Here is a 56,893-nt window from a genome sequence, read left to right as displayed (position 1 = left end):
TGCTCGACTGGGATCCGAACGCCCAGCCCAGCCACGAGATCCAGTTCACCCCCTCGCGAGTCGTCATGCAGGACTTCACCGGCGTGCCGTGCATCGTCGACCTCGCCACCATGCGCGACGCGGTCAAGGACCTCGGCGGCGACCCCGAGGTCATCAACCCGCAGGTCCAGTCCGACATGGTCATCGACCACTCCGTGCAGATCGACAAGTACGCGCTCGCCGACGCCGTCGAGCAGAACATGGACATCGAATACCAGCGCAACGGCGAACGCTACCAGTTCCTGCGCTGGGGTCAGCAGGCGTTCCGCAACTTCCGCGTCGTGCCGCCGGGAACCGGCATCATCCACCAGGTCAACATCGAATACCTTGCCAAGGTCATCATGACCAAGTCGGCCGAGGCCTCCGGACTGGGCGACGGCCGCGAGCTTGCCTACCTCGACTCCTGCGTCGGCACCGACTCGCACACCACCACCGAAAACGGCCTCGGCGTGCTCGGCTGGGGCGTCGGCGGCATCGAGGCCGAGGCCGCCATGCTCGGCCAGCCGATCTCCATGCTCGTGCCGCGCGTCGTCGGCTTCAAGCTCACCGGATCCATCCCCGAGGGCGTCACCGCCACCGACGTGGTCCTGACCATCACCGACATGCTGCGCCAGCACGGCGTGGTCGGCAAGTTCGTCGAGTTCTACGGCGAGGGCATCGCCTCCGTGCCGCTCGCCAACCGCGCCACCATCGGCAACATGAGCCCCGAGTTCGGCTCCACCTGCGGCATCTTCCCGATCGACGACGTGACCCTCGACTACCTGCGCCTGACCGGCCGCTCCGAGAGCCAGGTCGCGCTCGTCGAGGCCTACGCCAAGGCCAACAAGCTGTGGGGCGACGCCAAGGACCCGAACTACGTCGAACCCGAATACTCCGAATACATGGAGCTCGACCTGGGCGACGTCGTGCCGTCCATCGCCGGCCCGAAGCGCCCGCAGGACCGCATCAAGCTGTCCGAATCGAAGCAGGTGTTCGAGGACACGCTGCCCGCGTACGAGACCGACAGGACCGTCAAGGAGTCCGTGCCCGTCTCCACGTCCTTCCGCGGCGACTTCGACCTCGACAACGGTGACGTGGCCATCGCCTCCATCACCTCGTGCACCAACACGTCCAACCCGTCCGTGATGATCGCCGCCGGCCTCATCGCCCGCAACGCGCACGCCAAGGGCCTCGCCCCGAAGCCCTGGGTCAAGACCTCGCTCGCCCCGGGATCCCAGGTCGTCGCCGACTACCTCAAGGCCGCCGGCCTGCAGGACGACCTCGACGCGCTCGGCTACCAGCTCGTCGGCTTCGGCTGCGCCACCTGCATCGGCAACTCCGGCCCGCTGCTGCCCGAGATCTCCCAGGCCATCAACGCCAACGATCTGACCGTCACCGCCGTGCTGAGCGGCAACCGCAACTTCGAGGGCCGCATCAGCCCGGACGTCAAGATGAACTACCTCGCCTCGCCGCCGCTCGTCATCGCGTACGCGCTCGCCGGCACGATGGACTTCGACTTCGAGTCCCAGCCGCTCGGCCAGGACAAGGACGGCAACGACGTGTACCTCAAGGACATCTGGCCGACCAACGAGGAGGTCGCCGCCGTGGTCAACGGCACCGTCAGCCGCGAGATGTTCCTCAAGGACTACGCCTCCGTGTTCGAGGGCGACCGCCGCTGGAAGGGCCTCGACGTGCCCGAGGGCGAACTGTTCGCGTGGGATCCGAAGTCCACGTACGTGCGCCGTCAGACGTTCTTCGACGGCATGAAGTCCACGCCGGATCCGGTCCAGAACATCCACGGCGCCCGCGTGCTCGCCCTGCTCGGCGACTCCGTGACCACCGATCACATCTCTCCGGCCGGCGCGTTCAAGGCGTCCAGCCCGGCGGGCAAGTACCTGACCGAGCGCGGCGTCGAACCGCGCAACTTCAACTCCTACGGCTCGCGTCGAGGCAACCACGAGATCATGGTGCGCGGCACGTTCGGCAACATCCGCCTGCGCAACCAGCTGCTCGCCTCCGTGGGCGAGGAGGTCACGCCCGGCGGCTTCACCTACGACTTCACCACCGGCAAGCCGTCGACGATCTTCGACGCCTCCCTGAACTACAAGGCCGCGGGCACGCCGCTCGTGGTCCTCGCCGGCAAGGAGTACGGCACCGGCTCCTCGCGCGACTGGGCCGCCAAGGGCACGCTGATGCTCGGCGTGAAGGCCGTCATCACCGAAAGCTTCGAGCGCATCCACCGCTCCAACCTGATCGGCATGGGCGTGCTCCCGCTGCAGTTCCCCGAAGGCGAGTCGTACACGTCGCTCGGCCTTGACGGCACCGAGACCTACGACATCGCCGGCATCGACGAGCTCAACACGGGCGTCACCCCGAAGACGGTGCACGTCACCTCCACGCACAAGGACGGTTCGACCACCGAGTTCGACGCGGTCGTGCGCATCGACACCCCCGGTGAGGCCGACTACTACCGCAACGGCGGCATCCTGCAGTACGTGCTGAGGAACCTCATGCGCAAGTGATTGCCGCATTCGCCGCGCAAGTCATGACGGGCCGTGGCCGATCGGAGCATTCCGCTGCGATCGGCCATGGCCCGTCCCGTCTTTCCGCGCCCGTTGTCCAACGGGTGTGGGGTGATGGAGATCATGGCAACAAAGGCAGGAGACGCGCTCGTGCGCGTGGTGTTCGGCGGAGACGCCTACCTCAACGCGCGTACCGCACGCGAACTATGCGATGAGGCGCTCAAGACCCGACCGGATGCGGACCTCATCGAGATCGACGCGGCGTCGGCCGACCGGTACGCCTTCGACGAGGCGGTGAGCCCCTCGCTCCTGGCCGAAACCGCGGTCGTGCGGGTGGACAATCTGCAATCCGCCGACGAGAAGCTCGGCGAGGCGATCCTCGCCTATCTCAGGGAGTCGGCGGACGATCCGAACGCGAGCCGCGTCATCTGCCGCCACGAGGGAGGACAGAAGGGCAGGCGTCTGGTCGACCAGCTGGTGCGTGCCGGAGCGGCGAAGGACGAGGTGCCCGACCTGAAGAAGCCGGAGGCGAAGCTCAACTTCGTCCTGTCCCGCTTCGAACGGCTTGGCCGACGCGTCGAACCGCTCGCCGCCCAGCAGCTCGTCGACGTGCTCGGCGATCGCACCGGGGAACTCGATGCGATGTGCGGACAGCTGTGTTTCGACTTCGACGACGATCCGATCGGATTGGACCGCGTCAACCAGTATCTGACCGACAATCCGCAGGTCACCGGATTCGCCGTCGCCGACGCGGCGCTGGCCGGCCGCACCGCCGACGCGATCGTCATGATGCGTTCGGCCGTCGAACAGGGCACGGCTCCGATCGCGCTGATCGGCGCGCTTGCGGCGAAGCTGCGCACCGTGGCCAAGGCGTCGGCCGTCAAGACCGGTGCGATCTCCGCGGCCGAGGCCGGCATGCCAAGCTGGATGCTGCAGAAGGTCCGTCTGGGCGGATGGACGTCGCAGGGACTGGCCGCCTGCATACGGATGCTCGCATGGGCCGACGAGCAGAGCAAGACCAGCGGCGGCGATCCGATGTACGCGCTCGAGCGCAGCATCGAGACGATCGCGACGAAGGGACGATAGAACGACCGATGGGACGGCCGATAGAACGATGAAGGAGGACGAAATGACCAACGGGAACGGAACCATCCGCATCGAAGTGCCCACCGGCGAGGACATGCACGCATTGGGCCGCCGCATCGCGGGGAAGGTCCGCGGCGGCGACGTGCTGCTCCTGTCCGGACCGCTGGGCGCCGGCAAGACGACGTTCGCACAGGGATTCGGCGAGGGTCTCGGCATCGGCGAGCCGATCGTCTCGCCCACGTTCACCATCGCCCGCGAACTCGACGGACGATTCGCCGACGGCGGCCCCGCCCATCTGGTGCACGTCGACGCCTACCGTCTCGGCGGCGCCGACTACGCGCCCGGCCAGGCGGCCGTCGATCGGCTCCTCGACGAGCTCGAATCGCTGGGACTCGACGAGGAGCTGGAGGACACCGACGACGACACCGTCATCCTCATGGAATGGGGCGAGCAGATGGTCGCGGCGCTCGCCCCCGAACGTCTGGAGATCCACATCGCCCGCCCGCTGGACGATACCGACGACGGGACGGCCGCCTACGGGCCGGACGGCGAACTCACCGGCGACGGCACGCGTATCGTCACGCTCGTGCCCGTCGGCCCCCGCTGGGCCGACTTCACGCTGTGACGTACGCGCCGCGGCCGGGTGTACACTCGCTAGAGGCTTTTTCCGATCATAGGGAGGTTTCATGGGCTGCACACTGGTGATCGACACGTCATACGGTTCGACCGTGGGCGTCGTGGGGCATGAGCCGATCATCGAAACCGATTCGCGCACCCATGTCGAACGGCTCCAGCCCAACATCGCCCGTGCGGTCGGCGAGGCGGGACTGAACCCCGCCGACATCGACACCGTCATCGTGGGTACCGGTCCCGCACCGTTCACCGGCCTGCGCGCCGGCATCGTCGCCGCCAAGGCCATCGCATTCGCCACCGGCGCCACGCTCATCGGGCAGAACATCCTCGACGTGCAGGGCGAGATGATGGCGGCCGAATCCGCGCAATCCTCGCAATCCGCACAGGAGCTGGATCGTCACGTCACCCTATGCGTCAACGACGCGCGACGCAAGCAGCTGTACTTCTGCCTCAACCACGGATCCATCAGCCTGCCCGACTTCCAGGCGGCGGACAGGCGCTGGATCGCCATGGACATCGACTACCCCGAACGCATCGTCGAACGCGTCAACGCGGCCGTGACCGAGCATGCCGAACGCGACGGCGTCGACTACATCGTCGACGTGGCCGGACACGGCGCCGCCAAATACGCCGCCGCATGGCAGGGGATCGAGCGTCTCGGCGACGTGACCGACCGGTCCGTGCTGGACCTCGGCGCCAGAGGACTCGACATATTCGCCGCGACCGCAACGGGCCGCACCGCGCGCGGCGACGCGCAGCCGCCCGTCGAACCGCTCTATCTGCGCCGACCCGACGCCGAGATCCCCGCGCCGTTGAAGCACGTGCTCGGCCACGAGAGTGCCACGCGCGCGGATGGGGTCAAGACCGGAATCGGGGCCGAAACGGCAGGTCCGCAAGCATGACGCAGCCGACGCAATCGATACAGCCGACGCAGGCCGGACTGTCCGGCCTGCGCATCACGCCCATCGACGAACTCGACCGTGACGTCGTCGTCGGTGCCGTCGCGCGACTCGAACGCGAACTGTTCGGCCGCGGCGCATGGAGCGAGAACATGGTGCGCGAGGAGCTGGACGCCCCCGCCCGCACCTACTACGTCTGCGTGGACGACACCTCCGCCATCGTCGGATACGCGGGCTTCTGGTACGACGGCGACGACGCGGAGCTCATGACCATCGGCGTCTCGGGCGCATACCAGCGTCGAGGCATCGCCGCGAAGCTGCTGGCCACGCTCATCGACGAGGCGCGCGGCCAGGGCGCCGCACGCATGCTGCTCGAAGTGCGCGTCGACAACGACCCCGCACTCGCGCTCTACGAACGATTCGGCTTCACGCGCATGGGACTGCGCAAACGCTACTACCAGCCCGGCAACATCGACGCGTACACCATGGCTCTGGACCTCGCCCCACGAGTGATCGGATTCGCGGACTCCGGGACGGGCAGCGGCAGGCAACAGGGCAAGGAACACAAGGAACGGGAGGAAGACAAACGATGAGCGAACCCATCGTGCTCGGCATCGAATCGACCTGCGACGAAACGGCGGCCGCCATCGTCCAAGGACGCACGCTGCTGTCCAACGTGGTCGCCTCCTCGATGGAGGAACACGCGCGATACGGCGGCGTCATCCCCGAAATCGCCTCGCGCGCGCACGCCGAGGCGTTCGTGCCATGCGTATCCAAGGCGCTCGCCGACGCCGGTCTGGAACTGTCCGATGTGGATGCGATCGCCGTATCCGCCGGCCCCGGTCTCGCCGGATGCCTCGCCGTGGGCGTCTCCGGCGCGAAGGCCCTCGCATGGTCCGCGAACAAGCCGATCTACGGCATCAACCACGTGATCGGACACATCGCGGTCACGCAGCTGCAGTTCGGCCCGTTCCCCGACGACACGCTCGCCCTGATCGTCTCCGGCGGGCACACGTCGCTGCTCCACGTCGAGGACGTGGCGCGCCGCATCGACGTGGTCGGCACGACGCTCGACGACGCGGCGGGGGAGTGCTTCGACAAGGTCGCCCGCCTGCTGGGCTTCCCCTACCCGGGAGGCCCGCATATCGACCGTCACGCCCAGCAGGGCGACCCGCACGCCATCAAGGTGCCGCAGGGCCTGACCCAAGGGCAGGCCGGCGCAAGGCACCCCTACGACTTCAGCTTCTCCGGCGTCAAGACCGCCGTGGCCCGCTGGGTGGAAGGGGAGCAGGCCGCAGGCCGCGAGATCCCCGTCGACGACGTGTGCGCCTCGCTCGCCGATTCGGTGGCCACGGTTCTGGCGAGAAAGGCGATGCGCGGCTGCCGCCAGTACGATTCGAAGACGCTGATCGTCGGCGGCGGATTCTCCGCGAACTCGCAGCTGCGCGCGAAGCTGCTGGAATTCGGACGCAGCAACGGCATCGAGGTGCGCATCCCCGAACTGAAGCTGTGCACCGACAACGGTGCGATGGTCGCCATGCTCGGCGTGAACCTCGTCGAGGCGGGCGTCAGGCCCAGCGCCCCCGATTTCCCCATCGACTCCGCAATGCCCCTGACCAGGGTCTCGATGTAGATGTGTTCGATGTAGACACGCCGAATTTGACGTTTCCACTGGCCTCACGGTAAAGTACACGTCTTGTGCGAACGGGAGAGATCCTGTGAGCAAGCCATTCCTGCGTAGCTCAGTTGGCAGAGCATCCGACTGTTAATCGGACGGTCGCTGGTTCAAGCCCAGCCGCAGGAGCCATACTTCGGTCGAGCCGAGAGGCTCGGGTGGAGAAAACTGAATATTCCTGCGTAGCTCAGTTGGCAGAGCATCCGACTGTTAATCGGACGGTCGCTGGTTCAAGCCCAGCCGCAGGAGCCCAACAAGCCGTCGGCGCATCGCCGGCGGCTTTTCTGTGTGTTCGGATGCATCGGAGCCTTCGCCGCAACCTCTCCGCGTGTTCCGGACGGCGCGTCGCGCGTGTCGACGTTAGCATCGCAGATAACGAACAAGAGATTACGGCAAGGAGGCCGGGATCATGGACGTCAGGATCATGAGGATAGAGCGTGGCGTGTTCGCCGTGCTCCACGACGGAGCGGGAGCGGGCACGGTGCGCAAGCAGCGTTTCGGACTGAAGCGCATGTGGCTGGCCGACGGGGCCAACGGCGCGCAGGGCGTGTTCCCCTCGAAGAAGGTCGCAGCGCAATGGCTGGTGCAGCGCGCCTGAGCCGGCGATGAATCGACGATGAACCGATGATGAACCGGCCTCGAATGGGCCGTGAACCGTGTATGGCCGGTTTCATCAATCCGTTCGATACTCGAACGCGGCTTGCGCATGTCGCCGATCGTGCCTATCGTGTCCACTGTTGATCACACAGTCCAGGCCTGCCCATTAGTAACGCGGGCCCCGATAGCAAAGGACACATCATGGCGCAAAGCTCCATCTCCATCACAGTCAACGGCGAGGCGAAGGAGGTGGAAGCTACCACCACCGGCGTCGAGCTCTTCGCGGACGACAAGGACATCATCGCGGTGCGCCTGAACGGCGAACTGCGCGACCTGTACACCCCGCTCGCTGACGGCGACACGGTCGAATCCGTCACGCTCGACTCCGAGGACGGCCTCGGCATCATGCGTCACTCCGCGACGCACGTCATGGCCCAGGCCGTGCAGGAACTGTTCCCGAACGCCAAGCTCGGCGTCGGTCCGATCATCAAGGACGGCTTCTACTACGACTTCCAGGTCGACCAGCCCTTCACGCCGGACGATCTGAAGAACATCGAGAAGCACATGCAGCGCATCATCAAGTCCTCCCAGTCGTTCCGCCGCCGCGTGACGACCGAGGAGGAGGCGCTCGCGGAGGAGGCCGATCAGCCGTTCAAGATCGAGCTCATCAAGGACAAGGAGGCGCATCTCGACCCCTCCACGGCCACCGAGATCTCCGGCAAGGAGCTGAGCTTCTACGACAACGTCGACCGCGACGGCAACGTCGTGTGGAAGGACCTGTGCCGCGGACCGCACCTGCCGAACACCCGCTTCATCAAGGCGTTCAAGATCGAGCGCTCCGCCGCCGCCTACTGGCGTGGCAACGAGAAGAACCCGACCATGCAGCGCATCTACGGCACCGCATGGGCCACCAAGGAGGATCTCAAGGCCTACCAGACGCGTCTTGAGGAGGCCGCCAAGCGCGACCACCGCAAGATCGGCGCCGAGATGGACCTGTTCTCCTTCCCGGAGGAGATCGGACCGGGCCTGGCCGTCTTCCACCCGAAGGGCGCGGCCGTCATCAACGCGATGGAGGACTACTCCCGCGAGATGCACCGCAAGTACCACTACAGCTTCGTGCAGACCCCGCACATCACCAAGGGCGGCCTGTACGAGACCTCCGGCCACCTGCACTGGTACAAGGACTCCATGTATCCGGCGATGCGCCTTGACGAGGAGCGCGACGCCGACGGCAACATCACCAAGCAGGGCTTCGACTACTACCTCAAGCCGATGAACTGCCCGATGCACAACCTCATCTTCAAGTCCCGCCAGCGCTCCTACAAGGAGCTGCCGCTGCGCCTGTTCGAGTTCGGCACCGTGTACCGCTACGAGAAGTCCGGCGAGGTCCATGGTCTGACCCGCGTGCGCGGCCTTACCCAGGACGACTCCCACATCTACTGCACCCGCGAGCAGATGAAGGGCGAGCTGACCAACCTGCTGACCTTCGTCCTGAAGGTCCTCAAGGACTTCGGCCTCAACGACTTCTACCTCGAGCTGTCCACCAAGGACGAGCACAAGTACGTCGGCAGCGACGAGATCTGGGAGGAGGCGACCAACACGCTCGCCGAGGTCGCCAAGGACTCCGGCCTGACCCTCGTGGCCGATCCGGGCGGCGCCGCGTTCTACGGCCCGAAGATCTCCGTGCAGGCCCGCGACGCGATCGGCCGCACCTGGCAGGTGTCGACCATCCAGCTCGACTTCAACCTGCCCGAGCGCTTCCAGCTCGAGTACATCGCGGCCGACGGCACCCACCAGCGTCCGGTGATGATCCACCGTGCGCTGTTCGGCTCCATCGAGCGCTTCTTCGCCGTGCTGCTTGAGCACTACGCCGGCGCGTTCCCGGCGTGGCTGGCCCCGGTGCAGGTGCTCGGCGTGCCGGTCGCGGACGAGTTCGCCCCGCACCTCGCCGGCTTCGTCAAGAGCCTCGAGGACGAGATGGTCCGCTGCGAGATCGACTACTCCGACGACCGCTTCGGCAAGAAGATCCGCAACGCCTCCAAGTCCAAGGCACCGTTCATCCTCATCGTCGGCGAGGAGGACATGAACAACAACGCGGTGAGCTTCCGCTTCCGCGACGGCAGCCAGCTCAACGGCGTGCCGGTCGACGAGGCGCGCGCGAAGATCCTCGAGGTCATCAAGAAGCGCGTCCAGGTCAACTCGGCCGACGACTTCAAGGCCGCGACCGAGGACACCGAGGAGTGAGACACTCCGAGCGGTTCTGATACGAGCCGCGGGGCGGTTCCCCGACCGGCTTCGTCCGATCGACGACATTGATCGGACGAAGCCGATTGTCGGCTAACCGCCCTACAATCGTTTCGTTTGTCCATTATCCGTCAACCTGCTAGGAGCATTATGTCAGGTCATTCCAAGTGGGCGACCACCAAGCACAAGAAGGCCGCCATCGACGCCAAGCGCGGCAAGCTCTTCGCCAAGCTCATCAAGAACATCGAGATCGCGGCCCGTATGGGCGGTGGCGATCCGGACGGCAACCCGTCCCTCTACGACGCCGTCTACAAGGCCAAGAAGGCCTCCATGCCGGCCGACAACATCAAGCGCGCCATCAAGCGTGGCTCCGGTGAGGAAGCCGGCGGCGCCAACTACGAGGACATCGTCTACGAGGGCTACGCCCCCGCCGGCGTCGGCCTCATCATCGAGTGCCTGACCGACAACCGCAACCGCGCGGCCGCCGAGGTCCGTTCCACCCTGACCAAGGGCAACGGCTCTCTGGCCACCTCCGGCTCCGTGTCCTTCAACTTCGAGCGCAAGGGCCAGATCGAGGTTCCGTCCGAGGGTGTCGACTTCGACGACCTGTTCGAGAAGGCCGGCGACGCCGGTGCCGAGGACGTCGTCGACGATGGCGACGTGTTCACCGTCGTGACCGACCCGTCCGACCTGCACACCGTCCGCAAGGCCCTGCAGGACGCCGGTTTCGACTACGATTCCGCTGATATCGTCATGCGCCCGAAGAACGAGGTCGAACTGACCCTCGACGATGCGCGCAAGGTCTCCAAGCTCATCGACAACCTCGATGATCTGGACGATGTGCAGAACATCTACTCCAACTGGACCGCCTCCGACGAGGTCATGGAACAGCTTGACGAGGAGTAATCCGAGGTGATCATCCTTGGCGTCGATCCCGGGCTCACACGCTGCGGGGTCGGCGTGATCGAAGCCGGCGCACACCGCCGGCTTTCGTTTATTCACGTCGACGTCGTGCGTTCGTCGCCCGATGTGTCGCAGGATCTGCGTCTGCTCTCCATCTACAACGGGCTGGTCGACAAGATCGAGACCTACGCTCCGGATGCCGTGTCGATCGAGCGCGTGTTCGCCCAGTCGAACCGCAACACCGTGCTCGGCACCGCGCAAGCCGCGGGACTGGCCATGCTCGCCGCAGCGCAGCGCAACATCCCGGTGGCGCTGCACACGCCGACCGAGGCGAAGCTCGCGATCACCGGCAACGGCCAGGCGCAGAAGATACAGGTCGAGCGCATGGTCACGCGCATCCTCAACCTCAACAGGATGCCCACGCCCGCCGACGCGGCCGATGCGCTCGCGCTGGCGATCTGCCACGCCCTGCGTCCCGCGGGCGCGCTGCAGGGCGGGGAGCGCGAGGAGCATCTGACGCCCGCGCAGCGGCAGTGGGCCGATGCCGCCAAGAAGGCGACGAAGCGCCATATCAACGCCGACCGCGGCATGTGATGTCTGTGCGATACCTGCATGTGATGCCCGCGTGCGATACCGTGTGATACACTGTCGAACAGTTGTTCGATAGGAGGTGTCGTGATCGGTTCGTTACGCGGCATGGTCGATGCGGTGGATGCCTCGGCCATGCTCATCGAGGTCGGGGGAGTCGGCTACGAGGTGCGCATGCCCTCGGCCGACCTCTCCCGCGTCCATGGCGGCATGGAGGCGAGGGTCTACACCTATCTCAACGTCTCGCAGGATGCGATCACGCTGTACGGGTTCCTCGAGCCCGCGGCGAAGCGCACGTTCCTGCAGCTGATCAAGGTTAACGGCATCGGACCGAAGGTGGCGCTGTCGCTGCTCTCGACGCTCAACCCCACCCAGCTCGCCCGCGCGATCGCCGACAACGACGCCGCAGCCCTGGCCAAGGCTCCCGGTCTCGGCAGGAAGGGCGCGCAGAAGATCATCCTCGAGCTCAAGGGGTCCATCGATCTGGAGGCTCTGGAGGAGAACGGCACCTCCGTGACGACCGCCGGAGTCGAGGACAAGGGTGCCGCACAGGTCATCGAGGGCCTCATGTCCCTTGGCTGGCGTGAACAGGACGCCGAATACGCGGTGCATGCCGCCTTGGAGGACAATGGCATCACCACGCCGATCGCAGAGACGGACGTGCCAGAGTGCTGCGTCTGGCCCTCGCCTCGCTGGACAGAGGGCGGTGATAGACGGACATGAACGAACCGTACATCAGCGCCGAACTTGCCCAGCCGCAGGGCAACGAGAACATCGGGGCCAACGAGGAGTCGCTGCGCATGGTCTCCTCCCAGCCGCTCGGCAACGAACCGGTCAGCGACGAGGAGCTGCGCCCCCACGCCCTCGCCGGATTCATCGGCCAGCCCCGTCTCAAGGCCCAGCTCCAGCTGTTCCTCGACGCGGCGCGCAAGCGCGAGGTGCCGCCGGACCACATCCTGCTCGCCGGCCCTCCGGGCCTCGGCAAGACCACGTTGGCGATGATCGTCGCCAACGAGCTCGGTGTGCCGATCCGCATCACCTCCGGTCCCGCCATCCAGCACGCCGGCGACCTCGCTTCGATCCTGAGCTCGCTGGACGCGGGGGAGGTGCTGTTCGTCGACGAGGTGCACCGTCTGCCGCGTGCGGCCGAGGAGCTGCTGTACATCGCGATGGAGGACTTCCGAGTCGACGTGATGGTCGGCAAGGGGCCGGGCGCCTCGTCGATCCCGCTCACGCTGCCGCGCTTCACGATGATCGGCGCCACCACGCGCGAGGGCATGCTGCCCTCGCCGCTGCGCGCCCGATTCGGCTTCACCGCCCACCTCGACTTCTATCCGGTGGAGGAGTTGGAGAAGCTCGTCGAGCGTTCCTCCGGAGTGCTCGGCATCGTTCTGGACGAGGGATCATCCCACGAGCTCGCGCTGCGTTCCCGCGGCACGCCGCGTATCGCCAACCGTCTGCTGCGCCGCGTGCGCGACTGGGCGATCGTTCATGATCTGCCCTCCGTCGGCCCCGATGACGTCAGGGAGGCGCTGTCCCTCTACCAGATCGACGCCGAGGGTCTCGACCGGTTGGACATCGCGGTGCTCAACGCCATCGTCAGGAACTTCAACGGCGGTCCGGTGGGTCTCAACACCCTTGCGGCCATGGTCGGCGAGGAATCGGAGACCGTGGAGACCGTGTGCGAGCCGTATCTGGTGCGTGAGGGATTCCTCATCCGCACGCCCAAGGGCCGCGTCGCCACCGACAAGGCGTGGAGGCATCTCGGCATACGGCCGGATGCCGATGCGGACGGGAACGATGTCAGCAAGCTTTTCTAGACTTTATATTTTGGATTAGTCGTTATTCGGATTAGTCATTGTTTCCCGACCGGAAGGAAATCATCGTCATGGATTCCAGTTTTATCTTCATCATCGTGCTCGTCGTCGTCATGGGCGGCATGATGTGGTGGCAGCAGAAGAAGGCCAAGGAACAGCAGCAGAAGGTCAAGGACTTCCGCTCCAGCCTCCAGCCGGGTACCGAGATCATCACCATCGGCCAGATCATCGGCAAGGTCGTCTCCGTCGACGAGCAGTACGAGGAGGTCGTCATCGACTCCGAAGGCAGCAGGCTCCGCGTCGGCTTCAACGCGATCTCCCGCGAATACGTGCGCCCCGCCTACGTCTCCGATGACGAGGTCGACGAGAACGGCAACCCGATCGCCGAGAACGATGCCGCCGAGTCCGACGTCACGTCCGATGCCAAGTCCGACGTCGCCCAGGTGAACGTCGAGGACTCCGTCGCGGCGAACAACGCCGAGGCCGGCACGGACAACGCCGTGAACGCGGACAAGGAAGCCAAGTGATCATGGCCGACAGCGACATCGTCATCAAGGATCTCGCCAAGGTCGGTCAGAGCGACGCCGAGTACCTCGTCTCCCTGATCCGCTCCATTCCCGGCTTCCCGAAGGAAGGCATCATCTTCCGTGACTTCATGCCGGTGCTGGCCGACGCCAGAGGCCTCGACGTGCTGATGCACGCACTCGAGGCGGCCCTGCCGCTGCCGGCCGACGAGTTCGACTCCATCGCAGGCCTCGAATCGCGTGGCTTCCTGTTCGGCCCCGCTCTCGCCCATCATCTGGGCAAGGGGTTCATCGCCATCCGCAAGGCGGGTAAGCTTCCGCCCGAGACAATCGGCGAATCCTACGATCTGGAGTACGGCACCGCCAGCGTCGAGATCGAGACCGCGGCCGTCAAGCCCGGTGAGCGCGTGCTCATCGTCGATGACCTCATCGCCACCGGCGGCACCGCCAAGGCCGGTGCCGACCTCATCGAGAAGGCGGGCGGCACGATCGCGGGCTTCAGCTTCGTGATGGCGCTCGACGGGCTCGACGGGCTCGACAAGCTCGGCGAGGTCCCCGTCAGCACGCTCATCTCCATGCCGGCCTGAGTCGAGGCCGACGATCCGTGGGTCCGTCGTTTGGAAGGCAAACGGCGGACCCACGGGTAATCAATCGACAATCACACGCAACGGAAAAGAGCAATGGATCTTTACGAATATCAGGCGCGCGAACTGCTCGAGGAGCAGGGTATCCCCACGCCGAAGGCCATCTACGCACAGAACTCGCATGAGGTGGCCGAAGCCGCCGAACAGCTTGGATACCCCTGCGTCGTCAAGGCGCAGGTCAAGATCGGCCATCGCGGTCAGGCCGGAGGCGTCAAACTCGCCAAGACCCGCGACGAGGCCATTCTCGATTCCGAGGCCATCCTGCCGATGACCATCCACAAGCACAAGGTCAACGGCGTGCTCGTCGCCGAGGGCAAGAACATCCTTCACGAATACTACGTGTCCATCTCCGTGGACCGCACCTCGCGCGACTACGACGTCCTCGCCACCGCCAACGGAGGCACCGAGGTCGAGGAGATCGCCCGCGAGCACCCCGAATCGGTCAAGCGCCTGCACATCGAGGCGCTCGACGACTTCGATCTCGAGGCCGCCACCAGGATGGCCGAGAGCATCGGCTTCTACCACGCCGACGTCGATCAGGCGGCGCAGATCCTGCTCAAGATGTGGAAGTGCTTCAAGGAGAACGACGCCACGCTCGTCGAGATCAACCCGCTCGCCAAGATCGGCGATCCGGACGACGAGTCCTCGAAGAGCCTGTGCGCGCTTGACGCCAAGATCTCCCTCGACGACAACGCCGCGTTCCGTCACGACGGCTGGAAGCGCTTCGCCGATCCGATGGCCAACGACGAGTTCGAACGCCGCGCCAAGGAGCACGGCCTGCACTACGTGCATCTCAAGGGCCAGGTCGGCGTGATCGGCAACGGCGCGGGTCTCGTGATGAGCTCCCTCGACGCCGTCTCCGGCGCCGGCGAGGAACAGGGCACCGGCATCAAGCCGGCCAACTTCCTCGACATCGGCGGCGGCGCCTCGGCCGAGGTCATGGCCGCCAGCCTCGAGATCGTGCTGTCCGATCCGCAGGTCGAGTCGGTGTTCATCAACGTGTACGGCGGCATCACCTCCTGCGAGCAGGTCGCCAAGGGCATCCTCGAGGCGGTCGAGACGCTCGGCGGCACCAAGCCGATCGTCGTGCGCTTCGACGGCAACGCCGCTGCCGAGGGTCTCGCCCTCCTCGCCGAATCGAACACCCCGAACGTGCATGTCGCCCAGACCATGGAGGAGGCGGCAAGCGAGGCCGCACGCATCGCGGCCAACGCGCAGAAGACCAAGGAGACCAACTGATGGTGCTGTTCATTGAAGACGACGCTCCCGTCATCGTGCAGGGCATGACCGGTCATCAGGGCATGACCCACACCGCCCGCATGCTCAGGGCGGGCACCAACATCGTCGGCGGCGTCAACGCCCGCAAGGCGGGTCTTGACGTCACGTTCCCGGCCGCCAAGGACGGCCAGGACGCCACGATCCACGTGTACGGCTCCTGCGCCGAGGCTCGCGAGGCCACCAGTGCCACCGCATCCGTCGTGTTCGTGCCGCCGCGCTTCGCCAAGGACGCTGTGGTCGAGGCCATCGAGGCCGGCATCAAGCTCATCGTCGTCATCACCGAAGGCATTCCGGTCGCCGATTCCGCCTACTTCGTCGAGCTCGCGCTGCAGCACGGCGCACGCGTGGTTGGTCCCAACTGCCCCGGGCTCATGACCCTGGCCTCGTCCGAGCATACGCACGGCGTCAACCTCGGCATCATCCCCGACGGCATTGTCTCCCGCGGTCCGCTGGGTCTCGTCTCCAAGTCCGGCACGCTCACCTACCAGCTGATGGGGGAGCTGTCCGACATCGGCTTCACCGCGTGCCTCGGCGCCGGCGGCGATCCGATCGTCGGCACCACGCTGCTCGAGGCGCTGCAGGCCTTCGAGGCTGATCCGAACACGAAGGCCGTCATGATGATCGGCGAGATCGGCGGCAACGCCGAACAGGACGCCGCACAGTGGGCCGCCGAGCACATGACCAAGCCGGTCGTCGCCTACATCGCGGGCTTCACCGCCCCCGAAGGCAAGCAGATGGGCCACGCCGGCGCCATCGTCTCCGGCGGCAAGGGCACCGCAAAGGACAAGAAGGAAGCGCTTGAAGCCGTCGGCATCCGCGTCGGGCGCACGCCAGGCCAGGCCGCCGATATCATGCGTGAGGTGCTTGCGGGTCTCGATCAGTGAAACTGAAATCACGATATCTCGCCATCGTCATCAAGGGCGCCGTCGCCTCCCTCGGGGCGATGGCGCTTTATGCGATCTCGCTCGGCTGCTTCATCGCGCTGATGCTGCTGGTCATCTCGATGGAGGAGGGCGGCGAGAACCTGCCCACATCCGCCGTTCCGCTGACCCAGGCCGTCATCCTGCTCAGCCAGGGCGTAGGGTTTTCCCTCGGCACGGTACGCGTCGGCATCACGCCCCTGCTCCTGACCATCCTGCTGGTTGCGCTCATCGCGCAATGCGCGCGCAAGGCGGGGGGAAACATCATCAACTGGGCGGTGGGTCTCGGCATATGGATCGTGCTCGACCTCATGTGCGCCAACGGCACGTCCATCGAACTCGAGGATCCGCCGCTGACCATCATCGCCAAGGCCGCGGCGATCTGGACGGTCGGATACCTGCTGGGCGCGCTGCCGGGCTCGCGGCTCATGTCCGACGCGCGTACCGCGTTCAGGGAACGTGTCGGCGCGCGGGCCTACGACGCCGTGGCGCTTGCACTGCTGCTCGTCACCGTCATGTTCATCGTGGCATGCGTCGCCGGACTTGTCGTCGTGATCGTATGGATCGTACGCGACTGGCAGGGCATGGCGCTCCTGTTCGACATGGACGGCATGGAGAACGGCTCGCGCATCCTCACCACGATCGCCTCGTGCGCGTGGCTGCCCAACCTCATGGTCTGGGCGTTCTCGTGGCTGCTGGGTGCCGGATTCCACATCGGCGATCTCGGCGTCTTCACCATGTGGGCGGGACAGTCCGCGGGGCTGCCGCCGCTGCCGGTATTCGGCCTGATGCCGGAAGGGGTGGGCGACGACCGCATCCGTCTGATCCTGCAATGCGTCATCCCCGCCGTCTACGCGGTCCTCACCCTGCTCGCCATGCTGCTGCCCGGCCCGATGAAGATCAGGCCGGTCGCGTTCGGCGACGCCGACGGGCTGAAGCGTCTGATCGTCACGATGCTGTGCCATGCCGGCGTGCTCGTCGCCGTGGCCGCGGCCACGATCGGACTGTCGGCCGCAGGTTTCGCGCTGTCGAACGGCCCGCTCGGCCACCAGCGGCTCGCCCATGTGGGCGTCGACGTCGTCCCCTCGACGGCGGCGGTGGCCCGCGCGCTCGGATTCGGGCTGACGAGCGCATGGCTCGTCGTCACCGTAGTGTTGGCGGCCGTCTACGGGATACACTGGATTGTCGAGCATCACGCCGACCATTCGCCGCGCACGGAACATGTCGAGCGGACGTCCGACGGGGATCCGGGCCGTGTGCAGCCCGTCAGGGCCGCCGACGAGCGTCGTGCCGTCCGCGTGGCCGAAGGCAAGGCGGGCAAGACACCGAAGGCCGGCAGAGTCGTGCGTTCGGCGCAAAACGTGAAGCGTGAACAACCATCAAAGGAGGAACACGATGACAACAACCAATCGTCCGATCAGGAGGGCGCTGGTCTCCGTCTTCCATAAGGAAGGCATCGAAGTGCTCGCCGAGGCCTTCATCAAGGCCGGCGTAGAGGTCGTATCCACCGGTTCGACCGCCAAGCGTCTGGCCGAGCTGGGTGTGCCCGTCACCGAAGTGAGCGAAGTCACCGGGTTCCCCGAGTGCCTCGACGGCCGCGTCAAGACCCTCGACCCGCACATCCACGCCGGCATCCTCGCCGACATGACCAACCCGGACCACGCCGCCCAGCTGGAGAAGTTCGGCATCAAGCCGTTCGATCTGGTCGTCGTGAACCTGTACCCGTTCGCCGACACCGTGCGCTCCGGCGCCGATGAGGCCGCCACCATCGAGAAGATCGACATCGGCGGCCCGTCCATGGTGCGCGGCGCCGCGAAGAACAGCGCCACCGTCGCGATCATCACCGATCCGGCCGACTACGCGCTGGTCGCCGAGCGCATCTCGAACGGCGAGGGCTTCTCCCTCGAGGAGCGCCGCTGGCTGGCCGGCAAGGCGTTCGCCCACACCGCCGCCTACGACGCGACGATCAACGAGTGGACCGCCAAGCACTGGCCCAAGCCCGCCACCATCGTCGAAACCGATCACGACGACGAGGACCATCCGGTCAACGACGCCAAGTTCCCGGCCGCATTCACCCGCACCTGGGATCGTGCGCACACACTGCGCTACGGCGAGAACTCCCACCAGCAGGCCGCCCTGTACCTCGATCCGCTGGACCGCAACGGCTTCGCGCACGCCGAGCAGCTCGGCGGCAAGCCGATGAGCTACAACAACTACGTCGACGCCGACGCCGCATGGCGCGCAGTGTGGGATATGGCGCCGTCCATCGCGGTCGCCGTGGTCAAGCACAACAACCCGTGCGGTCTCGCCATCGGAGCCACCGCGGCCGAGGCCCACAGGAAGGCCCACGCCTGTGATCCGGTGAGCGCCTACGGCGGCGTCATCGCGTGCAACAGCACCGTCACCCTTGAAATGGCCGAAAGCGTGCGTCCGATCTTCACCGAGGTCATCGTCGCCCCGGCCTACGAGCCCGAGGCGCTGGAGCTGCTCCAGACCAAGAAGAAGAACCTGCGCATCCTCAAGGTGGCCGAGCCGCCGAAGGGCCACACGCAGTTCCGTCAGATCGACGGCGGCCTGCTCGTGCAGGACATGGACCTCATCAACGCCACCGGCGACGATCCGGACGCGTGGAAGCTCGTCTCCGGCGAACCCGCCGACGAGGCCACGCTGAAGGATCTCGTGTTCGCTTGGCGCGCCATCCGCTGCGTCAAGTCCAACGCCATCCTGCTTGCGCACGATCAGGCCACGGTCGGTATCGGCATGGGTCAGGTCAACCGCGTGGACTCCTGCCATCTGGCCGTCGAGCGTGCGAACACGCTGGCGGACGGCGCCGACCGCGCCACCGGTTCCGTGGCCGCCTCCGACGCGTTCTTCCCGTTCGCCGACGGTGCCGAGACCCTGATGGACGCCGGCGTCAAGGCCATCGTCCAGCCGGGTGGTTCCATCCGCGACGAGGAGGTCATCGAGGCCGCGAAGAAGGCCGGCGTGACGATGTACCTGACCGGAACCCGTCACTTCTTCCACTGATCGAGCGATCGGGTCGATAAGTCCATGAAGAATCATCCCTATGTCTCCGAGGACCACGAGGGCAAGCCGTGGTTCGAATGGTGCGTCGCCGTGGCGGTGATCGCCTCCGGCGTGATCGCGGTCCTCGGATACACGATGGCCGCCACGGTGCTGATCTCCGTGACGGCCATCGGTACGGGGCTGCTGCGCCTGATCATGCGCGAACGCAGCCCATGGAAGGTGAGGTCAGTGGCGTTCGACACCACCATCGGCATCTGCCTTGGCGTCGGACTGCTGGTCCTCTACTTCTCCGGCTACTTCCTGTGACGCCTCGGATGCTCCGGCCGTCTCGAACGGTTCCTGGGCGTTGCCATCGGAGGCATCGGCCGTCGGCTCCTTCCCGGAGTCGGCGGCCTCGTCGTATCCGCCGATCTGCGCGGGGTCATCGCCCGCGGCCTTCGGCGTGTGCACCATCTGCATGACGATCATCGCCAGCGCGACCAGTGCCGCTGCGAGGATCGGGCACACCCAGAACACCCACAGCTGGCTCAGCGGCTCCACCGACAGACCCTGGTTTTGCGAGGCCACGGCGATGCCGGTGGCACGGGCGGGATTGAGCGCAGCACCGGTGATCGGGAAGGCCACGGCGGTGGCGAACGTGTAGGCGACGGCCGTCGCGAGCGCATAGCGGCACTTGCCGTAGTTCGCCATCGCGACGCCCACGACCACCACGCCGGCCACGACCTCGACCGCGATCGCCTGCGTGATGGAGACGTTCAGACCGTACTGGTTGAGCGTCGTGTAGGCGACGGAACCCTTGTCGAAGCCGTTGACCGCGGTGGTCAGCCACTGCGAGATCGTCACCGTGCTCGAGGTGGGCAGCAGGAACCTGACCAGCAGACCGGCAAGCACGGCGCCGAGCGTCTGGAAGACGATGTACAGGACGCCGTCCACGAGCTTCGTCCTACCGGTGAGCATGGCCGCCACCGTCACCGCCGGGTTGAAGTGGCCGCCGGAGACCCAGCCGAGCGCGTACACCGCGGCGGCGTAGGCCAGACCGGTGCCGATCGCGATATAGGCGAGATTGGCGGAGAAGACCACCGTGCCGAACGTGCTGAACACGTAGACGGCGAAGCAGATGAGGAAGGTGCCGGCCAGCTCGGCCCCCACCCGAAGCGGCCACGGCTGTTCCTTCGTAACGTTGTCCTGTGATGTCATATCAATCCTTCGATCATTGCGATACTTCGTTCCGCTCCGGGCACACCCCGCGGAACGCTGCCAGTCTAGCAGTGCCGCGCGTCGTCGGGCCGGTTTGGACCGGAGGTCACGATACACTATCGGATTTGGAAATACACCTAAGGCCACGTTGGGAGAACGATGCCAAACGCATATTCCCGCGCCAGAAAGGCGCATGAAGACAATCAGGAAGGCGTTCGCCTTCAGAAGCTGCTCGCTCAGGCCGGATTCGGTTCCCGCCGCAAGTGTGAGCTCATGATCACCGAAGGCCGAGTCGAAGTGGACGGGGAGCTCGTCACCGAACTCGGCACCCGCGTCGATCCCACGCACCAGCAGGTCCGCGTCGACGGATCCCGCGTGCGCATCAACAACAACCACATCACGCTTGCGCTCAACAAGCCGAAGAGGGTCCTGTCCGCCATGGAGGATCCGAAGGGCCGCTACACGCTGCGCGACATTGTCGGCGACAAGTACGAGCGCATCTTCCACATGGGCCGTCTGGACTACGATTCGGAAGGCCTCATCCTCATGACGAACGACGGCGAGCTGAGCCAGCACGTCATGCACCCCAAGTACGAGGTCGAGAAGACCTACGTCGCCACCCTCGAGGGCAAGATCTCCGGCACCGTGTGCCGCCGTCTGGTCACCACCGGCGTGCAGCTGGACGACGGATGGATCAAGCTCGACCACTGCGCGATCATCGATTCGAGCCGTGACGCCACGATCGTCAAGGTCGTGCTGCACTCCGGCAAGAACCGCATCGTGCGCCGCATCTTCGGTTCGATCGGTTTCCCGGTCAAGCGTCTGGTGCGCACCCAGATCGGCCCGATCAAGCTCGGCGAGCTCAAGTCCGGTTCCTACCGCGTGCTGAGCCAGGCCGAGGTCCGTTCCCTGGCCAAGGAGGTCGGCCTGTGATCCGCGTCGCCATCGACGGGCCCGCCGGCGTCGGCAAATCCTCGACGTCGAAGGCGCTGGCCAAGTACTACGGCTTCGCCTACCTCGACACGGGCGCGATGTACCGCGCCTGCGCGTGGTGGTGCCTGAAGCAGGGCATCGATCTCGATGTCGACGAGCCCGACGAGCGAGTCGTCACCGAGACGGTCGGCGAGTTCTTCACCGGCGACCACTTCGACATCTCCGTCGATCCGGATCATCCGTCCGTGAGCGCCGACGGCGAGGACATCTCCGAGGCGATCCGCTCCTCCGAGGTCTCCACGCACGTCTCCAAGGTGTCGGGCATCATCCCGGTGCGCAACGTGCTCATCGCCGCCCAGCGCGCCTACATCGCCCGCGAGGAGTCCAAGGACTCCTTCTCCGGCGGTCTCGGCATCGTCGCGGAGGGTCGTGACATCACCACGGTCGTCGCCCCCGATGCGGAGGTGCGCGTACTGCTGACCGCTCGCGAGGAGGTCCGTCAGGCCCGCCGCACCGGCCAGTCCGTGAAGGGCGCCGGCGTGGGCGTGGAGGACGTCGCCGCCCGCGACCGCCTCGACGCGAAGACCACGAGCTTCCTGACCGCCGCGGACGGCGTCACCACCATCGACAACTCGGACATGACGTTCGAGCAGACCCTCGACGTGCTCGTCAGGCTCGTCGACGACGCCATCGAGGAGCAGGAGTACGAGCAGTACGCCGCCAACCTCGAGGACTACGATCTGGACGAGGGCGACGAGGCGCTCATCGAGCACAATGGCGTCGTTCCCGCGTCGGACGGCCAGTCCGGTCCGAAGCAGGTCGGCGTGCTCGCCATCGTCGGACGCCCGAACGTGGGCAAGTCGTCGCTGGTCAACCGCATCCTCGGCAAGCGCGTCGCCGTCGTCGAGGACACGCCGGGCGTCACCCGCGACCGCGTCAGCTACGACGCCGAATGGGCCGGCACCGACTTCAAGCTCGTCGACACCGGCGGCTGGGAGGTCGACGTCGAGGGCATCGATTCGGCCATCGCCTCGCAGGCCGAGGTCGCCGTGCATCTCGCCGACGCCGTCGTGCTCGTCGTCGACGGGCAGGTCGGCCTGACCGACACGGACGAGCGCATCGTCAGGATGCTGCGCGCCTCCGGCAAGCCGGTCACGCTCGCCGTCAACAAGATCGACGACCGTGAAAGCGAATACCTGACCGCCGAATTCTGGAAGCTCGGTCTGGGCGAGCCCCACTCGATCTCCGCCATGCACGGCAGGGGAGTGGGCGATCTGCTCGACGAGGCGCTCGACAGCTTGAGGAAGGCGCAGAAGACTTCCGGTTTCCTCACGCCGTACGGCCTGCGCCGCGTGGCGCTGGTGGGACGTCCGAACGTGGGCAAGTCGTCGCTGCTCAACCAGCTCGCGCACGAGGAGCGTTCCGTCGTCAACGATCTGGCGGGCACCACGCGCGATCCGGTCGACGAGGTCATCGACATCGACGGCGAGGACTGGCTGTTCATCGACACGGCCGGCATCAAGCGCCGCCAGCACAAGCTGCAGGGCGCCGAATACTATTCGTCGCTGCGCACGCAGGCCGCCATCGAACGCTCCGAGCTCGCGCTCGTCCTGTTCGACGCGTCCGTGCCGATCTCCGATCAGGATCTGAAGGTCATGAGCTCCGCCGTGGACGCGGGACGCGCCATCGTCCTCGTGTTCAACAAGTGGGATGCGATGGACGAGTTCGACAAGCAGCGTTTGGAGCGTCTGTGGGCCACCGAGTTCGACCGCGTCACCTGGGCGCAGCGCGTGAACCTGTCCGCCAAGACCGGCTGGCACACCAACCGTCTGGCCAAGGCGATGCGCGAGGCGCTCGAGTCATGGGACAAGCGCATTCCGACCGGCAAGCTCAACGCGTTCCTCGGCCAGTTGCAGTCCGCCCATCCGCACCCGCTGCGCGGCGGCAAGCAGCCGCGAATCCTGTTCGCCACGCAGGCCTCGACGCGCCCGCCGCGCTTCGTGATCTTCGCCACCGGCTTCCTCGAGCACGGCTACCGCCGCTACATCGAACGTTCGCTGCGCGAGGAGTTCGGCTTCGAGGGCACGCCGATCCAGATCTCGGTGAACATCCGCGAGAAGAAGAAGCGCAAGTAGCAAATAGCGGTCTGGTTGCCGCCTGGTTGCAGAGTAGGTGGCAATCAGGCGGTAATCGACAGCTGCATTGACAGCGGCAATCGACGATCGAGCAGAGTGACCATCCGCCAGCTTGCCGCCTGTGGGGATAACGGGGCTGTTCGTGGATCCATCTTGGATCATGAACAGCCCCGTTCGCATTTGTTTGCATTTCAGCGCGACATATTCCCGAAATCAGGTCGCAGTTCGTGAGATTGTTGCGCTGACTTGGACCCAGAGCAACAATCTCACGGGCAATGGGTTCATTTCGGGAATCTGTTGCGCCTAGAGGCGATCGATGACTGTCGGTGGCGTCGCTGGCGTCGGTCGGGGCTGGTGGCGTCGGTTGGTTGATTCGGCGGAGGCCTGGAATCCGGCGAAACACGCCGAGTTGCGTTCCTGAAAGTTTCTGGTAAATTAATCGACTGTTGCAAAACGCAGCATCGGACCATAGCGCAGTTTGGTAGCGCACTTGACTGGGGGTCAAGGGGTCGCGGGTTCAAATCCCGCTGGTCCGACCAGAAAGCCCGGAATTCCAACGATTCCGGGCTTTTTTGTTATCGTCTGAACTCCCTCTTTCGGGCCTTCCAGACATGATTCAGACACGATTTTCAGACACGACCAGACACGACGCCCCCGCAACACGCCTCAAATCAAGCCATTTTCGAGCGTTCGTCCGGCGACTTCCCCGACTGTTCCGCGGCGACTTTTCACAATTCCTCCATACGACGTCTGGACGCTTCCCACTCACGTCGCCGTACCGAGTAGATGTCCTGGTTGTAGTAGGCCGCTTCCTTCTCGACCCGTCTGCGGGCCTCATCGTCCTTGCCCCACCAGCGGATGAACTGCCCCGGCCTCACCCGGTTCTGTCCCTCATCCTGAGCCATGCGGCGCAGCGCTTTCGGATCGAACACCTGCTTGGTGCGGAAATTCGTCAACCGGTCACGCGCGATATACGCCGCGACGAGACGCCACTGCCTGCGGGCCTTGCCTATGACATACAGCACGCCGCCATGCTCAAATGGACTCGAAGACCAATAGTCTGCTACGTACACCTTCGTGCCGGGGCTGAAGATCTTCGTGCCGTGTTCGATGTGGTGATCCTGACCGACCACGTGCTCGTCCACGACGTTCGCGACCAAGCACCATGAGAACAGCTTGCCTCGCTGCCGCTGCTTCGCTTCCTCCATATCCAACATGGTACGGCCCCGCTCTCCCATCGTGGAGGGCGGGGCCGTTTTGTCGTTGTCATCTTGCCCGATCGCGCAGCAACGGCACGATGTCGCGCAGGGTGACGTGGCCGTGCTCGTCGGATGCGAGGCGTTTCCGGTGGATCCATGTGCGTATGGTCGCGGCGGGCAGTCGTATGCCGGCCTTCGCGCATTCGCCGCTCATCTGCTTGGGTGGGCCTTTTGGGCCTTCCGTCCGGCGCAGGCCACGCGCCGGGGCGTGCTTCAGGGAAAAGCCTCGTGTGCCCGATGCGAGATGCCGCCGTCGTCGCGTGGGCGGACGGTCATACGGCCGGCCATGCCCGCCGCATTCGGCGTACCGGTCCACGTCCCTCGCATACGGGTGGGTCGGGACGACGATCTCACGGCCGGCGCGATCCCGTTCGATGCGGGGCGTGCCGATCACGGCGTTGGCGGGCAGATGCGGCATGCGCTTGAGCGCGCCGGCTGAGACATGGTGGGCGCAGGCGTCCCCCCTGTTCTTCGGTTCGATTTCTTGGCGGAAACAAACCTGACGGGCGAACGCCTCTTCCATACCCGCATACGCAAACCCCCGACGACGCCGAACCCCGCCCACTCACCGCACAAACCGGCGAAGCCTTCAATACAAGGGCTTTTATTGCCGAAAACGTCGGCATCCCGACGATTCCAAGCCGTTTCGTCGATCCGGCCGCCTTCCGTTGCGACACGGTTCGATCGCCTGCGGGGGATTCAGCGCAGCCAAGGCCGATTCCGGCGTTGAGTCCCCCGGACCCGGGGGATTCAACGCGATTCCCCGCGCTTTTCGCGCTGAGTCCCGCAACGACCCCCATCCACACCGGCACCGGATCGGAGGCGCCCGGCAGCGCCATCTCAAAACGGCGGAATTCCAACGATCCGCAATCCACGACCGACGGGTAGCCGCGGGGTGGGTGTCTGAGTTGCGGGATTCAACGATGAAATCACCCGTAATCGCGTTGAGTCCCGCGAATCCGGGGGATTCAGCGCGGCCGCTCCGGTTTCCCGCGCTGAATCCCCCGGGAACTCCCACGCACCGTCGCGGGAACCCAACACCGCGGTCTGATGATGCGATAGTGTTGTGGACGCCTTTCTACGAGCCCGGTTACAAGAAAACGGAGCGCGGGTGGAGGCCTCCGGACAAACGTTTCGAAGGCATAGACGACAAGATCGAGCAAATGCTGATGACGATCTTGCGCAGGGAAGGAATGGATGACGACATTGCTCAGACCATGGAATACATCAATGCCGGTGAGTGGGATATCGGCATCAGTCTGGGATTCGAGGCGTTGCTGGGCGAACGCATCAAACTGGATGAGGAGTCGTTGGATTTATTCGGCGAATTCGCCCGCTGGTATGCAGACGATGGGTATTTGGAGGATGACTTCCTAGAGGAGTATGAGAGGTTCAAGAGGCTGTAGGAGAGATGACACCGCTATTGCAAATCGCGAAGAGGAATATCGCGTTATCGATAGTCACCTCGCCAGACCTGCTGGTAACCGCATTTAGAATGCGGGTGGATTCGATTCGTTGTTACTCAGTCTTTCACTGCAACTCTGTTGAGCCGTGGTTTGCCATGGTGTCTGTGGCTCGGACACGATTCAGACACGATGGCCCCCGAGAACAGCGAAATCACCGGCAATCGACGAATCCCGACAAAAGTCCGGAAACGGCGTCAAATCAAAGAAAACGAAGGTAACGAAGCTTAGTCGAACCAACGAAACAACCTCTCCAACTAACAATAGAGTGTTTATTCAACTGGAGATATCGTAATATCCAGTTTTTCGACATCCAGTAGTTTCTTTATTTCTTCTGCCGACATACCATCAATTCGTCCTAATTTTGTATAAGACCATGAATTTGAACCGTAGAACAACACGATTGAATTTCTATTATATAAAACAATATCTCCTGCTGCTGTTGTCATTTTCGTATCATCACTGGTGATGCTTTTCGGCAAACTACCCACCTGTTCAAATCCGCCATAGCGTTCTGTATGGATTGTAATTGCTTCATTTCCCAACAGGGAGTGTAATTCTTCCACAGAGCTGTTTTCCTCCCATGCTACAGGAATGGACGTGTTATTGACGGACAAGCTGATCATACGATCATTCTCCTCGGAATTCGACTGCGTTTCAGGTGTGATTGATTGTGTCCTCTGCTTTGAAGTTTCTGAGATCACTTGTTCCGATGATGTTCCAGATGTGGGGGCTGCACAAGCGCAACCAGTAACTAGTACTAAACAAGTTAATGTAATTGCTGAAATCAGTCGTCTTTTCTTCATAAGTTGCCTCTTAAGATGTGAATAATCTCGTCGTGTTCCGATTAGCTATATCTGCCTACCATAGCAATTGTAATATCAGTCTTCCACAATGGTTTGTTATATGCGCGGGGCGGGCCGTGCGCCTGCGGTTAGACTGATGGACGGCAGCTTCCTCCCGTCTCCGCTACGCCGCCGGCGATGCCTGTCCGATGCCTGTCCAGAGTGGACTGCTATGTTATGGCCGGTTCGGCTGATTCGGAGTGAGATCGCAAGGAGGAGATGGGTATGGCGTTGACGTGGCTGATGCTGTTCGGGGCTATTTTCTGCGAGGTGATGGCCACGCTGTCGCTGCGCGCCTCGGAGGGGTTCAGCAAGCTCGTATGGGCGGTGCCGGTGGTGGTGGGATACGGCGTCTGCTTCTTCCTGCTGGCGATGGTGCTGGACCGTGGGATGCCCACCGCGCTGGCGTATGGCGTGTGGTCGTGCGTCGGCATCATCGCCACCGCGATCATCGCGCATTTCGCCTTCAGCGATCCGTTGAACTGGCGCATGTGGCTGGGTATGGCGATCATGATCGTCGGCATCGTCGTGTTGCAGTGGGGCAGCCACACGGCCGTTCGCTGACAAGATGGGCTGAGCCGTGTGCTGCGTACGATGTAAGTCACTGAAGACATCACAAGGCGGGCAAGGCCTTGCCGGAAAGGATGATTCGAGATGATCGTTGACCAGCGCATAGATGACGGCACGCCGTTCGACTGGGGGAGGGCGTCGGCCGATTACGCGAAATACCGTGACATCTACCCGCCGGAGTTCTACCGGATGATCCTCGACCGCGGCCTGTGCCGGGACGGTCAGCATGTGCTCGATCTGGGCACCGGCACCGGCGTGCTGCCGCGCAACATGGTCCGGTATGGTGCCACGTGGGTCGGTACCGACATCTCGGCAGAGCAGATCGAGCAGGCGCGTCGGCTGTCCGCAGGCATGGATGGCATCGAATACCGGGTGTCGTCGGCGGAGGATCTCGATGTTCCGGACGCCTCGTTTGATGTGGTCACCGCATGCCAGTGCTTCTGGTATTTCGACCATGAGGTCGTATGCGACAGGCTGCATCATCTGCTCAAGCCCGGCGGTCGGTTCCTGATTCTCGTCATGGAGTGGCTGCCGTTCGAGGATGAGGTCGCCGGTGCGAGCGAGCGTCTCGTCCTCAAGTACAGCCCGCATTGGAGCGGCGCGGGGGAGCGGATGCATCCGATCGACGTTCCGGCCTGCTATGCCGCCTCCGGTTTCGAACTCGTCCATCATGAGGAGCGCAGGCTGAAGGTGCCGTTCACCAGGGAGAGCTGGAACGGGCGGATGAAGGCGTGCCGTGGCATCGGCGCGTCACTTGATCCGGAGCATGTCGCCGCATGGGAGCGTGAGCATATGGCCATGCTCGAACGCATCGCCCCGGAACGGTTCGACGTGCTGCACTACGCCGCCATGGCCGAGCTGAAGCGAATCTGAGGCTGGAATACGAGTCGTCACCATCGTGCCGGCCATACGGTCGTCCGCGGTGCGGGTGTGGCTCTTATAGTTCGATGTTCTGTGCGAGGATTTCGACGGCGTCGTCGCGGTGTTCGATCCACCATGCGGCGTCGTCGCGGTGCAGGATCTGACGGCGGAGCACAGCGAACGCGTCCTGTTCGCCGATGCGGGCGTGGCGGGCGAGCGCGTCGACGCGGTTGAGGGCGCGGCGGCGGATCGGCTCGGCCTGGTCGCACTGCCGCTGCGTACCCCACAGGTCGCAGAAGCCCAGCAGTTTGTTGTCCCAACGGTTCACGTGTCCGGTGCAGGAGTCGCACATGGACTGTCTGGCCTTGCGCAGGCGCTGCTCGACGACCACGTAGGGGCCGTCGGCGCTGATGCGCTCGCGGTGGCCGCAGGTGTGGGTGATGATCCTCCAGAACATGATGCGCCTCGAATCCCGACCACTAGAGTCGAACAAATATTCGAATACTTGTATCGAACACATGTTCTATCTAGGGGTGGACTTCGACTGTGAGCACAACGCAATGTGAGCGCAGTGATCACGGAAAAATGCAGAAAACGGTGAAACCGGCAGCAAACGATGAGTGCCGCATAATAGACACATGCCGCGATTCGGTCTTCCACAACGGTTTGTTGTATGTGCGGGGCGGGCTTTGTGCCTGCGGTTAGACTGGGGGCATCGGGCGCGCGGCGAGGCGCGCAAACCATCATCCGGTCTCGGGAGGTACATCATGTCGGTCGGTCAGGTCATCAAATGCATACGCGAGGAGCGGGGTCTCACCCAGTCACGGTTCGCACACGAACTGTACGTCACCCAGCAGGCGCTCTCCCGGTGGGAGCAGGGCACAGCCGAGCCGAGCATCGACATGATACGGCTCATCAGTATCCGCTTCGACGTTCCGATGGCGCGGCTCATGGAAATGCCTGCCAACGGATTCTGCCAGAGCTGCGCCATGCCGTTCCGTGGTTCGGAGGATCGCGGCACCGAAGCGGATGGCGCCCGCAATGGCGACTACTGCAGGTACTGCTATGACAACGGCGGATTCCTGCAGGACTACGTCGACAGCGACGAGCTGATCGCCGAGTGTGCGCCGATGATGGCCGAATCCTGCCATATCGACGTCGAACAGGCCGAGGACTATATGTCAGCACTACTGCCCACGCTCAAACGGTGGCGGCATGAAGCGTAGTTCTTCTCGCTCGCGAAGGTCCTGGATCGACATACCGGCATGTTGCTCGCCCGATTTCGGGTTTGTCCATCGCATCGCCCCGGAACGGTTCGACGTATTGCACTATGTCGCCATGACCGAGTTGCAGCGAATCTAATTAGTCTTGGTTCATGATGGTCAGCACGGTTCGGCGGATCATGCTCAGCGGGTGGTCGGGGAAGCGCGCGTCCCATGCGACGTCCTCGGACAGGTTGCGCAGCGCGCCGCGCGTGACCGTCGGATCGTACGGGTCGGCGGCCCAGCCGTTGCCATCCTTGTCGATGAGATGATGCCTCTTCGCATGGTCGCGGACGTATTTTTCGCGTACGCCGGTCATGCCCGCCTCTTCGGCGGCTACCGTGAGCTCCAGGATCGTGCCGTCGAAACGCACGTCCATGACCAGTCGATAGCCAAGAGGCCGGTCGGGCGCCGCGGTCTTCACGATGCTCCAGATCGCGTCGTGCCCGGCATGGGTGGCACCCAATCCGACCTCGACGAGACCCTGCACGTCGGACAGGCCGGCATTCACGTCGTCGACGACCTGCCTGCCATTCCCGAACGGCATGGCCTCCGATGCGTCGATCGGACGGGCCTCGAGGACGGCGACTCCCTGACCGGTCTGGGCGGAGTAGGTCGAAAGCCGCAGCGGTCCATCCACGGGAGAGTCGACCGGCATGAACATGTCGGGAATGTCAATCCGCAGGCCTGCGACCTCGATGGCGATCATATGACGCATGTGGTTCCTTTCGAAAGATGTCATCTCACCAGTATGCGGCATTATGCGTCGCGAGGCTCGTTCCCGCTCGTGCGTTCATCCATGTAGTCGCGTAGCACGGCTGCATGATTGACGTCAGGGTCCTTGGCCGCGTACAGGAGGGTGACTTTCCCATGTGTCAGGATGATGCGTTGCAGCTCGTCCACCGTCTCCCCGTTGGCATCCAGTTCGGCGCGATAGCGGTTTGCGAAATCCGTGAACCGCGCCGGATCGTGGCCGAACCATTTGCGCAGGTCGGTCGAGGGTGCGATGCCCTTCATCCACAGATCAAGTGCGGCCCGTTCCTTCGTCATGCCGCGCGGCCACAGTCGGTCCACGAGGATTCGGTATCCGTCCTGCGCGTCCGGCCCGTCGTAGATGCGTTTGATGCTGATGCTCACGTCTTCATATTCGTTTCGTGACGGAGGATTGTCAATAACGTCTGGAATGGGTCGTTCTGCGCGTAATCGTTACATGGGGGAGAGAACCCTGCCGGTCAACGGGATATCTTCAATGATCGCGCTGACCGGTATGGCATATTGGTGGCCGTGAGGGAAGCGGCTGCAATTCAGGACGACATGTACCTATTCCATGTCAGTGCGACTTTTGTTGCTGTCCTTTCCGCTGCGGATCGAATCGATGACGGCTTCGATCTCCGTTGGATTTAACAGTCCGAGTTGTCTGGTGGACATTTCCAGCAGCACATCTCGGCCGACGTCTGCGATGGCATTGGAGGCTCCAGAGGCCTCGTCATGCTGCATGGAGTCCATGACAGCCCACATTACATCCGGGTTTTCGCCTACGGATCGGTCAAACAGCTGCAGTAGGCGGTTCTCGATTGCGAATACCCATTTCGTGTATGCGTAAGGGTCATCGGTTTCCTTGCTCAGCATATGATCGAGCGACCCATCGTAGGTGAGTTCAGTGGCCCACCATAGGCGTGCGATGCCATGGCGAATCAATCGTCCTCGGGCGGGGGTGAACGGCAGCACCCAGCGCTGCTTCGCTCTGTTCTTCCAGTTGCGCACGCCGTCCAGAGGCCAGCGGTCGAGCATATACTGGCGGCAGGTGTTGAACGCCATATAGGTCCACAGTCCCGGCAGTGCCGCGTTGACCCGATCGATCTGGCCCACGGCCTCGAAGAGGATCGCGGCGTTGTCCGAGTCCGAACGGTTTGCATCCAAGGGCTTTTCGAGTTCGATCGAATCTCTCTGGAGAAGACAATCGGGATCAGTGGACAACTTCTCGACTTGGGCAAGGAAGTCGGAGGGATTGTCGGCGCTGTCCAGTTTGGTCAGAATCAAGGTGATGGCGTCGCGCTTGAACTGCTTGTCACATGTCAGGTCACTCATGCCTGTGCCTCCTCGTTTTCCTGCTGGGCGGCCACGTCAGCCGCATATCCGTCGATGGGATTGGCAAGTAGCCGTTGTGCAACGGTGAGTGGGCGGTCATCGTCGCTTAGCCCGTTCGCGCTCATAAGCCGTTTGATGGTTTTGCACCATTGGCGTTCCGAGATATCCTCCTCGTCTCCTTGTGCCTCGTTCAGACGGATGAAAGCAATGGCGTCGATGAGCACCGGAAGGACAAGGGCCGAGAGCTTGAGATTCGCGGAGTCAATCAGCTGCATCTGGTTGAACAGGACCTTGGGAAGAGTGATGATGATCTGTTCGTCTTCGATATAGCTGACGGAGACTCCCTTCGTGCGCTTATCATCCTTGACGATCTTGAAGATCGAATTAAGGGGCGGATTCTGCGGGTCGTAAAGCTTGGCCGGGTCGAACGTGAAGTCCGTGGGGACGCTCAACAGGTCGCCGGTGCGCACGTCAAACGTCTCGTCGCCATAATCGTCGTGCTGACGAGACCAGCGAAAATCGGGGATAGGACGGGTCGCCACAGCGAAAACGCTCACGGTGACGGGGCCGAGTACGGAACGCTGGTCGATGGATGACAGGTAGGTTGTGCCGTCCTCGTGTGCAGTGTCCGGATTTAGATCTAGATAACCGGTGGAGATCGTCGACGAGCATTTCCACTTTGCCATGATCCGTGCCGCCCCCTCGGAGATGAGGCGCTTGAGATCGGGGTCATCATTGAATACGCGGAAGCGTATGGTGACATCCTCGGTGCCTGATGCGAAGGTGAAGTTGCCGACGCGCCATTCGGAAGCGACATCCCGCTCGTCACCTTGCCCATTACCGAGAACCGGAATCGGGAATGAAACCATGCTCATGTCACTTCACCCCCAGCTGGAGTCGGATGCCGCCTTTGATGTGCACCCGCAGACGCGTGGGACGTTTGCCTGTTACTTTCACGTTTGAGATGCTTCCTTCCTTGACGGCGAGCTCGCGTGAGTCCGCGCCGCTGATGTCGGCGGCCTTTTCAATGGGCGGCACATACTTGCCGAACGTGCCATCGAGCGCGGCCGTGAGCTGGAGTGATCCCTTTTCGGTTTCGCCTGTCCTCGACCGAAGTATGAGAATATAGTCGCCGCTCTTGGCGTCGTACCAGTAACGCATGGACAGGTTGTTCCCATCGATGACGGAGTTGCCATTGCCGGCTTTCCCCGAAGCGGGTATACCCGCAACGTGTTTGCCGCGTTTGGCCTCTCCGCCACGCTGCCGACCCGTGGAGACCGGAGCGCCGTTCTCGTCGGTTACCGCGGGTTTCGTCAGAGTGATGCTGACGGATTTGCCGCCGGTGTTGGAAATCGGTTCAGGTAAGGTCTCCCGACCCTGCAGAGAAGCGGATTCGCGCTCGCTGCCCGGTCCGTTGGAGGCGCGGACTCCGTGCTTGTCGGGGTTGCCGTCGATCTGCAGCTCCGACGGAAGAAGCGTGTTGAGTCCCTTGATGATGATCTCGTCACCAAGTTCGCGTCGGACTCTCTTGCGCAACTCCTCCAGAATGAATCCTTTGATTGAACGTAGGGCAGCTTTGCCGTTATCCTCGTCTCGAACGGCCTGCCAATCATCGTGTCGTACGGGTTCCATGCCTCTGAGGATCCGGTTGCCCTGCGGCGACGAGCATTCAAGCACGGCCGCATACTTCGCGGTGATGGATGTGTTGGTATATGCGCGTACCTTCATCAGGGGCTTGCGCATGACGATCGTATTGAGCTTGCGGGGGAGCGCATCGTCGATGTTGATATACAACTTCATTTCGCCGAGCCGTTTGTCCGTCTTGATGACGGGAGTCTGGATGAGCGCATTGTGGAATGCCTGCATGACGGTCCGCTGTTCCGAGTCCGGTATTGAATCGATGACTCGCTTGAGGTTATCCGCGTTGAGTTTCCATCCACGTCCCTTGTCGGTTATGCCCTCGACCACGAGATGCCCTCGCATGATGGCCGCCATGAAGTTGTCGATCATTGCGTCCCTGATCTGTTCGAGCTTCGGATCATCGGAAGCCGCCGAGTACCCGACGATGTACACGTCGGTCCCCGATTCGGTACGCCGGGGGAATGGGCCAAGCGGCATGGGATCGCGTAAATAGTGATAATCCCTCGTATCGGAGAGCATTGTATAGGTGCCCATGGGACCCAAAAGCTGTCGTGGATCATTTGATCCCGGAACCTGATGGGTTGTCAACTGCGTGCAGCCGGCGAACACGGTTTTGTCGGAGTGTAAGGGTCGTGTGGTCCAGAACTCGGTGCGTACGAGAGACGACAAGATGCCGACCGACTTGCCGATGCCGAACGATCCGCCCGCATCGGTTTTGCCAACGCTCACGCCGGAGCCTCGCGTCAGTGCCGTGAGTACGGATCCACTGTCCGTGATCGACTCACTACCTGACAGTCCCTTCGTGCCGTAGTCGCCTACGCGCAGCACATCAATGTATTCGGCACTGAGTGTTTTAACGGCCTTCTGCAGTCTCGGGCTGTCGGGATACCGATCATGCGCAGCGCATATGTGAAGTCGAAGATTATCCACGTCGGGGATGTCCGCCACTTTCATGCGACGGAGTTCAAAGACCATGGTCACTGGCCATGCGCCCTCTTTGGCGATGGCGTCCAACGAGTTCTGCCCCAGCTCGCGCGCAAGGGCCTGTGCCGCGGTGTCGTCGCTGAAGATCTCCTCGCCGGAGTTCGATGGACCCTGTTCCTCGTTCCCATTCGGTTTAAACAGGAAACCGTATTCGATATCGTTCATGACAGTTTCACCTTTCCCTCGGAAGGCATGTCCTCGTCGAACATGGCCCTGGCCTTGGATAGTTCGTCCTCGATCGGATCGAACAGTTGCCGTACCTGTTCGGGGGTGTATGCGTAGTTCTTTCTGTTGGACAGATTGCTCAGAATCTGGATCTCCCGAATCAACCGGTTCCCGCGACTTTCCGCAAGTCGTCGAAACCTCTCGTTCTTTGTTTCCGCCATACTTGAATACTACATTTCAGATATATATCCGTCAAGTAGCCGATTTTTAGCATTTGCTATGTTCGGTAAATGTGCGGAAAAGGTGAAAAGGGAGTTTTGTCTATCAGAATGAGTTACATTTTTCCCTTATGGGTGAAGTAATCAAAGCAGAGGTGAACGAGCCGAGTGAAGCGGACGAGCTGATCTCCAAGCTGAGGGAGGGGATGACCCGACGCCAGTTAGCCGAGTCGCTTGGCCTGTCCACGTCGACCGTGGAGCGGTGGGAGACCGGCAAGGCGAAATGCAAGCAGGTGTACGTTCCCGCTCTGAAGGAGCTGTACTACGGTACCACGCACGAGACCGGTACCGATTTCCGCACTATCGATCTGTTTGCGGGCATCGGCGGTATTCGACGCGGCTTTGCGTCTGCCGGTGGACATGCGGTGTTCTCCTCGGAATGGAACGAGTTCTCCGCCCGTACCTATCGGACGAACTACGGGTTCGCGGAGACCGTGGCCGGTGACATCACGCAGGTGGACGCCAATGACATCCCGGACTGCGACGTGGTACTCGCCGGGTTCCCGTGTCAGCCATTTAGCCTTGCAGGCGTTTCGAAGAAGCGCAGTCTCGGCCGTGAGACCGGATTCCGCGACAAGACACAGGGCACGTTGTTCTTCGATGTGGCGCGCATCATCGCCGCTAAAAGGCCAGCCGCATTCCTGCTGGAGAATGTGAAGAACCTTACCAGTCACGACCATGGTCGCACGTTCAAGGTCATCCTCGATGCCCTGCAAAACGAACTGGGCTATGAAGTGCACTGGAAGGTCATTGATGGTCAGCATTTTGTGCCCCAGCATCGGGAGCGTATCTACATCGTCGGATTCCGATCCAAGACCGACTTCACATGGGATGACCTGAAGTTCCCCGACCGTCAGCCCGTGCTTGCCGACATTCTTCATAAGACCGATGGTACTGAGCCGAAGCTTCCATGGGATGGGGACAAGTACTTCGACTTCGACCACAACAAGGTGCAGGACAAGTACACACTCACCCCTCGTCTGTGGCAGTACCTTCAGGACTACAGGAAGAAGCACGAGGCGCTGGGACATGGCTTCGGCTACGGACTGGTCACTCCGGATATGGTGTCACGCACCCTGTCTGCCCGCTATCATAAGGACGGATCGGAGATCCTTGTCGCTCAAGGCGACGAACGTCCCCGCAGACTCACGCCGCGTGAATGCGCTCGTCTCATGGGCTATCCGGATGATTTCCGCATTCCGGTGTCGGATACCCAGGCATATCGTCAATTCGGCAATTCGGTGGTTGTGCCCGCCATTGCCGAAGTGGCTCGTATCATGCGTCCGCACATCCTCAAGGTCATGGCCGAAGGTGATCAAGGCGTTATGCTGGATGATTCCGCGTCTGCGGATGAGATTCAGAAGGCGCGTCAGATCGCCATTGACGGGGCAGGAACCGACTGATTCCTGACGGCATGTCGGTGTCGTTCCGACCGTTGTCTTCTAGATGTGGGTATCGTGGCTGCATGTGCGATACCCACGTCAATGAAGCCCGTCAATGGTATGACGAAGCTGACATCGATCGAGTCCATGATCTGCTCACCAACGCCGGCGCCAGCAGTATCTGGGTCAAGTGTTTGAAGAGGAACCACAACAGCAAGCAGCAGATCTGGCTGGCGAACGACCCTTCCGATCTGTCGTTTCTGCCGCTGGGAGAGCCCTCATATACCCCGGCGAAGTCACAGAAGAAGAAGGCGGGCAACCCCGTCATCCAGATTCCCGTGGCGTGGCAGTGGGTTACTCCTAGCGGGCAGTTTGACGCTCCCAATGCGAAGCTCTGCTACTACCCGCAATATCCGGAAGTGCGTTTCTCCGGATTCCTGCAGGGTTGTAAGGAGCCTCCATCCGAATTGCTCAACGAGGCAAAACGCGGTCATGAGGAAAACCGTTGTCTATTCCTTGGTCCGGTGAAAAACAACGCAGGTGAAATTGTTCGCGTAGTGGGACTGGTGGTCGGCGCGGACTCTCCGGCGGCTCAGTACGTGCTGGGCATGGAGACCTTCGAAACCGGTCATTTATGCCCAATCGTCTACCAGACCACGAAACAGCGTGATGAGTTCTCCGTCCTCGAGCATGCTTTGGCAAATATCGTTGGACGAAAGATCGTCCCATGGCGTCTCAACAACGACGGTGCTGTCGTCAAGCCGTATATCGCGCCCAACGCCCCCGGCCTCACCTTGGAAGCGGAGCTTGGCGTGGGCGAAAACGCCATCCCCGGACCGGACTTCGATATCTGGGAACTTAAAGTCGTTAAGCAGAAGTCCTTGGAACGCCGTTACAACCACAAGGTCACGCTCTTCACTCCACAGCCGGATTTACCCGAAACGGGCCGCTTGTCTACAGCGGAATTCGTGCTCAAGTATGGGCACGTGCATACGAAGGACGATGACGGCAATCCGACCAGCTGCTACTTCACTTCCGGCGATATCCAACGTGAAGGTGAGGATAGGTCCGGAGCGAAGCTCGAATTGGTTTTAGAGGGATTCACCGATGCGAAGCATTTCGATCCCAATGGCATGATCGCTCTCTACGAGAAAGGCACGAAGAACCTCGCAGCCGGATGGTCCTACCTCAAGTTGCTCGGTCATTGGCAGCGCAAGCACAACCGCGCAGCGTACGTGCCATATCTGCGTGAGGACAAAGGCGGCGACACGTCGGTAGAGTTTGGTCCGCTCATCACTCTCGGCATCTCCACCAGTTTCGGCCTGTTCCTGCAGGCGTTTAAGGATGGCAAGGCCGTCTATGATCCCGGCGACAAGGCGACTCTCGTTGACGGCAAGTGGACGCCGCATGCCAGAAGCCAGTTCCGCATTAACCTCAACGACATCGCCGCCATCTACCAGGAAGTGCGCGAAGTCGATATGAGAGATCCAGAATCCTACTGACAGATTTAAATATATTTGGTGGTGCTATAGTGAGAGAGCAATTTGCATATCGTATTTTTAAAACAGAAGTTTTTCGTGGTCGTGGGAGAAATGCTCTATCATCAGAGGAATTATTGGAGAATAACTCCTTGTTCAATTACTTTCAAATAATGCTAAAGAGGCTCAAAGGGGAAATAGTTCATGATAATCCTTCTGCTATATTAAAGGCAGAGCATTTTAATGATAGTGCGCCAGAACTAGGTGATCCTTGTTTTTTGCTCAGTGATTATGTGGTGAAAAATAGAGTAATAGAGGCACTAATTTCGAAAGGGAAATATGGCGATCTGGACCTTTTGATTAATGCAGATGGGAGTCAAGAGCCTTTAAAGGATAAAGCGGCGCTGAGGCATTACCATGTCCGTATGGCATTTCCAGAGACTGATAATATAATCTATCTTGTTGCCGAAATACGAGGCAGATCGCAAGCTGCTACGGATTTATTGGCGCAAATATCCTATCTTCATCATAAAAGTGTAAGCAAAGTAAATGATAATGGAATTCCATTTGACTATGGTGCATGGTATCAGTTCCGTCCAGTTCCCATTGTAGATGGTCAAAAGTTTTCAGATACCATGGCAACAGCGGAGATCACCTCTCTTGCGTTAATGCGATGGTCTTTGGATGATACAGGTGGTAGAAAATCCAAAAAGATATCAGTAAAACTTTCTTCGTTAGATCTAAAAGGTAAACAAAGTGTACTGTCTATTCTCAATCAGTGGGCCAAGAATGTCAATGGAGGAGATTCTAATTTGCGAAAAGATAGTGCACATAGCGTGGCCTCCATATTTCCTCCCGGAATACTGAATCCTGCGGCAGAATGGGACAATGCAAGCATTACGATGAAGGAATACGGGAAGTCCGTAACTGTCTCTATTGATAAGCTTGATAAGTTGTTTATTTATCATACACCTGAATTAGATGATATTTCATTTCTTTGGGATGAAGCAGATAAAAGACTTCAGATTATTTCAGAGGCAGACGGGATAAATATTCCGCATATCGATCTATTGTAAATCTAGGAGGCCGTTTTTGAACCCTTTAAATATATATTTTGCGCAATTCAAAGCAATGCGTAAGTATTCATCCAACGAGGAGAATCCGAAGGGGATTTCTATCTTATCTGTAGTGCTTACTTATTTCATACCTATTGCATGTGGTGTAGTATCTGCGATGCTAAATTATCATTTAGCATCTGCCGACTCTTTGTTGTCAATGCTAGGAATTCTGGCTGGTGCATTAATTGCGGCTTTTGCTCAGCTTGCGTCATGGAGAGAAAAGTTTTCTGAACATTGGACAAAGGATCGGGCCCACAAGCCAGAGCGCTGGTTGTTGGATGCAGCTATTGCTCATTTATTGGCTGGGGCTTATAGTTCTGTTGTAGCTTCTTTATTGGTGATTGTCAGTCTTATCGTTAATTTGCCAACATATTTTCCAGCGATAACTCATAGTATTTGTTCTGCTTTAATAATTGTATTAGGTATTCATGTCGTCGTTAGTTTGCTTACTTCTCTTCCTAAAATGTATGCTGCGTATGTGCAACTCAATCATGTAAGTCAACTATTAAACGGACAAGAATACTTTTAGTAAAAACTGATTTATCGACACTTCTTTATGACTATTTTGCTGTTTTCGAAATAAATAGTCAAATCTATGGCGCCTTATTGTTCCATTTTTGGTTGTTAACGTATTTTTGCTATTTTGATAGCATTGATGCTTAATGCTTGTTAAGAAACAAGATTGACAAATGATAATTGATTATATTATTTATTGAGGTGTATATGGCCGCTGTAGGTTGGTATGTGCGCGTTTTTGTCTGCCTTTTTTGCAATAGGAGAATGCGTTTGGCGGTAGGGTTGAGTAGAAACATGCTATTGCGCGTTTCAGTGATTGCGAAAAGCCAGTATTTCCAACCGTTTTAAATCATGCCATCCACCGTGTGCGGTGGTGTCTTCAGCAGGGATGTGCCAAGTGGTTTGCCTGACCGCGCAAACAATGGAATGGGCTATGCAAGCGTGACGACGGATTGTGCATGAACGACTCCGATGCCTCCTCCGCAGTGGTTGCTGGTCCGAAGCAAGGTTATCAGCCGACTCCCGGCGACGGCATACTCCGACTCATGTGTCATTATCGGGAATTCCGGTCTTGACCATCCGATAGTTAACGAACGATACGCTTCCGATCGAGGGATGCCTGACCTGCATGACGCGGAAGCCGTGATGCTCGAAGAACGGCCGTGCGGTGATGCTCGCGTGCACACTCAAGCTCGTCATGCCGTGTTCGGCGGCATGACGTTCGACTTCGGCCAGTAGCGTCAATGCCGCACCTTGCCGCGCATGGTCGGGATCCACGTACAGCATGTTGATGTATCCGTTTGCGTCGACGTCGATGAACCCCGCGAGCGTGCCGTCGTCGGCCTCCGGAACCACCACCCATGTATCGACGGCCAGACGTCTCAGATCCCATTGCCGTACATCTTCCGTATGCCCGGCCCATGCCCGTACCTGCTCAGGGGCGTAGTCGTGCGCAGCCAGAGCGAGGACCGACCGGCGGAACACGGCAAGCGTCGATGCGGCGTCGATCGAACTATACCTGCGGATAAGGAAACGCATATGGTCACTGTACGTCGGTCGTCGAGCCGATGTCACACGGTCTGCTAGGTTCGTGAGTGGCTTCGCGACGCACGTACACGGCAGCGCGCTGCGGAGCCGATCATACGCAGCACGAGATGGACGGCGATGGCAACAACGAAAACAGAGAAATACGCTCGAGGCACCCGTTCGTACACGATGTCGCACATCCGCGGCAAGGACACGTCCATCGAGACCATGGTGCGTAGTTATCTGTTCCGCCGCGGGCTGCGGTTCCGCAAGAACGACAGACGCTACCCGGGGCACCCTGACGTGGTGCTGCCCAAATACCATACGATCGTGTTCGTCAACGGCTGCTTCTGGCACATGCACGAAGGCTGCCCGAAATGCTCGATCCCGAAGTCGAACGTCGAGTTCTGGACCGCGAAGCTGCTGCGCAACCGCGAACGGGACCTCGCCCAGCACGTCGAACTCGAACGGGCCGGATGGCGTGTCATCACCGTGTGGGAGTGCGAGTTGGCGAAGACGTCGCGTCAGGCGCGTCTTTCGCTGCTATACGACCAGATCACCGCAGCCCTGACCGTCTCCTCCGATGACGCCGACAGCACCGATGACGCCGACGTGGCCGATACTGCCGACACGCCCCAATGAGAACGCTCCCATCGGCGAAGTTCACGAATCCTTTACCCCCGTCATTCCCCCTTTGCACGCAAACCGCCGTTTTGCCACTAGACTGGACACCAGTTTTCAAAACGCGTCAGTCGCGTCGCGCGCCTGCCGCGGACAGCAGACAGAGGAGGAACAAGAGTGTCCGACGTGTTCGACCAGTCAGCAGCGAAGATGCGCGAGCATGGCATGAGCGAGATGGCCATCAACCAGTTCAGGCGTCTGTACGACGTATGGCGCAACGAGCAGGCGTCCAGCTGGATCCGTGAGGCCGACGTGGAGCCGCTCGTCGACGTTCCCAGCTTCCACGACGTCTACAAGACCATCGACCACGACAAGGCCGTGGATGCGTTCGCCAAGACCGCGTTCCTCAAGCTCAACGGCGGCCTCGGCACGTCGATGGGCCTCGACTGCGCCAAGTCGCTGCTGCCGGTGCGCCGCCACAAGGCCAAGCAGATGCGATTCATCGACATCATCCTCGGCCAGGTGCTCACGGCCCGCAGCCGTCTCGGCGTGGAGCTGCCGCTGACGCTGATGAACTCGTTCCGCACCTCCAAGGACACGATGAAGGTGCTGCACCACAACCGCAAGTTCCATCAGGAGAACATCCCGATGGAGATCGTCCAGCACGTCGAACCGAAGATCGACCCCACCACCGGCGCGCCGGTCTCCTTCCCCGAGGACACGGACCTCGAATGGTGCCCACCGGGACACGGCGACCTGTTCTCCACCATCTGGGAGTCCGGCCTGCTCGACAAGCTCGAGGAGAACGGCTTCGAATACCTGTTCATCTCCAACTCGGACAACCTCGGCGCACGCCCCTCGCGCACGCTGGCCCAGTACTTCGAGAACACGGGGGCGCCGTTCATGGTCGAGGTCGCCCGCCGCACCTACGCCGACCGCAAGGGCGGCCACATCGTGCGCGACCGGAGCACCGGCCGTCTCATGCTGCGCGAGATGAGCCAGGTCCACGCCGACGACAAGGCCGACGCGCAGAACATCGACAAGCACCCGTACTTCAACACGAACTCCATCTGGGTGCGCGTCGACGCGCTCAAGGCCAAGCTCGCCGAATACGACGGCGTGCTGCCTCTGCCGGTGATCCGCAACCACAAGACCGTCGACCCCACCGATCCCGACTCGACTCCGGTCATCCAGCTGGAGACCGCGATGGGCGCCGCCATCGGCCTGTTCGACGGCGCGATCTGCGTGCAGGTCGACCGCATGCGCTTCCTGCCGGTCAAGACCACCGACGACCTGTTCATCATGCGATCGGACCGCTTCCACCTGACCGACACGTACGAGATGGAGGACGGCAACTACATCTTCCCGAACGTGACCCTCGACCCGAAGTACTACAAGAACATCCACGACTTCGACGAGCGCTTCCCGTACGGCGTGCCGTCGCTCGCCGCCGCCAAGTCGGTGACGATCAACGGCGACTGGACGTTCGGCCGTGACGTGCGCATGTTCTCGGACGCGGTGCTCGAGGACGAGGGGGAGTCCCGCTACGTGCCGAATGGCGAGTACGTCGGCCCGCAGGGCGTCGAACCCGACAACTGGATCTGACGCCAGCCGGATCCGACGTCAGTCGCGAGAACCGTCCCTGACGAGGAACGACAGGGCGAACGCGACCAGCGCCACGACCGTCGAGACCACGAACACGGTATCCACTCCGTGCGCGAGGCCGGCTTCGGCCGATCCCGCCACGGATGCGGGAAGCGTGTTCGTGGTCATCACCGTGAAGTAGATGGCGATGCCGATCGCGGCCATGGTCTGGCGCAGCGTGTTGTTCATCGCCGTGCCATGGGGGAGAAGCGGGCCGGTCAGCTGGTTGAGGGCCGTCGTGGTCAGCGGCATCAGGCAGAACGCCACCCCCGTCATCATCAGCGTGAAGAACACGGCCGGCCACCATGCGGGCGTGTCCGCTCCCATGCGCGAGAGCATGAATGCGGCGAAGGCGACCAGTCCGATCGCCGGAGGTGCGATGCGACGGATGCCGATACGGTCGAACAGGCGTCCGGCGATCGGATTGAAGACGCCCTCGGCCACGCCTCCTCCCATGAGCAGCAGACCCGACTGCAGCGCGGTCATCCCCAGCGAGTTCTGGATGTACATCGGCAGGATGTTCATCGAGGTGATGAACGTGACGAAGACGAGCACCACGACGATCATCGGCAGCGTGAACATCGGCCGGGAGAACACGCGGAAGTTGAGCATCGGCTGGCTCAATCCCATCTGACGATGGACGAACACGATCAGCGTCACCGCGCCCACGGCCAGCGAGCCGAGCGTGTCCGGCGCGGTCCAGCCCGACTGTCCGGCGAGGCTGAAGCCCAGCAGCAGACCGCCGAAACCGAGCGTCGACAGGACGATCGACGGCACGTCGATGGTCGGATCGGTGCGCGTGGTCACGTTGCGCACGCTCGGCACGGCCGCCGCCAGCACCGCCACAGCTATGACGATAAGCGGCACGAACAGGAACCGCCACGGCAGGAAGTCGATGATGAGACCCGACAGGGTCGGTCCCAGAGCCGGAGCGAAGGCGATCACGAGTCCGAACCAGCCCATCGCCGTGCCGCGCTTGTCCGGCGGGAACGTGACGAACAGCACCGTCTGCAGCAGCGGCATGAGGATGCCGGCTCCCGTGGCCTGCAGCACGCGTCCGAGCAGCAGTACCCAGAAGCCCGGCGCGGACACGCACACGAGCGTGCCGAACAGGAACATGCCGACCGCGTAGAAGAACAGCTGTCTGGTGGTGAACTTCTGGATCAGGAACGCGCTCACCGGGATCATGATGCCGTTGGTGAGCATGAACCCGGTGCTCAGCCACTGCGCCGTGTTGCTGGTGACGCCGAACTCGCGCATCAGATGCGGCAGCGCGGAGGTCATCAGCGTCTGGTTGAGAATGGCAGTGAAGCTGCCGATCATCATCACGATGATCGGCAGGAGGGGAGGACGGCCCTCGGACGTCGTCGGATCGTCGTGCGCCCCGGATGCGGTGGATGTGACGGAACCCATGGATACACCTCTCATCAGCAGTCGTAGTCGTATGGAAGTTCCAGCTGATTTCGGTCGCTGCCGATGTTCCCCCGCGCATGCGGCCGTACGTCGATGCGATCGGGAACGGCACCGTAGCCCCTGCCGGTATGACGACGACAAGTCTATCCGCCATGGGGACAACAAGCGCGTTCGTTCCCGTGGCTCGTTCCCGTACGTGCTCCTGTACGTGCTCCTGTACGTTTCGATGTGTAATGTCGCTCATATGATTCAGGAGCCTCGCCCGCAGCGGCGTTTCGATCCGGAGCGCCGGGAGCGCATCATCGACGCCTGCCTCGACGTGATCGCCGCACGCGGCGTCTCCGGCACGTCCCATCGCGCGGTCGCGGCCGCGGCGGACGTGCCGCTCGGATCGATGACCTACCATTTCGACGGCATGTCCGATCTGCTGCATCAGGCGTTCGAACGGTTCGTGCAGCACAGCATCGACGTGTTCGCCGGGCGCATGCGCGACGCACGCACCGTGGACGAGGCGTGCGAGATCATCGCCCGGCACATCGAAGGCGATCTGCTCGCCACGCAGCGTGATCTTGCCATCAACCTCGAGTTCTATACGCTCGCGGCCCGAGACCCCGCCTACCGGGACCTGACCGACCGGTGGATGACCGCCTCGCTCGAGCAGCTCGAACGGTTCTTCGACGAACCCACCGCGCAGCTCATCGACGCGATGATCGAGGGACTCACCCTCCACCGCGCGCTCGGCGGCACCCCGAAGGACGCGGCGACGATCCGCGAGGGCATCCGCCGCATCGCCCTGAATCGAGGATAAGCCCGACCAATTCGTGATATGCCTCGGCGGGCCGCAGTCCGTCCGTTTTTTCGTTCCTCCATGAGCAGACGCGACCATCGGCCAGCGGGCGTAAGGTGTTCATCGGAATCGGACGCGTGGAAGGGACGTGGATCATGATGACGATGACGAACGACGGCGCGTTGCTGTACCCGCAGGTGACGGCGACGAGACGCATGCAGAGCCTCGACGGCATGTGGCGGTTCCGCTTCGACCCCGAGAGCGCGGGGGAGCGGGACGGCTGGCCGGACAGCGGTCTGCCCGACGCGGCGCAGGTGCCCGTGCCCGCAAGCTTCAACGACCTGTTCACCGACAAGGCGTCACGCGAATACACCGGCGACTTCTGGTACGAGACCGAATTCGTCGCCCCCGGCGAATGGCGGGAGAAGGACCTGTTCCTTCGCTTCGACGCCGCCACGCATCGCGCCGACGTGTTCGTCAACGGCGTCCATGTCGGCTCGCACGAGGGCGGATTCACGCCGTTCGCCGTACGCGTCAACGACGCGGTGCGCTGGAACGAGACCAATCGCCTCGTCGTCCGCCTCAACAACGAGCTCAGCCACGCGAGCTTGCCGGCGGGCACCACCGGCAAGCTGCCGGACGGCATGAAGGTGTCCGGACCGTACTTCGACTTCTTCAACTACGCGGGACTGCAGCGCCCGGTGCGTCTCATCGCCGTGCCGGCAGAGGCGGTCACCGGATACACCACCACGTACGAGCTGCACAAGGACGGCTCCGCCATCGTCCACTACACGGTCGGGACCAGGGGGCTGCGATCCGAGGACACGCTCCGCGTGCGCCTGATCGACGAGGTGGGAAGCGTCGTGGCGGACGCGCAGGGCGTCGAGGGCGAGCTCGTCGTCGCACACGCGCGGCTGTGGGACGTGCGCGACGCCCACCTGTACCGCATCGAATTCACGATCCTCGACGGCACGGGGAACGCGGCCGCGGCGGACGGCGGCGTCATCGACGAGTACCACGACGAGATCGGCATCCGCACCGTGGAGGTTAGGGGCCGGGAGATCCTGCTCAACGGCCGGCCCGTGTACCTCAGGGGCTTCGGCCGCCACGAGGACAGCGCGATCAACGGGCGCGGCGAGAACCTCGCCGTCGTCACCCGCGACTTCGAACTCATGAAATGGTGCGGCGCGAACTCCTTCCGCACCTCCCACTACCCGTATTCCGAGGAGGAGCTGCGACTGGCGGACCGCGAGGGCTTCCTCGTCATCGACGAGGTCGCGGCGGTCGGCTTTATGAAGAGCCTCATGAACTTCCTCGACGCCGCCAACGACGATGACGAGCATCGCGGCAGGGGGTTCTTCGACGATCCGGACGTCATGACCAGCACGCTACAAGTGCACAGGGCCGCACTCGACGAACTGTTCACGCGCGACCGCAACCATCCGAGCGTGATCATGTGGAGCCTCATGAACGAGCCCGACTCCGCATCCGAGGCGGCCGTACCGTATTTCCAGGCGGTCTTCGACCATGCGCGCACGCTCGACCCGCAGCACAGGCCTCTGACCTACACGAACCTCATGATGGCGGCCGCCGGACGCGACCGATGCCACGGGTTCGCCGACGTGATCTGCCTCAACCGCTACTACGGCTGGTACGTGCAGGGCGGCTACCAGCTGTCCGGCGCGAAGGCCGCGTTCATGACCGAAATGGACCGGTGGATGCAGGTCGAGCCCGACAAGCCGTTCGTGTTCACCGAATACGGCGCGGACACCGCCGCCGGCGTGCACAAGCTGCCCAGCGTGCAGTGGAGCGAGGAATACCAGTGCGAATACCTGAGGATGCAGCATGAGGTGTTCGACGCCTACCCGGCGGTCGTCGGCGAGCAGATGTGGAACCTGTGCGACTTCCAGACCGGCGAGGGCATCATGCGCGTCGACGGCAACCGGAAGGGCGCGTTCACCCGCGACCGCCAGCCCAAGGCCGCCGCGTTCCTGCTGAGGGAGCGCTGGAGCGATGCCGCGCGATTCGCGGATGCGACGATGCCCGACTGCCGATCCTGACGGACGCTATGGCCCGCCTCCATGTCTGACGTTCGACATCCGGCGTGAACACCCCGACTATGTGAGCATCGCGTTCCCGCCTGCGCGGGAACGGTGCTATATTGCCCCGGGTGACCACACGAGGAGTCGATTGCAGCACGGAAGGCGGGAGCATGGCGGAGCGCGGCGTACGGATCAGGGCATTGAAGGCGGCGTTCCCGCTGACCGTGCCGATCGCGCTGGGCTTCCTGTTCCTCGGCTGCTCGTACGGCATGCTCATGGGCACCAAGGGATTCTCGTTCGTATGGCCCATGTGCATGAGTGCGTTCATCTTCGCCGGGTCCATGGAGTTCGTCACCGTGAACCTGCTCCTGTCCGCGTTCAACCCGCTGGCAGCGTTCCTGCTCGCTCTGATGGTCAACGCGCGGCATCTGTTCTACGGGCTGTCGATGCTGGGACGGTTCCGCGGCCTTGGCTGGAAGCGTCCGCTGCTGATCTTCGGCATGTGCGACGAGACGTTCGCTGTCAACTCGTCCGTCCACGTTCCCGAGGGCGTGGACCGGGGATGGCTGTACCTGTGGGTCACGCTGCTCAACCAGTCGTACTGGGTGACGGGCGCGACGCTCGGCGGGATCCTCGGCGCGAACCTGCCGTTCGACACGGACGGCCTCGACTTCGTGCTGACCGCCATGTTCCTGGTCATCTTCCTCGAGCAGTGGATGGGCGGGGACACCGGCCGCCGCGGAAGGATCAGCGCGCTGATCGGCGTCGGCGTATCGATCGCATGCCTCGTCCTGTTCGGTTCGGACGGGTTCATGATCCCGGCGATGGCGGCGATGATCGTCCTGTTCGTCGCGTTGCGTCCCTGGCTCGACGATCTTGCACCGGCCGCCGCGACCGATGGCACCGTGGCCGATGGGACCGCGGCCGATGGGAAGGAGACCGCGCGATGACCATGACCGTCCTGCAGGGGATCCTCACCATCCTCGCCGTGGTGGCCGGCACGATGCTCACCCGGTTCGTGCCGTTCCTCGTGTTCCCCGAGTCGAAGCGGCCGCCGCGCATCATCGAATACTTCGGCAAGGTGCTGCCCTACGCGATGACCGGCCTGCTGGTCGTCTACGCCCTGCGCAACACGCCGATCCTGACCGGCGACCACGGTCTGCCCGAACTGATCGCCTGCCTGACGATCGTCGCCCTGCACCTGTGGCGGCGCAACATGCTCGTCTCCATCGCCGGCGGCACGATCGTCTACATGCTGCTCGTCCAGCTCGTGTTCTGAATCGTTCCGGGGATCTGAGGGAAAGGAAGTCGCGTGCAACAGTTCAATATCGTGCTCGGCCAGATGATCGGCATGGCCGTGATGATGGCGGTCGGCTACATCTGCGTGAAGACCAGAGTGCTGGGCGAGGCCGCGCTGAACGGCATCTGCTCGCTGATCCTCAAGGTCGGCATCCCGCTGCTGGTGTTCTCCAACGCCGTGGCCGGCACCACGCGCGCCGATCTCATCGGATCCGACGCGATCATCGTGATGACCCTCATCATGTACGGCCTGCTCATCGCCGTGTTCACCGCACTGTCCTACGTGCTGCGATTGAGGCGGGAGCGCGGCCGTATGTTCCGCGGATGCTTCGTGTTCGGCAACGCCGGATTCATCGGACTGCCGCTGGTCATCGCATTGTTTCCCACCAAGGGTGCGCTCTACTTCGCGCTCATGAGCATCGTCGACCAGTTCCTGCTGTGGACGTACGGCGTGTGGACGTGCAAGAAGGTCGACGACCGCCAGTCGGTCGCCGACGAACGTCCGTCGCACGGCTGGCTGGACCGTCTCTCCCCGCTCATAAGCCCCGCCCTGATCGCGGTCGTGCTCGCCGTCGTGCTCATCCTCGCCGACGTGCGCGTGCCCGGGGTGCTTCTCTCCCCGCTGCAGAAGCTCGGCGGCGTCGCCTCGCCCCTGTCGATGGTGTATCTGGGCGGACTGTTCGCGATCCGCGACTGGACCGGGGTCCTGAGGAAATACGAACTGTACGTCGGCATCCTGGCCAAGATGCTCGCATTCCCGATCGGATTCTACGCACTGCTCACGTTCGTGCCGCCGATGCTCGGCCTTACGCCGGCGAACCCGGACATGGTGCACATGATGACGCTCATCTCCGGCCTGCCCACGATGAGCACGATGGTCATGTTCGCCGAACGCGAGCACAACCAGCCCGAATACGCGATCGGCATGGTGCTCGCCACCACCGTGGCGAGCCTGTTCACGCTCACCGCCGTCTCGTTCCTCGTGTTCTAGATCTTCGGCCGTCCTCCGTTCATGAACGCGGCGATGCGGCGCGTGAGCGCGCGCGGCAACGCGCGTTCGGCGAACGCCCCGGCCTTTGTGAACGCCCCGTGATAGGCGAGCACGTCGCCCGCGTTCATCCTGCGATACGCGTACAGGGCGAGTCCGCGGGCCGTGGCGGGTCTGGTCATCGTGAAGAAGTTCCGTCCCGACATGTGCGCGGCCTTCGCGAACCCGGTGGACGTGGGGCCGGGGCACACGCAGGTGACCGTCACCCCGGTGCCCCTGAGCTCGTAGGCGACCGCCTCGGACAGCGAGCGTACGAACGCCTTCGACGCGAAGTACATCGCCATGTAGGGGCCGGCCATCATCGAGGCGACCGACGAGATGTTGAGGATCCTGCCGTCTCCGGCGTCGCGCATGTCCCGCCCGTACAGGCGGGTGAGCGTGGCGAGGGCCTCCATGTTCAGGCGCATCATCCGCCGCTGACGGTCCCAGTCGCCGTCGAGATACGTCGTCCATTCGCTGAATCCGGCGTTGTTGACCAGCGTGTCGACCTGAAGGCCTCTCGAGCGGGTGAACTCGTGCAGGCGCTCCGGCGCACCGTCCTCGGACAGGTCCGCGGCGAACGTCTTCACCCGGATGCCGTAGTCGCGCTCCAGCACCGCCCTCACCCGGTCGAGCCCCGCCCGGCTGCGTGCCACGACCACCAGGTCATGGCCGTCGCGCGCCAGCAGGGCCGCCAGCTCCCGTCCGATGCCGTTCGATGCTCCGGTGACCACCGCGTATGCCATGTCCGTCTCCTTGCGTTCCGTGATCGCTGGACGTGATTATTCCTACGGGTGATTCTACGTCCGACGCCTGTCGCGGGTCCGATGAATCCGGTACCATGAGGTGTCGGATTTCGGATATTCCGGGGATATTCCAGCCGGAACACCAAGGGGGCGGAAGATGGATCGCGAATCGGAATACGTCGGTCGGCACCGTAGCCATACGGACATCATTCTCATCGCACAGATCGCCGTCTGCGCGGTGCTCGCCGTCGTCCTGTGTCTGACGGGTCTCATGTGGCATGCGCGCAGTGTCGAGGCGGATCGAGCGAGCGTCGTGGCGAGCGCGTCGGTCGCCGAGGTCGAGACCGCGGCCGACAGGACGGTCGGCGCCGATACCGCCGACACCGCGAAAAAGTCCGAGAAATCGGCGGCACTGGCCCGTGGGAAGGTGCCCGCGGTCAACCAGGAGCTCGCCCGCGCCCGCTGGACGAACCCCACCGGCGGCGCCCAGCCGGACCTGTCGCACTACCGGAACCTCAGCATCGACGTGAGTCTTGCCAAGCAGCGCGTCTACATCAAATCGGACGGCGCGACCATCTACTCGATGATCGTGAGCACCGGCATGAACGACACCACGCCGCACGGCTCGTTCACCATCGGGGTGCGCGGCGACCACTTCTACAATCCCGAGGAGAGGATGGGCGCCGACTACTGGGTGCGCATCACGGGACCATACCTGTTCCACTCGGTGCCGACGAACGAGAACGCCGGAGAGTACCTTGCGGATGAGGGCGACAAGCTGGGTCGTCCCGCCTCGCACGGCTGCGTGAGGCTCAGCATCGCGGACGCGAAGTGGTTCTACGATCAGATCCCGTCCGGCACGCCGGTCACCATCGCCTGACGGCCGCATACGTCGCTTAACGTCGCATACCCCGACCGCCTGACCGCAGCCGCATCCGCGGAGCCGGCTCGTCTGAACGTTCGATGAACTTTTCCGCCTCCGGCGCACTCGCATGGACCTCGACGGCGCGCATCGACTACGCTGGTGCGGGTATTTCAAGGAACTCTTCTAAGGAACCCGAAACGAGGAGAACACCGTATGAGCATGCCGCTTGATTTGTATGTGATTCGGCATGGAGAATCCGAGGCGAACGTCATCGTCAACGCCGGCAACAGGGGGGACAACTCCCTGTACACGCAGGACAACGTCACCGTGCCGGACCGTTCGTGGAGGCTCACCGCCGTAGGCCGCAAGCAGGCCGATTGCATCGGACGCTGGCTCGTCGGCCAGCAGCAGCTGTTCGACCGCTACATGGTCTCCCCATACGTGCGCACGCGTGAGACCGCCGCCACCATGGCCCTGCCCAAGGCCAAGTGGGAGGAGAACCGCGTCATCCGCGAACGCTCCTGGGGCGAGATCAACACGATCACCAAGGACGAATTCCGCACCAACTACGCGCGCAACTGGATGTTCAAGAACACCGATCCGCTCTACTGGCGTCCGCCGGCAGGAGAATCCATCGCCGACGTGGCCGAGGACCGCGTGCACAACGTGCTTACCTCCCTGTCGCGCAAGTCGGACGCGGGAAGCGTCGTCATGGTCACGCACGGCGACTTCATGCTCGCCATGATGCTCACCATCGAGGATCTCTCGGACGAGGAGTTCCTCCACCGAGCCGACTCGCCGGACTGGGCGATCACCAACTGCACGTGTCTGCACTACACGCGCCGCGATCCGGAGACCGGACGCACCTCCAAGCGCGTGCGCTGGGAGCAGACCGCCCGCCCGGTGTTCAACGAGGAGACCGGCAAGTGGGAGGTGAAGGTCAACGAGTGGCGCGAGTTCAAACGCCCCTACCTGTCCAACGGCGATCTGGTCGATGTGGTGCAGGCCGTCGACCCGCATCTGCGCGAATATTACGGCAAGTGAACGGCGGGTGAACCGGATAGTGCCCCGAGGCGACTACAATGGCTTCGGATCCGCGGGCTGAAGGTCATGCCCGCGCGAGAAGAAGGTAAGGAGAGCCTCATATGAGCACAACCGCGCCCAAAGGCAACATCTTCCAATGGAAACTGCACGGGGGACGGCAGGACGCTGCGCCCCGGCGAGGTCGTCGAACCCGATGAGCGTCTGACATGGGTGCGCACCGCCGGCATCGGCGCGCAGCACGTCGTCGCCATGTTCGGCGCCACGTTCCTCGTGCCGATCCTGACCAAGTTCGACCCGTCCACCACCCTGTTCTTCACCGCGCTGTCGACCGCGCTGTTCCTGCTCATCAACAGGAACGTGCTGCCGAGCTACCTGGCTCCAGCTTCGGGTTCATCGCGCCGATCGTCGCCGTCACGACCTCCGGCAAGGGCATTCCGGTGGCGAGCTTCGGCATCATGGTCACCGGCCTGCTGCTCGCCCTGATCGGCGTGGCCGTGCACTACGCCGGCTCCAAGTGGATCGACATCATCATGCCGCCGGTCGTCAACGGCGCCATCGTCGCGATCATCGGCTTCAACCTCGCGCCCAGCGTGTGGAACAACTTCAAGGTCGCCCCCGACACCGCGCTCGTCACCCTTCTGGCCGTGCTGCTCGTCGCCGTCCTGTTCCGCGGCCTCGCGGGACGCCTCAACATCCTGCTCGGCGTGATCGTCGGCTACGTGTATGCCTGCTTCCGCGGTCAGGTCGACTTCTCCGCGATCGGCAAGGCCGCGTGGGTTGGCCTGCCGCAGTTCCACACCCCGCAGGTCGATTTCTCGATCCTGCCGATGTTCCTGCCCGTCGTGCTCGTGCTCGTCGCCGAGAACGTCGGCCACGTCAAGTCCGTCGCGCAGATGACCGGCCGCGACTACGACGGCCAGATGGGCACCGCCCTGTTCGCCGACGGCCTCGGCACCGCGATCGCCGGCTTCGGCGGCGGCTCCGGCACCACCACGTACGGCGAGAACATCGGCGTGATGGCCGCCACCAAGGTGTATTCGACCGCCGCCTACTGGTGCGCCGCCGGATTCGCGCTTCTGTTGAGCCTGTGCCCGAAGTTCGGCGCGATCATCAACACGATCCCCGCCGGCGTGCTCGGCGGCGTCACCACCTTGCTCTACGGCATGATCGGCATGATGGGCATCCGCATCTGGGTGGAGAACAAGGTCAACTTCGACAAGCCGCTCAACATCATGGTCGCCGCGATCGTGATGATCATCGCCATCGGCCAGTTCGAGTTCGCGTTCAACGGCATCCAGTTCAACGGCATCGCCATCGGCACGATCGCGATCCTCGTCGCCTACCACGGTCTCAAGGCCGTCGGCAAGGCCACCGGCACCATCGACAAGGACGATCCCGACATCCAGTAGCCACCGCGTCCGGTAGCTGTTCATTCGGTCCCCTTTCAGGGGGCCTTTTTGTTGGCTCCTTGCCACGCAGTGCGATAATCCTTGCAATCCGCACTGAGTGGCACGATATGCTGCCACTGAACACGATTTCCGGCAGTTTTCGCGTTGAGTGGCAGCGATCACCTACCTCCTATCACTCGGTGTGAATTGTCACGATGTCAGAATGGCTATTTTCCAACGCTTTTGAGAGTCGCGTCCCAATGGAAAACCATGCCTCACGGGCTTGTTGCTGCCACTCAATGACGAACGCGGCCAAAATCGCGTTCAGTGGCACGAGATACTGCCACTGAACGCGATTTTCATCGATTTCCGCGTTGACTGGCAGCGCATCCCCGGTTCGACCATCATTACGGACCGGCCGGGGGAGAAGGGACAGTCCGAACGGGCCTCGCAGGAGACGTCGCATCGGCTGGTGGCTGTTCCCGACGGCCGTTCCTATCTCGTCCGGTAGGCCTTGGGAGTCAGGCCCGTGCGTCTGCGGAAGACGCCGATGAAGTAGCTCGACGACGAGAAGCCGCATGTGCGGGCGATCTCCGCGACCGAACCGTTCGTGCCGTCGAGCAGACGCTTCGCCTCCTCCAGCCGCCGGTCGGTGAGATACTCGTTCGGTGTGCGGCCCACATAACGGCGGAACAGCGCGCAGCAGCGGCTGCGACCCACGCTGCCGGCGGCCGCGATGTCGTCCAGCGACAGCGGTTCGGCGAACTGGCGCTGGACCAGTCCGGTCATGCGCAGCACGGTAAGGCGATCGCGCCGGTCAAAGGAGCGCTGATCGCCATGACCGCGATATACACCCACTCAAACGCCACCGTGAACATCCTCAGAGGCGCGGAGGACCTGGGGTCCTCTGGCAAACTCCCGGCCGCGCGGCTTGCGGCGGCATATGACGGTCTCATGCGCAGGTTCTTCATGGCATGCCGTCGTTGGGCCGCCGACCGTATCTCCCACCCCGACGAGGAGAACTGGTTCGCGATGTGGATGCCTGCATCCGCCTCGCAGATCGGCTGAAATATGGCCATCCGATTCCCGCCTCGGCTCCGGGCGGCTCCGTGCGACTCCGGGCGAGACGCGTCTGACCGGTTCGATACGCTGACCGTGATCGACAACACCGGCGGTGGCGCCATCGACGGCATCACCGCGACGACAGGTCGGAAGGCAGGGAATCATCATGGCTCACGCAACGAACGGGAAGCGCATCGCGATCGTCACCGGAAGCGCCTCGGGGCTCGGTCGCGAACTGGCCGTACGCCTCACGGAACGCGGCTGGTTCGTGGCCGGCATCGACTTCGACACCGAACGGCAGGCCACGCTCGTCGACGAGCTGACCGCCGACTCGTACCGCGCCTTCGTCGGCGACGTGTCCGACGAGGCGTTCGTCAGGCAGTCCGTCGCGAAGATCGCGGGACTCGGCCACATCGACCTGCTGATCAACAACGCCGGACAACCCTCGTTCAAGACACCCACCGCCTACGAGGGCGCCGACGTCGACCGCTGCCTCAAGGGGCTCAAGGGCATGATCCTGTGGAGCGTCGAGACGCTCAGAGCCGACGGCGAGACGGACCTCAAGATCGCGAACGTGATGAGCACCGCCGCCACGCGCGGCAACGCCAACGAATCGGTCTACTGCGCCGCCAAATGGGGCGAGAAGGGCTACACGCAGAGCCTCAAGGCCGCCTACAAGGGCTCGAGCGTCAAGATCGTCGGCGTGTACCCCGGAGGCATCGACACCGACTTCTACCGCGACAGCCACGACTACGTTTCCGAGGAGAAGCAGCACACGTTCATGGATCCCGGCGAGCTCGCGACGTGATCCTGTTCAACCTCGTCAACGACGCCAACCTGACCGTCTCCGACATCCTCATCGAACGCAACTACCGGTGATGCCGCCGCAGGTGGGCGCGGTCGCGCAAGGACGGAGCGAAGTCAAAAGTATCGGGCATGGGGTAGTGTAGGGGAGTTTGCGCCGAACGCGCGTTTTTCCCTACATATGAAAGGCCACTGTGCCCATTACCGATTCTTCTGTACCGTCCGTCGAGCCGAACATGCCGGCCGCGGACGACGACCGTCCCACCTTCGCCGATCTCGGCGTACCCGGCCCGCTGCTGCGCGTGCTCGCCGCCGACGGCAAGAGCGAGGCGTTCCCCATCCAGGCCGACACCCTGCCCGATTCGCTGGCCGGCCGTGACATCCTCGGCCGCGGCCGTACCGGCTCCGGCAAGACCCTCGCCTTCTCGATCCCGCTCGCCGCGCGCCTCATGGAGGCCGCGTGGGAGCCGGGCATGCCGATGGCCGAATACCGCCGCAACGTCAAGGCCATCCGCCGGGAGCATCTCGTCGAACGCGAGGCCGGCGGCTTCCACCCGCATCCACGCGGCTCATCCTCGCGCCGACGCGCGAGCTCGCCAACCAGATCAACGAGGTCATCCAGCCGCTCGCGCAGATGGCGGGCATGACCACCACCACCGTGTACGGCGGCGTCAAGCAGAACCGTCAGGTGCGCGACCTCATGGCTGGCGCCGACATCGTCGTCGCCTGCCCGGGGCGTCTCGAGGACCTGCTGAACCAGCGCCTGCTCACCCTGTCCGACGTGCGGATCGTCGTGCTCGACGAGGCCGACGAGATGGCCGACATGGGCTTCCTGCCCCAGGTGCGCCGCATTCTGAAGCGCATTCCGGCCGACGCGCAGCACATGCTGTTCTCCGCCACGCTCGACCACGGCGTCGACGAGCTGGTGCGCGAGTTCCTGCATGACCCCAAGACTCACAGCGTCGACGACGTGAACGCCGAGCCGGATCTCATGACCCAGCACGTGTTCGAGGTGGAGAAGGCCGACAAGTTCGAGGTGGTCCGTCAGCTCGCCTCCGGCACGGGACGTCGCATCCTGTTCACCCGCACCAAGTTCCAGGCCAAGAAGCTCGCCAAGAGCCTGACCAACAGCGGCGTGCCCGCGGCCCAGCTGCACGGCAACCTGAGCCAGAACCAGCGCGACCGCAACCTCGCCGCGTTCGAGCAGGGCGACGTCAACGTGATGGTCGCCACCGACGTGGCGGCGCGCGGCATCGACGTCTCCGGCGTCGAACTTGTCGTCCAGGTCGACCCGCCCGCCGACCCGAAGTCGTTCACGCACCGTTCCGGCCGCACCGCGCGAGCGGGCCGTGCCGGCGACGTGGTCACGCTCGTGCTGCCCTACGAGCGCCGCGAGGTCTCCCGACTGCTGAAGGCCGCGGGGATCACGGTCCGGCCGGTGAAGGTCACGCACGCCGTCGGACGAGGTCAAGGAGCTCATGGGGGTCAAGGCGCCGATCGTCAAGGACTGGAGCCTCGACGAGACGCAGCCGCCCGTCGACCCGCGTGGCGGCGGGAACGGCAGAGGCGGCCGGG

The 56,893-nt window shown here is 62.7% G+C and carries 52 protein-coding genes, 3 tRNA genes and 4 pseudogenes (1 of these 59 cut by a window edge); 45 read left to right on the top strand and 14 right to left on the bottom strand.

Annotation, left to right across the window (positions count from 1 at the left end; all coding sequences use genetic code 11):
- The 21 genes and pseudogenes from acnA to BCAL_RS12830 all read left to right on the top strand — a co-directional run.
- Positions 1–2,540, top strand: the 3' portion of a protein-coding gene (acnA, locus tag BCAL_RS08965) for an aconitate hydratase AcnA (protein ID WP_043164263.1). 178 nt of this gene lie to the left of the window's left edge; 2,540 of the gene's 2,718 nt are visible here — the last part of the coding sequence; the start codon falls outside the window, past its left edge; it ends in the stop codon at positions 2,538–2,540.
- A 123-nt stretch (positions 2,541–2,663) separates the two neighbouring features.
- The gene (holA, locus tag BCAL_RS08960; protein ID WP_043164402.1) at positions 2,664–3,626 is read left to right on the top strand and encodes a DNA polymerase III subunit delta; all 963 of its coding nucleotides are present in this window, start codon (positions 2,664–2,666) and stop codon (positions 3,624–3,626) included.
- Positions 3,627–3,669: 43 nt separating this feature from the next.
- Complete coding sequence (gene tsaE / locus BCAL_RS08955; RefSeq protein WP_043164261.1) at positions 3,670–4,251, top strand: tRNA (adenosine(37)-N6)-threonylcarbamoyltransferase complex ATPase subunit type 1 TsaE; 582 nt, start codon at positions 3,670–3,672, stop codon at positions 4,249–4,251.
- Positions 4,252–4,312: 61 nt separating this feature from the next.
- Positions 4,313–5,161 (top strand): tRNA (adenosine(37)-N6)-threonylcarbamoyltransferase complex dimerization subunit type 1 TsaB, encoded by an 849-nt coding sequence (gene tsaB, locus BCAL_RS08950; protein ID WP_052118983.1) that lies wholly within the window; start codon positions 4,313–4,315, stop codon positions 5,159–5,161.
- Entirely contained in the window at positions 5,158–5,751 is a 594-nt protein-coding gene (rimI, locus tag BCAL_RS08945) for a ribosomal protein S18-alanine N-acetyltransferase (RefSeq protein WP_081887397.1), read from the top strand. The genes tsaB and rimI overlap by 4 nt, the downstream gene beginning before the upstream one ends.
- Complete coding sequence (gene tsaD / locus BCAL_RS08940) at positions 5,748–6,791, top strand: tRNA (adenosine(37)-N6)-threonylcarbamoyltransferase complex transferase subunit TsaD (protein ID WP_043164259.1); 1,044 nt, start codon at positions 5,748–5,750, stop codon at positions 6,789–6,791. Before rimI ends, tsaD begins: the two co-directional genes overlap by 4 nt.
- 98 nt (positions 6,792–6,889) lie before the next feature.
- A tRNA-Asn gene (locus tag BCAL_RS08935) sits at positions 6,890–6,965 on the top strand.
- Positions 6,966–7,009: 44 nt separating this feature from the next.
- Positions 7,010–7,082 (top strand) — tRNA-Asn (locus tag BCAL_RS08930).
- 160 nt (positions 7,083–7,242) lie between these two features.
- Complete coding sequence (locus BCAL_RS08925) at positions 7,243–7,431, top strand: hypothetical protein (protein ID WP_043164256.1); 189 nt, start codon at positions 7,243–7,245, stop codon at positions 7,429–7,431.
- A gap of 200 nt (positions 7,432–7,631) precedes the next feature.
- Positions 7,632–9,674, top strand: coding sequence for a threonine--tRNA ligase (thrS, locus tag BCAL_RS08920; RefSeq protein WP_043164255.1), 2,043 nt, complete (start codon positions 7,632–7,634; stop codon positions 9,672–9,674).
- Between the two features lie 150 nt (positions 9,675–9,824).
- Positions 9,825–10,580, top strand: a complete 756-nt coding sequence (locus BCAL_RS08915) for a YebC/PmpR family DNA-binding transcriptional regulator (protein ID WP_043164253.1) — start codon at positions 9,825–9,827, stop codon at positions 10,578–10,580.
- Between the two features lie 6 nt (positions 10,581–10,586).
- Positions 10,587–11,171: a crossover junction endodeoxyribonuclease RuvC gene (gene ruvC / locus BCAL_RS08910; RefSeq protein ID WP_043164250.1), complete on the top strand. Its 585-nt coding sequence runs from the start codon at positions 10,587–10,589 to the stop codon at positions 11,169–11,171.
- Positions 11,172–11,252: 81 nt separating this feature from the next.
- Positions 11,253–11,875, top strand: a pseudogene (gene ruvA, locus BCAL_RS08905) (Holliday junction branch migration protein RuvA).
- Positions 11,876–11,884: 9 nt separating this feature from the next.
- The gene (gene ruvB / locus BCAL_RS08900; protein WP_043164244.1) at positions 11,885–12,985 is read left to right on the top strand and encodes a Holliday junction branch migration DNA helicase RuvB; all 1,101 of its coding nucleotides are present in this window, start codon (positions 11,885–11,887) and stop codon (positions 12,983–12,985) included.
- Between the two features lie 68 nt (positions 12,986–13,053).
- Entirely contained in the window at positions 13,054–13,509 is a 456-nt protein-coding gene (locus BCAL_RS08895; protein ID WP_043164242.1) for a preprotein translocase subunit YajC, read from the top strand.
- Between the two features lie 2 nt (positions 13,510–13,511).
- Positions 13,512–14,093 carry an adenine phosphoribosyltransferase gene (locus BCAL_RS08890; RefSeq protein ID WP_043164396.1) on the top strand — a complete coding sequence of 194 codons (582 nt, stop codon included), beginning with the start codon at positions 13,512–13,514 and terminating at the stop codon, positions 14,091–14,093.
- A 93-nt stretch (positions 14,094–14,186) separates the two neighbouring features.
- Complete coding sequence (gene sucC, locus BCAL_RS08885; protein WP_043164240.1) at positions 14,187–15,389, top strand: ADP-forming succinate--CoA ligase subunit beta; 1,203 nt, start codon at positions 14,187–14,189, stop codon at positions 15,387–15,389.
- Positions 15,389–16,312: a succinate--CoA ligase subunit alpha gene (gene sucD / locus BCAL_RS08880; protein ID WP_043164237.1), complete on the top strand. Its 924-nt coding sequence runs from the start codon at positions 15,389–15,391 to the stop codon at positions 16,310–16,312. The genes sucC and sucD overlap by 1 nt, the downstream gene beginning before the upstream one ends.
- A complete protein-coding gene (locus tag BCAL_RS08875) occupies positions 16,309–17,796 on the top strand; it encodes a cell division protein PerM (RefSeq protein ID WP_052118982.1) in 1,488 nt (495 codons plus the stop codon). The genes sucD and BCAL_RS08875 overlap by 4 nt, the downstream gene beginning before the upstream one ends.
- Positions 17,744–19,375 (top strand): bifunctional phosphoribosylaminoimidazolecarboxamide formyltransferase/IMP cyclohydrolase, encoded by a 1,632-nt coding sequence (gene purH / locus BCAL_RS08870; RefSeq protein WP_043164235.1) that lies wholly within the window; start codon positions 17,744–17,746, stop codon positions 19,373–19,375. Before BCAL_RS08875 ends, purH begins: the two co-directional genes overlap by 53 nt.
- A gap of 24 nt (positions 19,376–19,399) precedes the next feature.
- The gene (locus BCAL_RS12830) at positions 19,400–19,681 is read left to right on the top strand and encodes a DUF3017 domain-containing protein (RefSeq protein WP_081887396.1); all 282 of its coding nucleotides are present in this window, start codon (positions 19,400–19,402) and stop codon (positions 19,679–19,681) included.
- Here the strand turns inward: BCAL_RS12830 and BCAL_RS08860 are convergent.
- Complete coding sequence (locus BCAL_RS08860) at positions 19,601–20,572, bottom strand: aquaporin (protein WP_043164230.1); 972 nt, start codon at positions 20,570–20,572, stop codon at positions 19,601–19,603. The two genes, BCAL_RS12830 and BCAL_RS08860, sit on opposite strands and share 81 nt — an antisense overlap.
- Before the next feature lie 159 nt (positions 20,573–20,731).
- On the opposite strand from BCAL_RS08860, the gene BCAL_RS08855 reads away from it, so the two are divergent.
- The 3 genes from BCAL_RS08855 to BCAL_RS08845 all read left to right on the top strand — a co-directional run bounded on the left by BCAL_RS08855 (position 20,732) and on the right by BCAL_RS08845 (position 24,179).
- Positions 20,732–21,505 (top strand): pseudouridine synthase, encoded by a 774-nt coding sequence (locus BCAL_RS08855; RefSeq protein ID WP_043164228.1) that lies wholly within the window; start codon positions 20,732–20,734, stop codon positions 21,503–21,505.
- Positions 21,502–23,640: a bifunctional cytidylate kinase/GTPase Der gene (gene der / locus BCAL_RS08850; protein ID WP_043164226.1), complete on the top strand. Its 2,139-nt coding sequence runs from the start codon at positions 21,502–21,504 to the stop codon at positions 23,638–23,640. Before BCAL_RS08855 ends, der begins: the two co-directional genes overlap by 4 nt.
- Before the next feature lie 462 nt (positions 23,641–24,102).
- Positions 24,103–24,179: transfer RNA gene (locus BCAL_RS08845), tRNA-Pro, on the top strand.
- A 189-nt stretch (positions 24,180–24,368) separates the two neighbouring features.
- Here the strand turns inward: BCAL_RS08845 and BCAL_RS08840 are convergent.
- Together BCAL_RS08840 and BCAL_RS13285 are read right to left on the bottom strand one after the other, a co-directional pair.
- Positions 24,369–24,848, bottom strand: coding sequence for a hypothetical protein (locus BCAL_RS08840; protein ID WP_152600293.1), 480 nt, complete (start codon positions 24,846–24,848; stop codon positions 24,369–24,371).
- A gap of 58 nt (positions 24,849–24,906) precedes the next feature.
- Positions 24,907–25,422: a hypothetical protein gene (locus BCAL_RS13285; protein WP_152600292.1), complete on the bottom strand. Its 516-nt coding sequence runs from the start codon at positions 25,420–25,422 to the stop codon at positions 24,907–24,909.
- 640 nt (positions 25,423–26,062) lie between these two features.
- On the opposite strand from BCAL_RS13285, the gene BCAL_RS08830 reads away from it, so the two are divergent.
- Positions 26,063–26,305, top strand: coding sequence for a hypothetical protein (locus BCAL_RS08830; protein ID WP_152600291.1), 243 nt, complete (start codon positions 26,063–26,065; stop codon positions 26,303–26,305).
- A gap of 329 nt (positions 26,306–26,634) precedes the next feature.
- Here the strand turns inward: BCAL_RS08830 and BCAL_RS13280 are convergent, their stop codons facing one another.
- Positions 26,635–27,168, bottom strand: a complete 534-nt coding sequence (locus BCAL_RS13280; RefSeq protein ID WP_152600290.1) for a cyclophilin-like fold protein — start codon at positions 27,166–27,168, stop codon at positions 26,635–26,637.
- Positions 27,169–27,432: 264 nt separating this feature from the next.
- On the opposite strand from BCAL_RS13280, the gene BCAL_RS08825 reads away from it, so the two are divergent.
- A complete protein-coding gene (locus BCAL_RS08825) occupies positions 27,433–27,771 on the top strand; it encodes a DMT family transporter (protein ID WP_043164220.1) in 339 nt (112 codons plus the stop codon).
- A 90-nt stretch (positions 27,772–27,861) separates the two neighbouring features.
- On the top strand, positions 27,862–28,650 hold the full coding sequence (locus BCAL_RS08820; RefSeq protein ID WP_043164218.1) for a class I SAM-dependent methyltransferase: 789 nt from the start codon (positions 27,862–27,864) through the stop codon (positions 28,648–28,650).
- 64 nt (positions 28,651–28,714) lie between these two features.
- Here BCAL_RS08820 and BCAL_RS08815 read toward each other — a convergent pair whose 3' ends face one another.
- Positions 28,715–29,095: a hypothetical protein gene (locus BCAL_RS08815; RefSeq protein WP_043164216.1), complete on the bottom strand. Its 381-nt coding sequence runs from the start codon at positions 29,093–29,095 to the stop codon at positions 28,715–28,717.
- Between the two features lie 310 nt (positions 29,096–29,405).
- On the opposite strand from BCAL_RS08815, the gene BCAL_RS08810 reads away from it, so the two are divergent.
- Complete coding sequence (locus tag BCAL_RS08810) at positions 29,406–29,864, top strand: zinc ribbon domain-containing protein (protein ID WP_043164214.1); 459 nt, start codon at positions 29,406–29,408, stop codon at positions 29,862–29,864.
- Positions 29,865–30,000: 136 nt separating this feature from the next.
- Here the strand turns inward: BCAL_RS08810 and BCAL_RS08805 are convergent, their stop codons facing one another.
- From BCAL_RS08805 to BCAL_RS08785, 5 genes are all read right to left on the bottom strand, one after another.
- On the bottom strand, positions 30,001–30,618 hold the full coding sequence (locus tag BCAL_RS08805) for a hypothetical protein (protein ID WP_043260077.1): 618 nt from the start codon (positions 30,616–30,618) through the stop codon (positions 30,001–30,003).
- 41 nt (positions 30,619–30,659) lie between these two features.
- Positions 30,660–31,037 carry a DUF488 domain-containing protein gene (locus BCAL_RS08800; RefSeq protein ID WP_043164210.1) on the bottom strand — a complete coding sequence of 126 codons (378 nt, stop codon included), beginning with the start codon at positions 31,035–31,037 and terminating at the stop codon, positions 30,660–30,662.
- Between the two features lie 183 nt (positions 31,038–31,220).
- Complete coding sequence (locus BCAL_RS08795; RefSeq protein ID WP_043164208.1) at positions 31,221–31,988, bottom strand: DUF6339 family protein; 768 nt, start codon at positions 31,986–31,988, stop codon at positions 31,221–31,223.
- Positions 31,985–32,863, bottom strand: a complete 879-nt coding sequence (locus BCAL_RS08790; protein WP_043164207.1) for a hypothetical protein — start codon at positions 32,861–32,863, stop codon at positions 31,985–31,987. The genes BCAL_RS08795 and BCAL_RS08790 overlap by 4 nt, the downstream gene beginning before the upstream one ends.
- Position 32,864: 1 nt before the next feature.
- Complete coding sequence (locus tag BCAL_RS08785) at positions 32,865–34,778, bottom strand: hypothetical protein (RefSeq protein ID WP_043164206.1); 1,914 nt, start codon at positions 34,776–34,778, stop codon at positions 32,865–32,867.
- A 349-nt stretch (positions 34,779–35,127) separates the two neighbouring features.
- On the opposite strand from BCAL_RS08785, the gene dcm reads away from it, so the two are divergent.
- The 4 genes from dcm (at position 35,128) to BCAL_RS13270 (ending at position 39,563) form a co-directional block, all read left to right on the top strand.
- Positions 35,128–36,459 carry a DNA (cytosine-5-)-methyltransferase gene (dcm, locus tag BCAL_RS08775; protein WP_052118981.1) on the top strand — a complete coding sequence of 444 codons (1,332 nt, stop codon included), beginning with the start codon at positions 35,128–35,130 and terminating at the stop codon, positions 36,457–36,459.
- A 62-nt stretch (positions 36,460–36,521) separates the two neighbouring features.
- Positions 36,522–37,940, top strand: coding sequence for an MvaI/BcnI family restriction endonuclease (locus tag BCAL_RS08770; protein ID WP_043164204.1), 1,419 nt, complete (start codon positions 36,522–36,524; stop codon positions 37,938–37,940).
- Between the two features lie 29 nt (positions 37,941–37,969).
- A complete protein-coding gene (locus BCAL_RS13275) occupies positions 37,970–38,992 on the top strand; it encodes a hypothetical protein (RefSeq protein ID WP_152600289.1) in 1,023 nt (340 codons plus the stop codon).
- A gap of 55 nt (positions 38,993–39,047) precedes the next feature.
- Complete coding sequence (locus BCAL_RS13270) at positions 39,048–39,563, top strand: hypothetical protein (protein WP_152600288.1); 516 nt, start codon at positions 39,048–39,050, stop codon at positions 39,561–39,563.
- A 530-nt stretch (positions 39,564–40,093) separates the two neighbouring features.
- On the opposite strand, the gene BCAL_RS12825 is transcribed toward BCAL_RS13270, so the two are convergent.
- Entirely contained in the window at positions 40,094–40,588 is a 495-nt protein-coding gene (locus BCAL_RS12825; RefSeq protein ID WP_043164203.1) for a GNAT family N-acetyltransferase, read from the bottom strand.
- A gap of 126 nt (positions 40,589–40,714) precedes the next feature.
- On the opposite strand from BCAL_RS12825, the gene BCAL_RS08760 reads away from it, so the two are divergent.
- On the top strand, positions 40,715–41,218 hold the full coding sequence (locus BCAL_RS08760) for a very short patch repair endonuclease (protein ID WP_081887395.1): 504 nt from the start codon (positions 40,715–40,717) through the stop codon (positions 41,216–41,218).
- A gap of 189 nt (positions 41,219–41,407) precedes the next feature.
- Positions 41,408–42,802, top strand: a complete 1,395-nt coding sequence (locus BCAL_RS08755) for a UTP--glucose-1-phosphate uridylyltransferase (RefSeq protein ID WP_052119001.1) — start codon at positions 41,408–41,410, stop codon at positions 42,800–42,802.
- 18 nt (positions 42,803–42,820) lie between these two features.
- On the opposite strand, the gene BCAL_RS08750 is transcribed toward BCAL_RS08755, so the two are convergent.
- A complete protein-coding gene (locus BCAL_RS08750; RefSeq protein WP_043164200.1) occupies positions 42,821–44,254 on the bottom strand; it encodes an MDR family MFS transporter in 1,434 nt (477 codons plus the stop codon).
- Positions 44,255–44,498: 244 nt separating this feature from the next.
- Here BCAL_RS08750 and BCAL_RS08745 point away from each other — a divergent pair, with 244 nt between their 5' ends.
- From BCAL_RS08745 to BCAL_RS08725, 5 genes are all read left to right on the top strand, one after another.
- Positions 44,499–45,062, top strand: coding sequence for a TetR/AcrR family transcriptional regulator (locus BCAL_RS08745; protein WP_043164199.1), 564 nt, complete (start codon positions 44,499–44,501; stop codon positions 45,060–45,062).
- 134 nt (positions 45,063–45,196) lie between these two features.
- Positions 45,197–47,101, top strand: coding sequence for a beta-glucuronidase (gene uidA / locus BCAL_RS08740; protein ID WP_052118979.1), 1,905 nt, complete (start codon positions 45,197–45,199; stop codon positions 47,099–47,101).
- Between the two features lie 152 nt (positions 47,102–47,253).
- A complete protein-coding gene (locus BCAL_RS08735) occupies positions 47,254–48,033 on the top strand; it encodes an AzlC family ABC transporter permease (protein ID WP_052118978.1) in 780 nt (259 codons plus the stop codon).
- Positions 48,030–48,362 carry a branched-chain amino acid transporter permease gene (locus BCAL_RS08730; RefSeq protein ID WP_043164197.1) on the top strand — a complete coding sequence of 111 codons (333 nt, stop codon included), beginning with the start codon at positions 48,030–48,032 and terminating at the stop codon, positions 48,360–48,362. Before BCAL_RS08735 ends, BCAL_RS08730 begins: the two co-directional genes overlap by 4 nt.
- Before the next feature lie 33 nt (positions 48,363–48,395).
- Positions 48,396–49,373, top strand: coding sequence for an AEC family transporter (locus BCAL_RS08725; RefSeq protein ID WP_043164196.1), 978 nt, complete (start codon positions 48,396–48,398; stop codon positions 49,371–49,373).
- Here the strand turns inward: BCAL_RS08725 and BCAL_RS08720 are convergent.
- Positions 49,370–50,155, bottom strand: a complete 786-nt coding sequence (locus BCAL_RS08720; protein ID WP_043164194.1) for an SDR family NAD(P)-dependent oxidoreductase — start codon at positions 50,153–50,155, stop codon at positions 49,370–49,372. The two genes, BCAL_RS08725 and BCAL_RS08720, sit on opposite strands and share 4 nt — an antisense overlap.
- 271 nt (positions 50,156–50,426) lie before the next feature.
- Between BCAL_RS08720 and BCAL_RS12350 the strand changes: the two genes are divergently transcribed.
- The 3 genes and pseudogenes from BCAL_RS12350 to BCAL_RS08705 all read left to right on the top strand — a co-directional run bounded on the left by BCAL_RS12350 (position 50,427) and on the right by BCAL_RS08705 (position 53,473).
- Positions 50,427–51,035 carry a L,D-transpeptidase gene (locus tag BCAL_RS12350; protein WP_081887398.1) on the top strand — a complete coding sequence of 203 codons (609 nt, stop codon included), beginning with the start codon at positions 50,427–50,429 and terminating at the stop codon, positions 51,033–51,035.
- Positions 51,036–51,233: 198 nt separating this feature from the next.
- Entirely contained in the window at positions 51,234–52,064 is an 831-nt protein-coding gene (locus BCAL_RS08710; RefSeq protein WP_043164190.1) for a histidine phosphatase family protein, read from the top strand.
- A 101-nt stretch (positions 52,065–52,165) separates the two neighbouring features.
- Positions 52,166–53,473 (top strand): annotated as a pseudogene (locus BCAL_RS08705) (uracil-xanthine permease family protein).
- Positions 53,474–53,947: 474 nt separating this feature from the next.
- Here BCAL_RS08705 and BCAL_RS08695 read toward each other — a convergent pair.
- On the bottom strand, positions 53,948–54,241 hold the full coding sequence (locus BCAL_RS08695) for a helix-turn-helix transcriptional regulator (protein WP_043164389.1): 294 nt from the start codon (positions 54,239–54,241) through the stop codon (positions 53,948–53,950).
- A gap of 48 nt (positions 54,242–54,289) precedes the next feature.
- Here BCAL_RS08695 and BCAL_RS08690 point away from each other — a divergent pair, with 48 nt between their 5' ends.
- The 3 genes and pseudogenes from BCAL_RS08690 to BCAL_RS13980 form a co-directional block, all read left to right on the top strand.
- Positions 54,290–54,520, top strand: a complete 231-nt coding sequence (locus BCAL_RS08690) for a hypothetical protein (RefSeq protein WP_043164185.1) — start codon at positions 54,290–54,292, stop codon at positions 54,518–54,520.
- Positions 54,521–54,680: 160 nt separating this feature from the next.
- Positions 54,681–55,393, top strand: a pseudogene (locus tag BCAL_RS08685) (SDR family oxidoreductase).
- Positions 55,394–55,554: 161 nt separating this feature from the next.
- Positions 55,555–56,893, top strand: a pseudogene (locus tag BCAL_RS13980) (DEAD/DEAH box helicase); the annotation flags it as partial.

Source organism: Bifidobacterium callitrichos DSM 23973 (genome assembly GCF_000741175.1).
GTDB lineage: Bacteria > Actinomycetota > Actinomycetes > Actinomycetales > Bifidobacteriaceae > Bifidobacterium > Bifidobacterium callitrichos.
The sequence above is the reverse complement of the archived record's forward strand: the minus strand, read 5'-3'. Positions and strand labels throughout refer to the sequence as shown.

What these genes read in the sequence shown, in the direction of transcription:
- holA (WP_043164402.1), top strand. Translation starts at nt 2,664, where the DNA reads ATGGCAACAAAGGCAGGAGACGCGCTCGTGCGCGTGGTGTTCGGCGGA.
- BCAL_RS08830 (WP_152600291.1), top strand. Translation starts at nt 26,063, where the DNA reads ATGCTGATGACGATCTTGCGCAGGGAAGGAATGGATGACGACATTGCT.
- ruvB (WP_043164244.1), top strand. Translation starts at nt 11,885, where the DNA reads ATGAACGAACCGTACATCAGCGCCGAACTTGCCCAGCCGCAGGGCAAC.
- BCAL_RS08860 (WP_043164230.1), bottom strand. Translation starts at nt 20,572, where the DNA reads ATGACATCACAGGACAACGTTACGAAGGAACAGCCGTGGCCGCTTCGG.
- thrS (WP_043164255.1), top strand. Translation starts at nt 7,632, where the DNA reads ATGGCGCAAAGCTCCATCTCCATCACAGTCAACGGCGAGGCGAAGGAG.
- BCAL_RS08795 (WP_043164208.1), bottom strand. Translation starts at nt 31,988, where the DNA reads ATGAGTGACCTGACATGTGACAAGCAGTTCAAGCGCGACGCCATCACC.
- BCAL_RS13285 (WP_152600292.1), bottom strand. Translation starts at nt 25,422, where the DNA reads ATGGAAGAGGCGTTCGCCCGTCAGGTTTGTTTCCGCCAAGAAATCGAA.
- BCAL_RS13270 (WP_152600288.1), top strand. Translation starts at nt 39,048, where the DNA reads ATGCGTAAGTATTCATCCAACGAGGAGAATCCGAAGGGGATTTCTATC.
- tsaB (WP_052118983.1), top strand. Translation starts at nt 4,313, where the DNA reads ATGGGCTGCACACTGGTGATCGACACGTCATACGGTTCGACCGTGGGC.
- tsaE (WP_043164261.1), top strand. Translation starts at nt 3,670, where the DNA reads ATGACCAACGGGAACGGAACCATCCGCATCGAAGTGCCCACCGGCGAG.
- sucC (WP_043164240.1), top strand. Translation starts at nt 14,187, where the DNA reads ATGGATCTTTACGAATATCAGGCGCGCGAACTGCTCGAGGAGCAGGGT.
- uidA (WP_052118979.1), top strand. Translation starts at nt 45,197, where the DNA reads ATGATGACGATGACGAACGACGGCGCGTTGCTGTACCCGCAGGTGACG.
- BCAL_RS08745 (WP_043164199.1), top strand. Translation starts at nt 44,499, where the DNA reads ATGATTCAGGAGCCTCGCCCGCAGCGGCGTTTCGATCCGGAGCGCCGG.
- BCAL_RS12350 (WP_081887398.1), top strand. Translation starts at nt 50,427, where the DNA reads ATGTGGCATGCGCGCAGTGTCGAGGCGGATCGAGCGAGCGTCGTGGCG.
- BCAL_RS12830 (WP_081887396.1), top strand. Translation starts at nt 19,400, where the DNA reads ATGAAGAATCATCCCTATGTCTCCGAGGACCACGAGGGCAAGCCGTGG.
- BCAL_RS08840 (WP_152600293.1), bottom strand. Translation starts at nt 24,848, where the DNA reads ATGGAGGAAGCGAAGCAGCGGCAGCGAGGCAAGCTGTTCTCATGGTGC.
- BCAL_RS08815 (WP_043164216.1), bottom strand. Translation starts at nt 29,095, where the DNA reads ATGTTCTGGAGGATCATCACCCACACCTGCGGCCACCGCGAGCGCATC.
- sucD (WP_043164237.1), top strand. Translation starts at nt 15,389, where the DNA reads ATGGTGCTGTTCATTGAAGACGACGCTCCCGTCATCGTGCAGGGCATG.
- BCAL_RS08825 (WP_043164220.1), top strand. Translation starts at nt 27,433, where the DNA reads ATGGCGTTGACGTGGCTGATGCTGTTCGGGGCTATTTTCTGCGAGGTG.
- BCAL_RS13280 (WP_152600290.1), bottom strand. Translation starts at nt 27,168, where the DNA reads ATGAAGAAAAGACGACTGATTTCAGCAATTACATTAACTTGTTTAGTA.
- BCAL_RS08895 (WP_043164242.1), top strand. Translation starts at nt 13,054, where the DNA reads ATGGATTCCAGTTTTATCTTCATCATCGTGCTCGTCGTCGTCATGGGC.
- BCAL_RS12825 (WP_043164203.1), bottom strand. Translation starts at nt 40,588, where the DNA reads ATGCGTTTCCTTATCCGCAGGTATAGTTCGATCGACGCCGCATCGACG.
- purH (WP_043164235.1), top strand. Translation starts at nt 17,744, where the DNA reads ATGACAACAACCAATCGTCCGATCAGGAGGGCGCTGGTCTCCGTCTTC.
- BCAL_RS08820 (WP_043164218.1), top strand. Translation starts at nt 27,862, where the DNA reads ATGATCGTTGACCAGCGCATAGATGACGGCACGCCGTTCGACTGGGGG.
- BCAL_RS08915 (WP_043164253.1), top strand. Translation starts at nt 9,825, where the DNA reads ATGTCAGGTCATTCCAAGTGGGCGACCACCAAGCACAAGAAGGCCGCC.
- BCAL_RS08770 (WP_043164204.1), top strand. Translation starts at nt 36,522, where the DNA reads ATGTGCGATACCCACGTCAATGAAGCCCGTCAATGGTATGACGAAGCT.
- BCAL_RS08925 (WP_043164256.1), top strand. Translation starts at nt 7,243, where the DNA reads ATGGACGTCAGGATCATGAGGATAGAGCGTGGCGTGTTCGCCGTGCTC.
- BCAL_RS08735 (WP_052118978.1), top strand. Translation starts at nt 47,254, where the DNA reads ATGGCGGAGCGCGGCGTACGGATCAGGGCATTGAAGGCGGCGTTCCCG.
- BCAL_RS08855 (WP_043164228.1), top strand. Translation starts at nt 20,732, where the DNA reads ATGCCAAACGCATATTCCCGCGCCAGAAAGGCGCATGAAGACAATCAG.
- rimI (WP_081887397.1), top strand. Translation starts at nt 5,158, where the DNA reads ATGACGCAGCCGACGCAATCGATACAGCCGACGCAGGCCGGACTGTCC.
- BCAL_RS08760 (WP_081887395.1), top strand. Translation starts at nt 40,715, where the DNA reads ATGGCAACAACGAAAACAGAGAAATACGCTCGAGGCACCCGTTCGTAC.
- BCAL_RS08890 (WP_043164396.1), top strand. Translation starts at nt 13,512, where the DNA reads ATGGCCGACAGCGACATCGTCATCAAGGATCTCGCCAAGGTCGGTCAG.
- BCAL_RS08790 (WP_043164207.1), bottom strand. Translation starts at nt 32,863, where the DNA reads ATGAGCATGGTTTCATTCCCGATTCCGGTTCTCGGTAATGGGCAAGGT.
- BCAL_RS08785 (WP_043164206.1), bottom strand. Translation starts at nt 34,778, where the DNA reads ATGAACGATATCGAATACGGTTTCCTGTTTAAACCGAATGGGAACGAG.
- BCAL_RS08695 (WP_043164389.1), bottom strand. Translation starts at nt 54,241, where the DNA reads ATGACCGGACTGGTCCAGCGCCAGTTCGCCGAACCGCTGTCGCTGGAC.
- BCAL_RS08810 (WP_043164214.1), top strand. Translation starts at nt 29,406, where the DNA reads ATGTCGGTCGGTCAGGTCATCAAATGCATACGCGAGGAGCGGGGTCTC.
- BCAL_RS08755 (WP_052119001.1), top strand. Translation starts at nt 41,408, where the DNA reads ATGCGCGAGCATGGCATGAGCGAGATGGCCATCAACCAGTTCAGGCGT.
- BCAL_RS08710 (WP_043164190.1), top strand. Translation starts at nt 51,234, where the DNA reads ATGAGCATGCCGCTTGATTTGTATGTGATTCGGCATGGAGAATCCGAG.
- tsaD (WP_043164259.1), top strand. Translation starts at nt 5,748, where the DNA reads ATGAGCGAACCCATCGTGCTCGGCATCGAATCGACCTGCGACGAAACG.
- BCAL_RS08730 (WP_043164197.1), top strand. Translation starts at nt 48,030, where the DNA reads ATGACCATGACCGTCCTGCAGGGGATCCTCACCATCCTCGCCGTGGTG.
- dcm (WP_052118981.1), top strand. Translation starts at nt 35,128, where the DNA reads ATGGGTGAAGTAATCAAAGCAGAGGTGAACGAGCCGAGTGAAGCGGAC.
- BCAL_RS08720 (WP_043164194.1), bottom strand. Translation starts at nt 50,155, where the DNA reads ATGGCATACGCGGTGGTCACCGGAGCATCGAACGGCATCGGACGGGAG.
- BCAL_RS08750 (WP_043164200.1), bottom strand. Translation starts at nt 44,254, where the DNA reads ATGGGTTCCGTCACATCCACCGCATCCGGGGCGCACGACGATCCGACG.
- BCAL_RS08805 (WP_043260077.1), bottom strand. Translation starts at nt 30,618, where the DNA reads ATGCGTCATATGATCGCCATCGAGGTCGCAGGCCTGCGGATTGACATT.
- BCAL_RS08690 (WP_043164185.1), top strand. Translation starts at nt 54,290, where the DNA reads ATGACCGCGATATACACCCACTCAAACGCCACCGTGAACATCCTCAGA.